General features: G+C 70.1%; 52 protein-coding genes (1 of these 52 only partly in view). 32 read left to right on the forward strand and 20 right to left on the reverse strand.

The window, feature by feature from the left end:
* Positions 1-225: 225 nt before the first annotated feature.
* The 3 genes from AAHG03_RS20920 to AAHG03_RS20930 all read right to left on the reverse strand — a co-directional run bounded on the left by AAHG03_RS20920 (position 226) and on the right by AAHG03_RS20930 (position 1,575).
* Positions 226-504, reverse strand: coding sequence for a hypothetical protein (locus AAHG03_RS20920; protein WP_342152918.1), 279 nt, complete (start codon positions 502-504; stop codon positions 226-228).
* 209 nt (positions 505-713) lie between these two features.
* Positions 714-1,127, reverse strand: coding sequence for a DUF1236 domain-containing protein (locus tag AAHG03_RS20925; protein WP_342152920.1), 414 nt, complete (start codon positions 1,125-1,127; stop codon positions 714-716).
* A 256-nt stretch (positions 1,128-1,383) separates the two neighbouring features.
* The gene (locus AAHG03_RS20930; protein WP_342152921.1) at positions 1,384-1,575 is read right to left on the reverse strand and encodes a hypothetical protein; all 192 of its coding nucleotides are present in this window, start codon (positions 1,573-1,575) and stop codon (positions 1,384-1,386) included.
* A gap of 291 nt (positions 1,576-1,866) precedes the next feature.
* Between AAHG03_RS20930 and AAHG03_RS20935 the strand changes: the two genes are divergently transcribed.
* Positions 1,867-2,295, forward strand: coding sequence for a group I truncated hemoglobin (locus tag AAHG03_RS20935; protein WP_342152923.1), 429 nt, complete (start codon positions 1,867-1,869; stop codon positions 2,293-2,295).
* A gap of 175 nt (positions 2,296-2,470) precedes the next feature.
* On the opposite strand, the gene purH is transcribed toward AAHG03_RS20935, so the two are convergent.
* From purH to sseA, 3 genes are all read right to left on the reverse strand, one after another.
* Positions 2,471-4,069 carry a bifunctional phosphoribosylaminoimidazolecarboxamide formyltransferase/IMP cyclohydrolase gene (gene purH / locus AAHG03_RS20940; RefSeq protein WP_342152924.1) on the reverse strand — a complete coding sequence of 533 codons (1,599 nt, stop codon included), beginning with the start codon at positions 4,067-4,069 and terminating at the stop codon, positions 2,471-2,473.
* Positions 4,070-4,331: 262 nt separating this feature from the next.
* Positions 4,332-6,041, reverse strand: coding sequence for a heparinase II/III family protein (locus AAHG03_RS20945; protein ID WP_342152925.1), 1,710 nt, complete (start codon positions 6,039-6,041; stop codon positions 4,332-4,334).
* A 304-nt stretch (positions 6,042-6,345) separates the two neighbouring features.
* The gene (gene sseA / locus AAHG03_RS20950) at positions 6,346-7,197 is read right to left on the reverse strand and encodes a 3-mercaptopyruvate sulfurtransferase (protein WP_342152926.1); all 852 of its coding nucleotides are present in this window, start codon (positions 7,195-7,197) and stop codon (positions 6,346-6,348) included.
* 219 nt (positions 7,198-7,416) lie between these two features.
* On the opposite strand from sseA, the gene AAHG03_RS20955 reads away from it, so the two are divergent.
* From AAHG03_RS20955 to gyrB, 9 genes are all read left to right on the forward strand, one after another.
* On the forward strand, positions 7,417-7,653 hold the full coding sequence (locus tag AAHG03_RS20955) for a hypothetical protein (protein WP_342152927.1): 237 nt from the start codon (positions 7,417-7,419) through the stop codon (positions 7,651-7,653).
* A 257-nt stretch (positions 7,654-7,910) separates the two neighbouring features.
* Positions 7,911-8,645, forward strand: coding sequence for an IS5 family transposase (locus AAHG03_RS20960; protein ID WP_342152928.1), 735 nt, complete (start codon positions 7,911-7,913; stop codon positions 8,643-8,645).
* Between the two features lie 311 nt (positions 8,646-8,956).
* On the forward strand, positions 8,957-10,474 hold the full coding sequence (locus AAHG03_RS20965; protein WP_342152929.1) for a DEAD/DEAH box helicase: 1,518 nt from the start codon (positions 8,957-8,959) through the stop codon (positions 10,472-10,474).
* Between the two features lie 61 nt (positions 10,475-10,535).
* Complete coding sequence (locus AAHG03_RS20970; protein ID WP_342152930.1) at positions 10,536-10,721, forward strand: YegP family protein; 186 nt, start codon at positions 10,536-10,538, stop codon at positions 10,719-10,721.
* Positions 10,722-10,837: 116 nt separating this feature from the next.
* The gene (locus tag AAHG03_RS20975; protein ID WP_342152931.1) at positions 10,838-11,125 is read left to right on the forward strand and encodes a hypothetical protein; all 288 of its coding nucleotides are present in this window, start codon (positions 10,838-10,840) and stop codon (positions 11,123-11,125) included.
* Positions 11,126-11,319: 194 nt separating this feature from the next.
* A complete protein-coding gene (locus AAHG03_RS20980; RefSeq protein ID WP_342152932.1) occupies positions 11,320-11,463 on the forward strand; it encodes a hypothetical protein in 144 nt (47 codons plus the stop codon).
* A gap of 75 nt (positions 11,464-11,538) precedes the next feature.
* A complete protein-coding gene (yciA, locus tag AAHG03_RS20985) occupies positions 11,539-11,943 on the forward strand; it encodes an acyl-CoA thioester hydrolase YciA (RefSeq protein ID WP_342152934.1) in 405 nt (134 codons plus the stop codon).
* A gap of 70 nt (positions 11,944-12,013) precedes the next feature.
* Positions 12,014-12,658: an MBL fold metallo-hydrolase gene (locus tag AAHG03_RS20990; RefSeq protein WP_342152935.1), complete on the forward strand. Its 645-nt coding sequence runs from the start codon at positions 12,014-12,016 to the stop codon at positions 12,656-12,658.
* 229 nt (positions 12,659-12,887) lie between these two features.
* A complete protein-coding gene (gene gyrB / locus AAHG03_RS20995; protein WP_342152937.1) occupies positions 12,888-15,335 on the forward strand; it encodes a DNA topoisomerase (ATP-hydrolyzing) subunit B in 2,448 nt (815 codons plus the stop codon).
* A 192-nt stretch (positions 15,336-15,527) separates the two neighbouring features.
* On the opposite strand, the gene AAHG03_RS21000 is transcribed toward gyrB, so the two are convergent.
* From AAHG03_RS21000 to AAHG03_RS21010, 3 genes are all read right to left on the reverse strand, one after another.
* Positions 15,528-16,235, reverse strand: a complete 708-nt coding sequence (locus AAHG03_RS21000) for a sigma-70 family RNA polymerase sigma factor (protein ID WP_342152938.1) — start codon at positions 16,233-16,235, stop codon at positions 15,528-15,530.
* Between the two features lie 446 nt (positions 16,236-16,681).
* On the reverse strand, positions 16,682-16,927 hold the full coding sequence (locus AAHG03_RS21005; RefSeq protein ID WP_342152939.1) for a DUF3072 domain-containing protein: 246 nt from the start codon (positions 16,925-16,927) through the stop codon (positions 16,682-16,684).
* 119 nt (positions 16,928-17,046) lie between these two features.
* Complete coding sequence (locus AAHG03_RS21010) at positions 17,047-17,934, reverse strand: branched-chain amino acid aminotransferase (RefSeq protein ID WP_342152940.1); 888 nt, start codon at positions 17,932-17,934, stop codon at positions 17,047-17,049.
* A gap of 209 nt (positions 17,935-18,143) precedes the next feature.
* On the opposite strand from AAHG03_RS21010, the gene AAHG03_RS21015 reads away from it, so the two are divergent.
* The 5 genes from AAHG03_RS21015 to AAHG03_RS21035 all read left to right on the forward strand — a co-directional run bounded on the left by AAHG03_RS21015 (position 18,144) and on the right by AAHG03_RS21035 (position 23,072).
* The gene (locus AAHG03_RS21015; RefSeq protein WP_342152942.1) at positions 18,144-18,683 is read left to right on the forward strand and encodes a MarR family winged helix-turn-helix transcriptional regulator; all 540 of its coding nucleotides are present in this window, start codon (positions 18,144-18,146) and stop codon (positions 18,681-18,683) included.
* Positions 18,683-19,423: a response regulator transcription factor gene (locus tag AAHG03_RS21020; RefSeq protein ID WP_342152943.1), complete on the forward strand. Its 741-nt coding sequence runs from the start codon at positions 18,683-18,685 to the stop codon at positions 19,421-19,423. Before AAHG03_RS21015 ends, AAHG03_RS21020 begins: the two co-directional genes overlap by 1 nt.
* An 8-nt stretch (positions 19,424-19,431) precedes the next feature.
* Positions 19,432-20,826: an ATP-binding protein gene (locus AAHG03_RS21025; protein WP_342152944.1), complete on the forward strand. Its 1,395-nt coding sequence runs from the start codon at positions 19,432-19,434 to the stop codon at positions 20,824-20,826.
* Between the two features lie 270 nt (positions 20,827-21,096).
* Complete coding sequence (locus AAHG03_RS21030; protein WP_342152945.1) at positions 21,097-22,017, forward strand: ferritin-like domain-containing protein; 921 nt, start codon at positions 21,097-21,099, stop codon at positions 22,015-22,017.
* Positions 22,018-22,175: 158 nt separating this feature from the next.
* Entirely contained in the window at positions 22,176-23,072 is an 897-nt protein-coding gene (locus tag AAHG03_RS21035) for an outer membrane protein (protein WP_342152946.1), read from the forward strand.
* A gap of 284 nt (positions 23,073-23,356) precedes the next feature.
* Here AAHG03_RS21035 and AAHG03_RS21040 read toward each other — a convergent pair whose 3' ends face one another.
* Complete coding sequence (locus tag AAHG03_RS21040) at positions 23,357-24,823, reverse strand: hypothetical protein (RefSeq protein ID WP_412759778.1); 1,467 nt, start codon at positions 24,821-24,823, stop codon at positions 23,357-23,359.
* Between the two features lie 181 nt (positions 24,824-25,004).
* On the reverse strand, positions 25,005-25,631 hold the full coding sequence (locus tag AAHG03_RS21045; protein WP_342152948.1) for a Pr6Pr family membrane protein: 627 nt from the start codon (positions 25,629-25,631) through the stop codon (positions 25,005-25,007).
* 99 nt (positions 25,632-25,730) lie between these two features.
* Between AAHG03_RS21045 and AAHG03_RS21050 the strand changes: the two genes are divergently transcribed.
* Complete coding sequence (locus AAHG03_RS21050; protein WP_342152949.1) at positions 25,731-26,522, forward strand: hypothetical protein; 792 nt, start codon at positions 25,731-25,733, stop codon at positions 26,520-26,522.
* 1 nt (position 26,523) lies between these two features.
* Here AAHG03_RS21050 and AAHG03_RS21055 read toward each other — a convergent pair whose 3' ends face one another.
* Complete coding sequence (locus AAHG03_RS21055) at positions 26,524-27,915, reverse strand: deoxyribodipyrimidine photo-lyase (protein WP_342152950.1); 1,392 nt, start codon at positions 27,913-27,915, stop codon at positions 26,524-26,526.
* Between the two features lie 461 nt (positions 27,916-28,376).
* On the reverse strand, positions 28,377-29,474 hold the full coding sequence (locus AAHG03_RS21060; protein ID WP_342152951.1) for a TRAP transporter substrate-binding protein: 1,098 nt from the start codon (positions 29,472-29,474) through the stop codon (positions 28,377-28,379).
* Between the two features lie 115 nt (positions 29,475-29,589).
* On the opposite strand from AAHG03_RS21060, the gene AAHG03_RS21065 reads away from it, so the two are divergent.
* Positions 29,590-30,165 (forward strand): tyrosine phosphatase family protein, encoded by a 576-nt coding sequence (locus AAHG03_RS21065; protein WP_342152952.1) that lies wholly within the window; start codon positions 29,590-29,592, stop codon positions 30,163-30,165.
* 8 nt (positions 30,166-30,173) lie between these two features.
* Here AAHG03_RS21065 and AAHG03_RS21070 read toward each other — a convergent pair whose 3' ends face one another.
* The 4 genes from AAHG03_RS21070 to AAHG03_RS21085 form a co-directional block, all read right to left on the reverse strand.
* Complete coding sequence (locus AAHG03_RS21070) at positions 30,174-31,289, reverse strand: branched-chain amino acid ABC transporter substrate-binding protein (RefSeq protein WP_342152953.1); 1,116 nt, start codon at positions 31,287-31,289, stop codon at positions 30,174-30,176.
* Positions 31,290-31,509: 220 nt separating this feature from the next.
* Positions 31,510-32,694, reverse strand: coding sequence for a polysaccharide biosynthesis/export family protein (locus AAHG03_RS21075; RefSeq protein ID WP_342152954.1), 1,185 nt, complete (start codon positions 32,692-32,694; stop codon positions 31,510-31,512).
* A gap of 166 nt (positions 32,695-32,860) precedes the next feature.
* Positions 32,861-34,336 carry an LTA synthase family protein gene (locus tag AAHG03_RS21080; protein ID WP_342152955.1) on the reverse strand — a complete coding sequence of 492 codons (1,476 nt, stop codon included), beginning with the start codon at positions 34,334-34,336 and terminating at the stop codon, positions 32,861-32,863.
* On the reverse strand, positions 34,333-36,264 hold the full coding sequence (locus AAHG03_RS21085) for a capsular polysaccharide export protein, LipB/KpsS family (RefSeq protein WP_342152956.1): 1,932 nt from the start codon (positions 36,262-36,264) through the stop codon (positions 34,333-34,335). The genes AAHG03_RS21080 and AAHG03_RS21085 overlap by 4 nt, the downstream gene beginning before the upstream one ends.
* Before the next feature lie 336 nt (positions 36,265-36,600).
* Between AAHG03_RS21085 and AAHG03_RS21090 the strand changes: the two genes are divergently transcribed.
* The 3 genes from AAHG03_RS21090 to AAHG03_RS21100 all read left to right on the forward strand — a co-directional run bounded on the left by AAHG03_RS21090 (position 36,601) and on the right by AAHG03_RS21100 (position 39,654).
* Positions 36,601-37,908: a capsule biosynthesis protein gene (locus AAHG03_RS21090; protein WP_342152958.1), complete on the forward strand. Its 1,308-nt coding sequence runs from the start codon at positions 36,601-36,603 to the stop codon at positions 37,906-37,908.
* Between the two features lie 127 nt (positions 37,909-38,035).
* On the forward strand, positions 38,036-38,806 hold the full coding sequence (locus AAHG03_RS21095) for an SDR family NAD(P)-dependent oxidoreductase (protein ID WP_342152959.1): 771 nt from the start codon (positions 38,036-38,038) through the stop codon (positions 38,804-38,806).
* A complete protein-coding gene (locus tag AAHG03_RS21100; RefSeq protein WP_342152960.1) occupies positions 38,803-39,654 on the forward strand; it encodes a methionyl-tRNA formyltransferase in 852 nt (283 codons plus the stop codon). Before AAHG03_RS21095 ends, AAHG03_RS21100 begins: the two co-directional genes overlap by 4 nt.
* On the opposite strand, the gene AAHG03_RS21105 is transcribed toward AAHG03_RS21100, so the two are convergent.
* Entirely contained in the window at positions 39,643-40,923 is a 1,281-nt protein-coding gene (locus tag AAHG03_RS21105) for an O-acetylhomoserine aminocarboxypropyltransferase (RefSeq protein ID WP_342152961.1), read from the reverse strand. The two genes, AAHG03_RS21100 and AAHG03_RS21105, sit on opposite strands and share 12 nt — an antisense overlap.
* Before the next feature lie 565 nt (positions 40,924-41,488).
* On the opposite strand from AAHG03_RS21105, the gene petA reads away from it, so the two are divergent.
* The 8 genes from petA (at position 41,489) to AAHG03_RS21145 (ending at position 49,535) form a co-directional block, all read left to right on the forward strand.
* A complete protein-coding gene (gene petA / locus AAHG03_RS21110) occupies positions 41,489-42,037 on the forward strand; it encodes a ubiquinol-cytochrome c reductase iron-sulfur subunit (RefSeq protein ID WP_342152962.1) in 549 nt (182 codons plus the stop codon).
* A gap of 33 nt (positions 42,038-42,070) precedes the next feature.
* Positions 42,071-43,363: a cytochrome b gene (locus tag AAHG03_RS21115; protein ID WP_342152963.1), complete on the forward strand. Its 1,293-nt coding sequence runs from the start codon at positions 42,071-42,073 to the stop codon at positions 43,361-43,363.
* A 21-nt stretch (positions 43,364-43,384) separates the two neighbouring features.
* Complete coding sequence (locus AAHG03_RS21120) at positions 43,385-44,278, forward strand: cytochrome c1 (protein ID WP_342152964.1); 894 nt, start codon at positions 43,385-43,387, stop codon at positions 44,276-44,278.
* Between the two features lie 347 nt (positions 44,279-44,625).
* Positions 44,626-45,501, forward strand: coding sequence for an S-methyl-5'-thioadenosine phosphorylase (locus AAHG03_RS21125; protein ID WP_342152965.1), 876 nt, complete (start codon positions 44,626-44,628; stop codon positions 45,499-45,501).
* 410 nt (positions 45,502-45,911) lie between these two features.
* Positions 45,912-47,039, forward strand: a complete 1,128-nt coding sequence (locus AAHG03_RS21130; RefSeq protein WP_342152968.1) for a transglycosylase SLT domain-containing protein — start codon at positions 45,912-45,914, stop codon at positions 47,037-47,039.
* A gap of 188 nt (positions 47,040-47,227) precedes the next feature.
* Entirely contained in the window at positions 47,228-47,749 is a 522-nt protein-coding gene (locus AAHG03_RS21135; protein ID WP_342153026.1) for a response regulator, read from the forward strand.
* Positions 47,750-47,819: 70 nt separating this feature from the next.
* Positions 47,820-48,626 (forward strand): transglutaminase-like domain-containing protein, encoded by an 807-nt coding sequence (locus AAHG03_RS21140; RefSeq protein WP_342152970.1) that lies wholly within the window; start codon positions 47,820-47,822, stop codon positions 48,624-48,626.
* Positions 48,627-48,869: 243 nt separating this feature from the next.
* The gene (locus AAHG03_RS21145) at positions 48,870-49,535 is read left to right on the forward strand and encodes a L,D-transpeptidase (protein ID WP_342152971.1); all 666 of its coding nucleotides are present in this window, start codon (positions 48,870-48,872) and stop codon (positions 49,533-49,535) included.
* Positions 49,536-49,954: 419 nt separating this feature from the next.
* Here AAHG03_RS21145 and AAHG03_RS21150 read toward each other — a convergent pair whose 3' ends face one another.
* Positions 49,955-50,275 (reverse strand): hypothetical protein, encoded by a 321-nt coding sequence (locus tag AAHG03_RS21150; RefSeq protein WP_342152972.1) that lies wholly within the window; start codon positions 50,273-50,275, stop codon positions 49,955-49,957.
* 176 nt (positions 50,276-50,451) lie between these two features.
* The gene (locus tag AAHG03_RS21155) at positions 50,452-50,937 is read right to left on the reverse strand and encodes a phasin (protein ID WP_342152973.1); all 486 of its coding nucleotides are present in this window, start codon (positions 50,935-50,937) and stop codon (positions 50,452-50,454) included.
* Between the two features lie 309 nt (positions 50,938-51,246).
* On the opposite strand from AAHG03_RS21155, the gene AAHG03_RS21160 reads away from it, so the two are divergent.
* The 4 genes from AAHG03_RS21160 to AAHG03_RS21175 all read left to right on the forward strand — a co-directional run.
* The gene (locus AAHG03_RS21160) at positions 51,247-53,739 is read left to right on the forward strand and encodes a sensor histidine kinase (protein ID WP_342152974.1); all 2,493 of its coding nucleotides are present in this window, start codon (positions 51,247-51,249) and stop codon (positions 53,737-53,739) included.
* A 249-nt stretch (positions 53,740-53,988) separates the two neighbouring features.
* Positions 53,989-55,941, forward strand: coding sequence for an acetate--CoA ligase (gene acs / locus AAHG03_RS21165; protein ID WP_342152975.1), 1,953 nt, complete (start codon positions 53,989-53,991; stop codon positions 55,939-55,941).
* Between the two features lie 193 nt (positions 55,942-56,134).
* Positions 56,135-56,524 (forward strand): DUF485 domain-containing protein, encoded by a 390-nt coding sequence (locus tag AAHG03_RS21170; protein WP_342152976.1) that lies wholly within the window; start codon positions 56,135-56,137, stop codon positions 56,522-56,524.
* Positions 56,521-56,661, forward strand: the 5' end (the start) of a protein-coding gene (locus tag AAHG03_RS21175) for a cation acetate symporter (protein ID WP_342152977.1). Its footprint extends 1,602 nt past the window's final position; only the first 141 of its 1,743 coding nucleotides appear in the window; the start codon lies at positions 56,521-56,523; its stop codon lies beyond the right edge, outside the window. The genes AAHG03_RS21170 and AAHG03_RS21175 overlap by 4 nt, the downstream gene beginning before the upstream one ends.

The raw sequence follows: 56,661 nt of genomic DNA on the forward strand, positions 1-56,661 counted from the left end.
TGCACTTCCAGCATCGATCACCTCCTGTCTATAAGGAGGCGTCAACGCATGGCCTTCAACGCGGATCGACGCGCCGAAAAGTCATATGCGATAGCCCTGCCCTTGCGGGGAGGGGTAGGGGTGGGGGTGGTGCCGGATGAGGCTCGGCAATCCATCCTGAACCACCCCCACCTCCGGCTCCTCCCCGCAAGGGGGAGGAGAGGCACCTTGTCTGTCGTCGCGCCTTTAATCCCGGCGTTCCGCATCCCGCGGCGTCACGCCGAAGGCGTCGAGGATGCGGTGGAGCGCTTGGCCAACCGCCTCCGTGCCCTCTTCGCGGGTCTTGAGGCGGGTTTCCAGCCGCTTGATCTGCGGCTCGAATTCTTGCGGGATCTCCGGCTCGTCGCCGAGGAAGCGAGGCTCGGGCGCCTTCACCGTATAGACGGTGCGCAATTCGTGTCCGAGATGGTCCCGCACCGATTCCGGCAGAGGCGCCGGATCGGACGCGTCGTCGTGTCCGCTCATCGTCCGTCCTGTTCGGGTTAACTGGATTCTGAACAGTCAACGACGGATGCCGCGAGAGCGTTGCGTGCGTTTTCGTTCCCGTCTGCTCTTCGGACGGCATGAAGCGCGGCGTCCGAGGATTGATCACCACCAACGAAAACGGCCCCGGCGCGGGTGCGCCGGGGCCGGTGAGCGGCGCCGCCCGGGGGCGGCGCGCTTCGAAGTGTCGATTAGTCGATGACTTCGATGATGCGGTGACGGCCGTCGACCAGCACCGGGCGGTCGTTGACGACGGTGTAGCGTGTGCCGCGGGCGACGCTGTACTCGCCGGGGACGTCGTAATAGGTCACGCCCGAGTTCGGCAGCACGGTTCCGACGGCGATGCGCCCATCGTAGTCGTAGGAGCGGACGTTGCGCTCGCGGACGTAGGAGCGGAAGCGGGGACGGTCATCGACGCCGAGGATGCCGCCGATGGTGCCGGTGGCCGCGCCGACCGCGCCGCCGACGATCGCGCCGACCGGGCCGGCCGCATCCGCGCCGTCCTGAGCGCCCTGAGCGGCGCCGCGCAGGGTGCCCTGCGCCTGGGCAGCCATCGGCAGGGCAAGGGCGATCGCCGAGGCGGCCAGAAGGGTCTTGATCTTCATTCGAGCATCTCCGTCATCGTGACGTCCGCCGCCTGTCGTCTGCGGCGAAGCATGGCCGAACAACGCAGCATGCGGCGATTGGGATGCATGAAAAAATGAGAAAGGCCGAGATTATCCGCGTCTGCCCCGATTCGGGACGGTTGTTTCACGCACGGCGCGGAGCGTGGATGAAAGCTGTTTCCGACATCCGGCTCATGGACGCGAAAACGCCATCGCGAGGCTTCGCGATGGCGCGGTATTCGAAGTCCGAAAGGGATCAGGCGTTCGAGCGGTCGGCGAGCTTGCTCGCGACGAACGACATGCCGCCGCCGACCACGAACAGGATCGCGAAGGTGATCACCGCGTGCTTGAACAGCAGGGGCTCGATGCCGGTGTCGGTGAACAGCACGGTGAGCACCGCGGTGATCGGGATGAGCAGGAGGATCGAGAGCGGCACCAGCGGGTTCATGTCACGTCACTCGCGTTGTCGAGGCCGCGCGCGGCCTTCGAATCTCAACAGATTTGCGGAGGCGGTCTTAGCACCGCGCCTCGGGCCAAGGAAACTCCCGCCAAGCCGGATTCCGCCGAGCTGCCGCAAAAGCCGCGGGGACGCGGCATCGACCCGAACCACAACCGCAGGATCAATTGCGCGTGAATGACTTGTGCGCTGTGGCTCTCGCCTCGGAACCATTCTAACCTGCGGTCGCAACGGGACGATGGCACGCCAGAGGCCCCACCCGTCGAGAAACCGGAGGAAACCATGAGCGAGACCAGCGCGCAGCCGAGCCTCTACGAGCGGCTCGGCGGCTACAACGCCATCGCGGCGACCGCCGACGACCTGACCGAGCGGCTCTACGACAACGCCACCCTCAACGCGAACCCGGCGATCAAGGCCTTCCACGACAAGCAGGATCGGGCCGGGTTCAAGTACATCCTGACGAACTGGGTGGTGCAGTACAGCGGCGGCCCCAAGACCTATCACGGCCGCCCGCTCGGCGAGGCGCACGCGCATCTCAACATCACCGAGCGCGAGTTCGACATCGTGATGACCGAGTGCCGGACGACCTTCTACAAGTTCAACGTGCCCGAGCGCGAGCTGGAAGAGCTGATGGGCATGCTGGAGAGCTACCGCGCCGAGGTCATCAAGGGCATGAGCCACCACAAGGGCCACCCGCTCGAAGCGGGCTGAGGTGTTCCGGCGCTCCTCCCACTCTCAGCCCTCATCCCGAGGTGGCGGCGCAAAGCGTCGCCCTCGAAGGAGCCCTCCAGCCCGTCGCGCGATCCCTGGAGCCCTCCTTCGAGGCCGCTGACGCGGCACCTCAGGATGAGGGAATTGGTCGGGAGAGGCAGCGCGTCGAAAACCTTCAGTGCCGGAAGTGGCGCACGCCGGTGAACACCATGGCGAGCCCCGCCGCGTCGGCGGCCTTGATCACGTCGTCGTCGCGCATGGAGCCGCCGGGCTGGATCACCGCGGTGGCGCCGGCCTCCGCCGCGGCGAGCAGGCCGTCGGCGAAGGGGAAGAACGCGTCGGAGGCGACCGCCGAGCCCTTGGCGAGGCTCTCCGGTAGCCCGAGGCGCGACGCGGCCTCCGCCGCCTTGCGGGCGGCGGTGATCGAAGAGTCGACCCGCGACATCTGCCCGGCGCCGATGCCGACGGTGGCGCCGCCCTTGGCGTAGACGATGGCGTTCGACTTCACGTGCTTGGCGACCCGATAGGCGAAGCGCATATCGGCGAGTTCGGCGTCCGTCGGCTGGCGCTTCGTGACGACGCGCAGGTCCATGTCGTCCACGGTCAGGGCGTCGCGGCCCTGTACGAGGAAGCCGCCCGCCACGGTGCGGAGGGTCTCGCCGCGTTCGCGCGGGTCGGGCAGGCCGCCGGCGAGCAGCAGCCGCAGGTTCTTCTTGGCGCCGACGATGGCCATGGCCTCCTCGGACGCATCGGGGGCGATGATGACCTCGGTGAAGATCTCGACGATTTTTTTCGCCGCCTCGGCGTCGAGGGGGCGGTTGAGGGCGACGATGCCGCCGAAGGCCGAGGTCGGATCGCAGGCCAGCGCCCGCTCGTAAGCCGAGAGCAGGTCGTCGCCCTCGGCGACGCCGCAGGGGTTGGCGTGCTTGATGATCGCCACCGCCGCGGAGCGGGCCGGATCGAATTCGGCGACGCATTCGTAGGCGGCGTCGGTGTCGTTGAGGTTGTTGTAGGACAGCTCCTTGCCCTGCACCTGCCGCGCGGTGGCGATGCCGGGGCGGAGCGTTCCGGGCAGGCGGTAGAACGAGGCCGTCTGGTGCGGGTTCTCGCCGTAGCGCAGGCTCTGGCCGAGGCGCCCGCCGAGCGCGCGGAACTCGGGGGCGGCGTCCGACGACTCGACCCCGGCTAGCCAGTTGGCGATGGCGGCGTCGTAGCTCGCGGTGCGCGAAAACGCCTTCTGGGCCAGCCGCCGCCGGGTCGCGGCGGTGAGCGCGCCGTCGTTGGCGCGCAGCTCGTCCAGCAGTGCCGCATAGTCGGCGACATCGACCACGACGCCGACGTCCGCATGGTTCTTGGCCGCCGCGCGGATCATCGCCGGGCCGCCGACATCGATGTTCTCGACGCAGTCGTCGTAGGCCTTACCGCCCTTCAGCGTCTCCTCGAACGGATAGAGATTGACGACGAGCAGGTCGATCGCGCCGATGCCGTGGGCGGCGAGCGCAGCCTGATGCTCGGGGTTGTCACGCACCGCCAGCAGGCCGCCGTGGACGGCCGGATGCAGGGTCTTCACCCGCCCGTCCATCATCTCGGGGAAGCGCGTCAGCTCGGAGACCTCGGTGACGGTGAGCCCAGCCTCGGACAGCGTCCGGTGGGTGCCCCCCGTCGAGACCAGCTCGACGCCGAGGCCAGACAACGCGGTGGCGAATTCGATGAGGCCGGCCTTGTCCGAAACGGAGAGGAGGGCGCGGTTCACCCGGATGTGGTCGCGCGGCATGTCGGTCGTCCGTGTCGCTCAGAGGAATTTTGGGGCGCGGTAGCACGGATGCGGGCCGGGCGGCCAGTTGCGGTGCGGGAAGCGGCGGGTTTTGAACGGGTTTGGTGCGGGGCTGTACGCTTCCTGCACATCCTCCACCGTCATTCCGGGGCCGCGCAGCGGAACCCGGAATCCACCCGTGATGCGCCGTTACACGAGGCATCGCGGCCAGTCGTGGATTCCGGGTTCGCCCGCGGCGCCCCGGAATGACGGCGAGGACGGCTCAGACCCGCTCGATTCGCCAGCGCACCCGCGCCTCGTCCGCCACCATCAGATGCAGCACGATCTGCGCCGTGCGCCGCGCGCCCACCACGCCCGCGAAGTAGACGCTCTCCTCGATGGCCAGCCGCGCGCCGTCCGCCGTGAACAGCCACGTCTCGCCGGTCGGCAGCGCGAGGGTGATCCCGCCCTCCGGCTCGGCCCTGGCGGCCACCGAGGTGTGGAGATGAAAGCGCACGGCGACCTCGCGGGGGCGACCCCCGTGGCGGCCCTCTCGCAGGAAGGCGTCCTCGCCTTCCAGGGCTTCGGGGGCGGAGGTGAGGGTCCAGCGCCGCTCGTGGATCACGCCGAAATCGGCGAGATAGCCGTCGTGCCGGGCCGCCAGCACCGAGGCGCCGGGCTCGGTGCGGCGCTCGACCGTGACGGGGCCGGGGCCGCTCAGCACCACGGGGCCGCGCCGCTTCAACAGCCACGCAGTGGCGAGCCGGGCACCCCAGGGGCCCGCGGTCTCGCCGAGGAAGCGGCAGGAGGAGGTGTCGGCGACCGTCGCGGTCGAGTGGGCGGCGGTGCTGCGGGCCATGCGGCGCAGTTCGTCGCCGCTCGCCGGCATGCCGCAATTGACGACGATGCGCTGCGCCCCGCTCGACAGCTCGAACGAGAGACAGCCCGCCCCGGCATTGCGCGCCTGCGACAGCGGCGGGGGCGCGCCGACATCGCAGACCACGACGATGCGGCCGGTCTCCAGCCGGGCGTAGCCGGAATGGGGCGCGTACATCAGCGGCTCGGTGCCGGCGCCGTCGTAGACCAAGAGCGTCGCGAGATGATCGGCGGCGGTGACGCCCATGCCGTTGAAGTGGCTGAGCGAGGCGTCGCCGTGGCGCAGAAGGCGCAGCGCCGGCAGCATCCGGTCCACGGCGCGCAGCAGCGCCTCCGGCGGATCGACGCTGCGGCTGAGGAAGCTCTGGCGCAGGGGCAGCAGGTCGAGCAGCAGCTCCATGGCGAAGCGCGGATCGCGGGAGCGATGGCCGCCGTCCGGGAGAATCTGCCGGTCGAGTTCGCGCACGAGGATGCGGGTGGCCCGGCGCAGGATCGCCTCAATGCCCTCGCAGCAGAGACCCGCATAGGTCAGCGCCACCGCGGCCAGCAGGCGCGATTGCGGCGGGGCCGAGCGGCGCAGCGAGATTTCGAGTTCGCGCGCCCCGCGCCCGATGCTCTTGAGGAAGGCTTGGTAGAAGGCGTGGTCGGCGCCCTCCAGCACCAGCGGCGACTGGCACAGGAACGAGATCATCCGCCGCGTGGCCACCGGCACCGGGCGGGCGCGGGCGGCGTCGCCCCGGCCGCTCATGAAGTCCGAGACGAAGGCGCGGGCGTTGGCGCGGGCGAGCGCGGTGTCGGCGGCGCGCAGGTGGCGCAGCCAGCCGAAGCCGTAGAGCGCATCGGCCCATTCCGGGGACGGCGGATCGTAATCGAAGGGCGAACGCCCGCTCACCACCAGCGAGCGGCCGGCGAAGACGAACAGCCCGGCATAGATGTCGTCGGCGAGCGAGGCGTCGCTGGTGCGCAGATCGTGCGGGGCGATGACGAGGCCGGTCACGCGGGCGCGAGTGAGGATCTCGGGCCGCTTCGCCAGCCGCCCGAAGCGGTTGCGGGCGCCGCGCCGGATCTCCTGGCCGACCAAGCGATAGAGCTGCCAGCGATGGGGCCGTCTGGCCAAGCCGTCCCCTCCCTAGCGCCGCCGCGGGCTAACCATCGCACGTCTCGGCTCACGGCCGAGCTTAGGACGAGCCTCTTAACCGGTCGTTAAGGCTATGTCGCGCCGGGCGCGCGGCTCTTCCCCTCCCCCTTGCGGGGAGGGGTCAGGGGTGGGGGGGGTGCCGGATGAGGCTCGGCAATCCATCCTGAACCACCCCCACCTCCAACTCCTCCCCACCCAGATCGGGCTTGCTCGATCTGGGCAAGCGGAGTGCGAATTTCGGGCAAGCCCGAGATTCGTGGGGAGGAGAGCGCGTCGAGGAAAACTATCGCGCCGGCCCGGTCTCCACCGGCCGCGCCGGGTCCGAGCCCCATTCCGACCACGAGCCGTCGTAGAGGGCCCGCGGCGGGCGGCCCAGCGTTTCCAGCGCCAGCGAGACGATCGCCGCGGTGACGCCCGAGCCGCAGGTGGTGATGACCGGTCGGTCGAGATCGACCCCGGCCTCGGCCATGGCGGCGCGCAGCGAGGCCTCGTCGCGCAGGCGCCCGTTGGCCTGGAGCGCGGCGTAGTGGAGGTTCTTGGCGCCGGGCATGTGGCCGGGGCGCACGCCGGGGCGCGGCTCGGCCTCCTCGCCGCGGAAGCGCGGGCCGGAGCGGGCATCGACCAGCTGCGCCGAGCCGTTGGCCAGCGCGCGGGCGACGTCGTTCGCGTCGGCGACCGCGCCGCCGTCGAGCCGGGCGGTGAAGTGGCGCCGGTCGCGCGGGCGGCCCTCGCCCTCCTCGGTCGGGTAGCCCGCCGCGACCCAGGCGGGCAGGCCGCCCTCCAGCAGCACCACGTCGCGCATGCCGTAGGTGCGCAGCATCCAGCGCACCCGCGGGGCCGAGAACAGGCCCATCCCGTCATAGACCACGACCTGGGCGCCGTCCCCGACGCCGAGCCCCCGCATCCGCGAGGAAAAAACCTCCGGCCGCGGCAGCATGTGCGGCAGGGGCGAATCGGTGTCGCTCATCGCGTCGAGATCGAAGCGGATCGCGCCCGGAATGTGGGCGGCGCGGTACTCGGCCTCGGCGTCGCGCCCCTGCGCCGGCAGGTACCACGAGGCGTCGAGCACGACGATGTCGGGCGCGCTCAGGCGCTGGTGCAGCCAGTCCGGCGTGACGAAGGGCTTATCCGCCATGATGGTCCTCGCTTCGCGTGAACGCGTGAGCGTCCCCTTGGAGGTGCCTCGGCCGACGCCCGCGATACCGGGGATGCGGCGGCGGGGCGGGCGCTTTAAGAGGCACGCACGATCCCCACATCCGGCATCGGCGCGCGTTCGGCAAGGCCGGGGCGCCGTTTCCCTCCGCGTCACGGCGCCGTGTCAGTGCGGCAACCCTCAAGGACCGACGAGAAGCGCGTGCGAGAGACCTATCACATCGAAGTGCTCGGCCCCGACGAGGCCGACGCGCCGGGCGGCGTGCAGCAGCGCATGACGGTCCGCACCGACACCCCCGAAGCCGCCGCCGAGCGCGCCCGCCGCCTGTTCGCGCGCGCCCGGGTGCCGCAGCGCTCCGGCACGCCGGCCGAGGCGGTGCGGGTCGTCGACGGGGCGGGTACGGAGGTGTTCCGGATGAGCCGTTTCGATGAAGGTTAGCTCGAAATGACAAGCGCTCGGAACGAGCGATTGTGCCGTATGGCCGGGCGCGAAGAGCGCCCCGCGCAGCGGCCTCGGCTTTCAGCCGAGGCATCTAGCGGAGCGAGCAGCCTAAGAGCCTGTTTGAGATCCTCCGCCGGCCATCCCCATCTGTCTCGTGTCACCAACACACGATCCGTCTGGCAGGACGGAGGAGAGAGCAGATGTGGACGGACCGGCATCGGACGCGTCATGAGACACGCCTGAAGGATGTAGTGATGCAGGCGGGCCTGGACGAGGTGGCCCGCTTCCTCGAGCGGATGGACCCGCCGACCCGATCGGACGCCAAGCCGGCGCGAGCGGTGATGGCGGCCATTGCTTGGCATCTGCGCACGGGCGGCGGATGGCGAGCGTTGCCGGGCGGCTTCCTGGCTTGGCGCACGGTCTACGGCTGGTTCCGGCGCTGGGTGGAGAAGGGCCTGTTCGAGACCCTGATGCGCGCGCTGGCGCGCCGTCAGCGCCGCCGCTGGGGGCGGCGTTCGACGCCGAGCCTGGCGATCATCGACACTCAGAGCGTCAAGTGCATCAGTGTGCGAGGCCCTCGCGGCTATGACGGCGCCAAGAAGGTCGTTGGCCGAAAACGCGTCATGATGGTCGATGCCGAGGGGCACATCCTGGCGCTGGCCGTTGTGCCGGCCGACGTGCAGGACTGCGACACGCTGCCGACGCTGGACGAGGGCAAGCCGCTCTGGCCGAGCCTACGCCTAGCCGTTCTCGACGGCGTCTTCCGGGCCAAGCGCTGCGAGGAGTGGTGCAATGTCCACGGCATGCGCTGCGAGGTCGTCAAGAAGGATCCCGAGCAGAAGGGCTTTGTCGTGCTGAAGCGCCGCTGGGTCGTGGAGCGAACCTTCGGCTGGCTGAGCCATTGGGGCGGCCTGCTGCGCGAGCGGGCCGGCCGCCTCGCCTGTGTCGCCTGCCTCATGGCCGCCAACGCCCTCAACAATCCTGCATAACATTTCGATCTCAAACAGGCTCTAAGGTCGCGGACGCGACCGCCGGCGCTTGAGGCCGGAAGTGAGTCCTCATTGACTTCGCACCCGCAGCAACGCATATCGCTCCTGCAGCGTCAGCGGCTCGTGCCGCTTGAGGGGGCTGCGTGACGGTTCGCGCCGCGTGACGGTGCGCCCCGGCCCCTCTCTTCAACGTGCATGCACCCCGGAGCGCCCCATCACGCGGGCAATCCCCCGCACCATCGGACCCGCCCCCACGTCCGTGCGCCTTGCGCCGGGCCTTTTCGGGTTCCGCTGCCTTGAGAAGTACCGACTTGACCCAGTTCACCGATTTCGGTCTCGCCCCGCCCGTGCTCCGGGCGCTCGCGGAGGCCGGCTACACGGCGCCGACGCCGATCCAGGCGCAGGCGATCCCGCCGGCCATGGAAGGCCGCGACCTGTGCGGCATCGCCCAGACCGGCACCGGCAAGACCGCCGCTTTCGCCCTGCCGATCCTGCACCGCCTGTCGCGCAGCACCAACCGCGCCCCGCGCCGCGGCTGCCGCGTGCTGGTGCTGTCGCCGACGCGCGAGCTCGCCAGCCAGATCGCCGAGTCGTTCTCGGATTACGGCCGGCACCTGCCCTACACCAACACCGTCGTGTTCGGCGGCGTGAACATCGGCCGCCAGGAGCGGGCGGTGGCGCCGGGCGTCGACATCCTCGTCGCCACGCCGGGCCGGCTGATCGACCTCGTGGATCGCCGCGCGCTGACCCTGGAAGGCGTCGAGATCCTCGTCCTCGACGAGGCCGACCAGATGCTCGACCTCGGCTTCATCCATGCGTTGAAGCGCATCGTGAAGATGCTCCCGCGCGAGCGCCAGAGCCTGTTCTTCTCGGCCACCATGCCGAAGAACATCGCGGGCCTCGCCGACCAGTACCTGTCGAACCCGGTGCAGGTCGCCGTCACCCCGGTGGCGACGACGGCCGAGCGCGTCGAGCAGCAGGTCATCTTCTGCCACACCGGCGCCAAGCAGGCGCTGCTCGGCCACGTGCTGCGCGACCCCAAGATCGAGCGCGTGCTCGTCTTCACCCGCACCAAGCACGGCGCCGACCGCGTCGTGCGCGGCCTCGACAAGGTCGGGATCGCGGGCGCGGCGATCCACGGCAACAAGAGCCAGCCGCAGCGCGAGCGGGCGCTCGCCGCCTTCCGCGACGGCTCGTGCCGGGTGCTGGTGGCGACCGACATCGCGGCGCGGGGCATCGACGTCGAGGGCGTGACCCACGTGGTCAACTACGACCTGCCGAACGTGCCGGAGAGCTACGTCCACCGCATCGGCCGCACCGCGCGCGCCGGGGCCGAGGGTCTGGCGATCTCGTTCTGCAACGACGAGGAGCGGGCCTATCTCCGCGACATCGAGCGGATCACCCGCCAGAAGGTGCCGGTGGTCGGCTTCCCCGAGGGCTTCGTGCCGCCGTCGCGCCAGGAGGCCGCCGAGACCGCGGCCGACGAGGAGCGTCGCCCGCCGCGCCAGCCGCAGGGACGTCCCGGCCAGCGCCAGGGCCACGGTCGCCCCGGCGGCGGTCGCGGCCAAGAGGCCCGCGGCGGCGGTCGCCCCGGCGGTCAGCCGGGCCGCGACCAGCGCGCCGAGCCCCGCCAGGACGGCCGCGGCGGTCAGCCGAGCCGCGGCAACGGTCAAGGCCGTCCGCAGCAGCCGCGCTCCGAGCGTCCGGCCGAGGCCAACGGCCAGCGCCGCCCCGACGGCCGTCCGGGCAACCGGGCGCAGCGTCCGGCCCGCCCCGGCGGCGAGGGCGGACGGGCCATCGGCTGGCTCGACCGCTCGCCGCGCTCCTGAACCTTCCTAACTTCCTTCGGGCCGGGGCATCGCTCCGGCCCGATGCTTTTGGAGACCCCCGATGCGGTTCGAACTCTACCGGGATGCCGCCGGCGAGTGGCGCTGGCGCCTGCGGGTGCAGAACGGCAACGTCATCGCCGATTCCGGCGAGGGCTACGTGCGGCGCGAGGATTGCGAGCACGCCATCACCCTGGTGAAAAGCAGCGGAGAGGCCTCCACCGTCGACATGACGACGAAGATCGCCTGATCGTTCGGCGGAAACTACGCAGACGACGAAACCGTCCGGCCTTCTCCGGCGTTCCAGCCCGCACGGGCATCGCAAGGGTTGCGCACGCTCGCGCCTGCCGTAGAGGGAACGTCGACTTGATCAGGACATTGTTGCTCGCCGCGCTGATGGCGCTCGGCCTCGCCGTCGCCGCCCCTCAGGGCGCTTCCGCCGCCCCGGTCGGCCCCTCGGCCGCCCTCCTCGCCGAGACCGCGCCCGCCACGGTCGAGAAGGCGCAGTACTACTACCGCCGCCGCGGCTGGGGCCCGCGCCCCTATTACGGCCGCCGCTTCTACCGCCCGCGCCCGTTCTACCGCCGCCCGTACTACGCCCGTCCGTTCTACGGCCCGCGCCGGTTCTACCGCCCGCGCCGCTTCTACTACTAAGTCGTTTCGGCCTCGCGCCGTCCGGAACCCGGAGCCTCGCGGCTCCGGGTTCTTTTTTTGGGCAGGGTGACGGTTTTTCGGCATCATCGTGCCGTTCGCGCGGGCAGGCCTATCGGCGGGCACCCGGTTCGATGTAGGATCGTGCCTGAAGCGAGACGGGCCGCGACAGTCGGGCCGCTCCGGAGGAAGGCCCGATGATCGATCTCGTGACGCGCAAGCCGCGCGCGAAGGCGCAAGCGCGCGCCCTGTCCTGGCAGGACATCCCCCTTGAGGTCGCCATGTGCGCCGCCGCGATTTTTTTGGCCGCCGGCCTCAAGCTCGCGGGCTTCATGCCCTGACCGCTGCCTCTGGCGCGGCCGCCGGGCTCGTGCTTGGCTGAGGCCGCGAGCCACGACTCGCCGGGGGAGGGATCGATGACGCCAGCGAGCGAGACCGCCGAGGAGATGCCCAGCGGCGACCTGACGGTGCGCACCATCGCCATGCCCGCCGACACCAACGCCAACGGGGACATCTTCGGCGGCTGGGTGCTGTCGCAGATGGATCAGGCCGGCGGCATCGCCGGGGTCGAGCGAGCGCAGGGGCGCGTCGTCACCGTCGCGGTCGAGGCCATGACCTTCATCCGGCCGGTGCGGGTCGGCGACGTGCTGTGCGTCTACACCCGCGTCGATCGGGTCGGCCGCACCTCGATGAAGATTCACATGGAAGCCTGGGCGCGCCGCTTCCAGACGCAGTTCCGCGAGAAGGTGACCGAGGCGACCTTCACGTTCGTCGCCATCGACGACGAGGGCCGGCCGCGCCCGATCCCGCCGGAGGGCTGAGCCGGCGTTTGGTGCTGGGCGCGCGGCGGTCTAGAACGGACGCCCGACTTCTGGAAACGCAAGAATCCGCATGCCCGCCACGCCCCGCGCCGCGATCATCCCGGTCACCCCGTTCCAGCAGAACTGCACGCTGGTCTGGGACGACGCGACCAAGGTCGGTGCCGTGGTCGATCCCGGCGGCGATCTCGACCGGATCGAGTCCGCGATCCGCGCGCAGGGCGTGACGGTGGAAAAGATACTGCTGACGCACGGGCATATCGATCATGCCGGCGGGGCCGCGGAGCTCAAGGAGCGGCTCGGCGTGCCGGTCGAAGGCCCGCACGAGGCGGACCGGTTCCTGCTCGATTCCCTGCCGGAGACGGGCGCCAATTACGGCATCGACGGCGCCCGCGCCGTCACCCCCGACCGCTGGCTCAACGAGGGCGACAGCGTCACCGTCGGCGGGCTCACCTTCGACATCCTGTTCGTGCCCGGCCACTCGCCCGGCAGCGTCGTGTTCGTGAGCCGCGACGCCCGCTTCGCGCTCGTCGGCGACGTGGTGTTCCAGGGCTCGATCGGCCGCACCGACCTGCCCGGCGGCAACCACGAGCAACTGATCCGCGGCATCAAGGACAAGGTGCTGCCGCTCGGCGACGACGTCGCCTTCATCCCCGGCCACGGGCCGACGGGCACGCTCGGCCAGGAGCGGCAGGCGAACCCGTTTCTGCAGGGGTGAGCAACTATTCCGGGCGCGCCTGACGGCAATCGCCGAAGAGCGTCGGCGCGCCTAACGGAGGCTTAACGGAAAGAGGGCAGAAAACCGGGTGCAACGCCGCCGATCCGTCGCGAAAAGCGATGCGAAATCAGGGGGGAACGCCTATATGAACTGGGTGCGGAAATAGCAGGCACGCCCGGCCCGGCCGGGTTCAAGAACAGGCTCGCGAGCCGCCTGCCCGAGGAATTTGATGGCTGACTCCCCGAATACCGATCACGCCGACAGCTACGGCGCGGAATCGATCCGCGTGCTCAAGGGCCTGGACGCCGTCCGCAAGCGGCCTGGCATGTATATCGGCGACACCGACGACGGCTCCGGCCTCCACCACATGATCTACGAGGTGGTGGACAACGCCATCGACGAGGCGCTCGCGGGCCACGCGGACCTCGTCACCGTCACGCTCAACGCCGACGGCTCGGTCACGGTCTCGGACAACGGGCGCGGCATCCCCACCGACATCCACAAGGAAGAGGGCGTCTCGGCGGCCGAGGTCATCATGACCCAGCTGCACGCGGGCGGTAAGTTCGACCAAAACTCGTACAAGGTCTCGGGCGGCCTGCACGGCGTCGGCGTCTCGGTCGTCAACGCGCTGTCGGTGAGCCTGAAGCTGCGCATCTGGCGGGCCGGCAAGGAGCACCGGATGGAGTTCCGCCACGGCGACGCGGTGGCCCCTCTCGAGGTGGTCGGCCCCGCGGGCGACCGGCGCGGCACCGAGGTGACGTTCACGCCTTCCCCTGAGACCTTCACAATGGTCGAGTTCGACTATCCGACGCTGGAAAAGCGCCTGCGCGAACTCGCCTTCCTGAATTCGGGCGTGCGCATCGTGCTGACCGACGCGCGGCACGCCGAGCACAAGCGGGAAGAACTCTGCTACGAGGGCGGCGTCGAGGAATTCGTGCGCTACCTCGACCGCTCGCGCAAACCCGTCGAGGGCATGACGAAGCCCGTCACCGTGCTCGGCGAGCGCGACGGCATCCGCGTCGAGGTGGCGTTCTGGTGGAACGACTCGTTCAACGAGACGGTGCTGCCCTTCACCAACAACATCCCGCAGCGCGACGGCGGCACCCACATGGCGGGGTTCCGCGCCGCGCTCACGCGCCAGATCACCGGCTACGCCGAATCGTCGGGCATCGCCAAGCGCGAGAAGGTCTCGCTCACCGGCGACGATTGCCGCGAGGGGCTGACCGCGGTGATCTCCGTGCAGGTGCCGGACCCGAAATTCTCCTCACAGACCAAGGACAAGCTCGTCTCCTCCGAGGTGCGGCCTGCCGTCGAGAACATCCTGAACGAGGGGCTCTCGACCTGGCTCGAAGAGAACCCGGCCCAGGCCAAATCGGTGATGGGCAAGGTGGTGCTGGCCGCCGCCGCCCGCGAGGCCGCCCGCAAGGCGCGCGAGACCATCACCCGAAAAGGCGCGCTCGACATCGCCTCGCTGCCCGGCAAGCTCGCCGATTGCCAGGAGCGCGACCCGTCGAAGTGCGAATTGCTGCTGGTCGAGGGCGATTCCGCCGGCGGCTCGGCCAAGCAGGGCCGCGACCGCACCTTCCAGGCGGTGCTGCCGTTGCGCGGAAAGATCCTCAACGTCGAGCGGGTGCGCGCCGACCGGATGCTGTCGTCGGCCGAGATCGGCACGCTGATCACCGCGCTCGGCGCCGGAATCGGCCGCTCATCGACCGACCGCGAGGGCTTCAACCCGGACAAGCTGCGCTACCACCGCATCATCATCATGACCGATGCGGACGTGGACGGCTCGCACATCCGCACCCTGCTCTTGACGTTCTTCTTCCGCCAGATGCCGGAGCTGATCGAGCGCGGGCACCTCTACATCGCCCAGCCGCCGCTCTACAAAGCCGAGCGCAGCCGTAAGGTCCTCTACCTCAAGGACGAGCGGGCGCTCGAAGACTACCTGATGGATCAGGGCGTCGAGGGCGCGGTGCTGCGGCTCGCCTCCGGCACCGAGTTCGGCGGCGCCCAGCTCAAGACCCTGGTCGAGGAGGCCCGCGCCTTCCGCGGCATCCTGCACGGGCTCCACACCCGCTACGACCGCGCCGTCATCGAGCAGGCGGTGCTGGCTGGCGCCTTCGACCGCGAGGCGGCGGAGAATCCGGGCGAGGCCGAGGTCTTGGCCGACCGGACCGCCAAGCGCCTCGACGCCATCGCCGATGAGATCGAGAAGGGCTGGACCGGAGAGGCGTCGGAGGGCGGCTACCTCTTCAGCCGGACGCTGCGCAGCGTGAAGCAGGTGGCGACCCTCGACGCCACGCTGATCGCCTCGCAGGAGGCGCGCCGCTTCGCCGAGCGGGCGGAGGCGCTTCGCGAGATCTACTCCGAGCCGGTGACGCTCGCCCGCAAGGGAGACGAGACGGTGCTGCACGGCCCCGTCGGCCTGTTCGAGGCGGTGATGGCCTTCGGCCGCAAGGGGCTCCAGCTCCAGCGCTACAAGGGCCTCGGCGAGATGACCGCGCAGCAGCTCTGGGAGACGACGCTCGACCGCGAGGTGCGCTCGCTGCTGCAGGTGAAGGTCAAGGACACGACCGACGCCGACGACCTGTTCGTCAAGCTGATGGGCGACGTGGTCGAGCCGCGGCGCGAGTTCATCCAGGAAAACGCGCTGAGCGTGGCCAACCTCGACGTGTGATCGGGAACGTGGCGGCGCGCGACACCTGCGCACTCATCGCGAGGCGGAGCCGAAGCGATCCAGGGCTCCGCATTTTTCGGAATTGGCGCGACGCCGATGACGGAACGGCCGAAGCCGTCACGCCTCGTTCTGCGCACTCGCGCTCTGGATTGCTTCGGCTCCGCCTCGCAATGACGGCGTGGGGCGGAAGCCTCAGGCCGGCGCCGCCGCGAGCCCGTTCGGCAGCCCCTCGAACGACTCCGAAAGAAACGCCCGCGCCCGGCTGACCCGGCTCTTCACCGTACCGACCTGACAGCCCAGCCGCTCGGCGGCTTCTTCGTAGGTGAAGCCTTCGGCGCCGACGAGCAGCAGCGCTTGGCGCTGCGGCAGGGGCAGCGTGCCGATGAGGTTCATCACCATGCGCAGGCCCGCGGCGTGCTCTTGGTCGGCCTGGGTCGTGAGCGTGCCGGCATGGACGCCGTCGGCGTCCTCGACCTCGCGGCGGCCCTTGCGGATCTCGGTGTAGAACTGGTTGCGCAGGATCGTGAACAGCCACGCGGTGAAGTTGGTGCCGGGGGTGAACCGCTCGCGGTTGGCCCAGGCTTTCACCATCGTCTCCTGCACGAGGTCGTCGGCGCGGCTCGGGTTGGCGGTGAGCGAGATCGCGAAGGTGCGCAGCATCGGCAGCGCCTTCACGAGGTCGTCGCGAAACACCGTCTCCACCCGCCCGCCGAGGGTAGCGAGCGCCGTCTCGAACCGGGCCAGAAGCTCGCCGAGCCGGTCGGGGAGCGGCGCCTGCGCGGCCACGTCGAAATAGTCGCGCAGCGCCAGCGCCAGATGGCCCGGAACGGCCTTCGTGGCGTCCTGTCGATCCGTCTCGGACAGATCTTCGCGGTCGGCGTGCGTCGGTTCGTCGGTCATCCTGGCAGTGGCCTCGACTATATGGCTCAGCTTCTTGGAAGAATTCTAGGTTCGATACCAATCGAAAAATGAACTGGTGCTAAACGAAATTGTAACGCCGGAGACACATGGCGGCACGGCTTAGGAAAGGCAGCCGCGGATTCTGCCGCCGCTGCTGCGAGAACTGCCGGATGGGTTCTGGGGTGGGGCGCGTCAGCGGGGCTGGGGGCCGTGCGCTGTCCGGGACGGCCGAGGGCTGAGCGCCTCTCCAACGGACTCTTTCGTCCAAACAAACCCCCTCATCCTGAGGTGGCGACGCGAAGCGGCGCCCTCGAAGGAGGGCTCCAGGGATCGCTGAGCGAGCTGGAGCCCTCCTTCGAGGCCGCTGCGCGGCACCTCAGGATGAGGGGGGTGGGTGGGAGGCGCCGGTTCAACGGCGCCTTGAATAGGAAACGCGTCTGCGGGCTTTACGCCTTGCCGGTCTCCTGCCGCAGAGCGTCGATGCGCTTCGAGGCTTCGGCCTTGTCGAGGTCCGGGTCGAAGGCTTCGGGCGATTTCGCCTGCTCGGACAGGGTCTTGAGATAGGAGGCCTGGGCGCCGGTCATCGGTTCGCCGCCGGTGGTCCACTCGTTCGGGTCCTTGATCCGGTTCGACTCGTCGGTCGGATCGACCTTCGGGTTCTCGGCCGGCTTGTCCTTGGTCTTGGCAGTCATGCGGCACCTTGCGCGTTCATGGATTGTTCTTGACAGTCCTTCATGAAACGCGAGGGCGAAGCGAGGGTTCCGGCGGGAGGGCGCCGTGATCGCGCCCTCCACAGAGACCCAAAAAAAAATCAGGCGGCCGCGGCGCGGGGCTGAACCTCGGCGGTGTAGTCGTCCATCAGCGTCTTGGTCAGCTCGGCCGGGGTGAAGCGGTAGGGGCCGATCTCGGAGACCGGGGTCACCTCCGCCGCCGAGCCGGTGATGAAGCACTCGGAGAAGCCGGCCATCTCCTCGGGACGGATGCGGCGCTCGATCACGCGGACGCCGCGGCGCTTGGCCAGTTCGATCACCGTCTGACGGGTGATGCCGTTGAGGAAGCGGTCGGCCTGGGGCGTGTGGATCACCCCGTCAGCCACGAAGAACACGTTGGCGCCGGTGCATTCGGCGACGTTGTCCTCCCAGTCGAGCATCAGCGCGTCGGCGTAGCCCTTGTTCTCGGCCCGGTGCTTCGAGATCGTGCAGATCATGTAGAGACCCGCCGCCTTCGAGGTCGAGGGGGCGGTGCGCGGGTCGGGCCGGCGGTAGTCGGCGAGATCGAGGCGGATGCCCTTCATCTTGGTCGCCGGATCGAAGTAGCTCGGCCATTCCCAGGCCGCGATGGCGAGATGGATGGTGTTCTTCTGCGCCGCCACGCCCATCATCTCCGAGCCGCGCCACGCGACGGGGCGGAGATAGGCGTCCTGCAGGCCGGAGGTGGCGAGCACGTGGGCTTTGGCCGCCTCGATCTCATCGACCGAGTAGGGAATCTCGAAGTCGAGGAGCTGCGCGGAGCGGCGCAGACGCTCGGAATGCTCGCGGCTCTTGAAGATCGCCCCGCCATAGGCCCGCTCGCCCTCGAACACCGCCGATCCGTAGTGAAGGCCGTGGCTCAGCACGTGGATCTTCGCATCGCGCCACGGCACCATGGCGCCGTCGAACCAGATCGTGCCCTCGCGCTCGTCGAACGGGATGACGGACATCGCTCAAAACTTCCTCTGCGCGGCCGCGCGGGGTCGCATGGATCAAGGCTGAAGGCCGGCGCGCGACCGCTCGCAACGAGCGGGGAGGAGGCAGCCGGGCGGGTTGACGGGTAGCAACGGGGCTGAGATATGTCAACAACACTGACGTATCCGGCCGGACGCCCGGCCCTGCGGTTTCGACGGAAGGCTCCGACGACGTGACCCGCGTGATGACGAGAGCGGCCGAACCGGTCCGGTCCGAACCCGAGGCCGGACCCGTCCGCGACAGCGACGACCTGATCGAGCTGCTGTTCTTCGCCTATCGCGACTTCGTCGGCGATCCCGACCGGATTCTGGCGCAGTACGGCTTCGGCCGGGCCCATCACAGGGTTTTGCACTTCGTCGATCGCTATCCCGGCCTCACCATCGCCGAACTCCTCGATATCCTGCGCATCACCAAGCAGAGCCTGAACCGCGTGCTCAAGGACTTGATCGACCAGGGCTATGTCGAGCAGCGCACCGGCACCAGCGACCGGCGCCAGCGCCTGCTGTTCTGCACCCCGACCGGGCGCAGCCTCACCGCCGACCTCACCCGCGTGCAGGTGCGCCGCGTCGCCCGCGCCATCGAGGAGCCGGCCGACGAGGCGGGCCGGAATGATCGCGATGCCCGCATCGCCTCGGCGCAGGGCTTCCTGCTGGCGATGATCGAGCCCGGCGATCGCGCCGCCGTGCGCCGGCTGATGGCCCGCCGCGCCGGGGCGCGCGCCTGATGTCGGCGACGCCCGCACCGGGAGCGGCCCCGAAGCCGCGGGCCGAGCTGCCCGACCACGCCCCCCACATCCTCATCGTCGACGACGACCGGCGCCTGCGCGAACTGCTCGCGCGCTTCCTCTCGGAGCAGGGGTTCCGCGTCACCGCCGCCGCGAGCGCGGCGGAGGCGCGCACGCGCTCCCAGGCCTTCGTGTTCGATGCGCTGGTCCTCGACGTGATGATGCCCGGCGAGAGCGGCTTCGACTACGCCCGGTCGGTGCGCGAGACCTCGCTTGTGCCGATCCTGATGCTGACGGCCCGCTCCAACCCCAACGACCGGGTCACGGGCCTGGAGATCGGCGCCGACGACTACCTGCCCAAACCCTTCGAGCCGCGCGAGCTGATCCTGCGGCTCAACAACATCATCCGCCGCCATGCGGCCGCGCCGGAGCCGCGCGCGGCGGCGGAAGGCGCGGTGAGCTTCGGCCCCTTCACTTTCCGGGCGGAGCGGGGCGAGCTGAAGCGCGACGGCGAGACCGTGAAGATCGCCGAGCGCGAGCGCGAGATCCTGGCGATCCTGTCCCAGGCGCGCGGCGGCAACGTCGATCGCGAGACGCTGGCCGGCAACGGGGGCTTCGCCGCCGAGCGGACGCTGGACGTGCAGATCAATCGCCTGCGCCGCAAGATCGAGCCGGACCCGGCCAATCCGAGCTTCCTCCAGACGGTGCGCGGCGTCGGCTACCGCCTCGTCATCGATTGAGACAATCCATGGCGGGCTCCGCCGACACCACAACGGCCCCCGCCCGGCGGGCCGGCGCCTTCGGCCCGGTGCGCCGGGCGTGGCGGCGGCTGGCCCGCCGCATCGGCGACGTGCTGCCGAAAGGTCTCTACGCCCGCTCGCTCATCATCATCATCGCCCCCGTCGTCCTGCTCCAGTCGGTGATCGCCTACACCTTCATGGAGCGGCACTGGCAGCTCGTGACGCGCCGCCTCTCGTCCGCCGTCACCGCCGACATCGCCGCCCTCATCGACATCTACGAGACCTACCCGCAGGACCGGAACGCCGAGACCATCACCCGGATCGCGGGCGAGCGGCTCAACCTCGACCTCGACATCCTGAAAGGGGCCAAGCTCCCGACGCCGGGGCCGCGCCCGTTCTTCTCGATCCTCGACGAGGCGCTGTCCGACGAGATCAAACGCCAGATCCGGCGGCCCTACTGGATCGACACGGTCGGGCGCTCGAACCTGATCGAGATCCGCGTCGCGATCCCCGATGGGGTGATGCGGATCATGGCACGGCGCAGCCAGGCCTACGCCTCGAACTCTCACATCTTCCTGCTCTGGATGACCGGCTCGTCGCTGGTGCTGCTCGGCGTGGCGATCCTGTTCCTGCGCAACCAGATCAAGCCGATCCTGCGGCTCTCGGCGGTGGCGGAGGGCTTCGGCAAGGGCCGCGAGATCGAGTTCAAGCCCCGCGGCGCCCGCGAGGTGCGGCAGGCCGGCCACGCCTTCATCGAGATGAAGCGGCGCATCGAGCGGGCGATGGAGCAGCGCACGACGATGCTCAACGGCGTCAGCCACGACCTGCGCACCATCATCACCCGCTTCAAGCTCTCGCTCGAACTCGTGGAGCAGACCCCGGAAGTGGAGGACCTGCGCCGGGACGTGGACGAGATGAGCCGGATGCTGGAGGGCTACCTCGCCTTCGCCCGCGGCGACCTCGCCGAGACCGCGGCGCCGACCGACATGCGGGTGATGCTGGAGGATCTGCGCAGCGACGTGGAGCGGCTCGGCGCCCATGTCGAGGCGGTGGACCTCGACGGCAGCCCGGTCGTGACGTTGCGCGCCGACGCCATGCGCCGCTGCCTGTTCAACCTCGCGGCCAACGCCGCCCGCTACGGCGAGACGGTGGCGATCTCGGGCAAACGCGAGCACCGCTCCTTTCTGGTGGCCATCGACGACGACGGGCCGGGCATCCCGGTCGAGAGCCGCGAGGAGGTGTTCAAGCCGTTCGTGCGCCTCGACGACGCCCGCCAGGATGCCGGCGGTTCGGGGCTGGGGCTAGCCATCGCCCGCGACATCGCCCGGGCGCATGGCGGCGAGGTGACCCTGCACGATGCCCCCCTCGGGGGCCTGCGAGCGCAGGTCCGCATCCCGGCCTGACCGTCGCGACGGCGTTCGCGCAGCCCGACTCGGAATCACCCGCAGCGTTCACGAAAACGTGTATTCAGATCATGAAACCTTTCGCCGACAGAGAAATCAGCCTCCCCTTTTCAGCGTAGATTCGGCGATTTCCATCCCTGCCTGTGCTTGTTTTGCCACAAGCACCGAGATTGGTTGCGCACACCTCTATTTGCGCGCCATTTGTCTTGCGAGGAAAGCGCGGCTGTTCAAGATGCAACCGCAAGCCAAACAATGGGCGGGAGCGTCACCGTGGTCCTCAAGTTCCTTCGTGCGGGCGGCAAGGCCGATTCCGCCTCTGCTGCGCCGGCCGGCGTCGATCTCGCCGCCGGGCGTCGTGCCTTCATCCAGAGCGTCGGCCTCGGCATGGCCGGCTCGGCGCTGGTCGGCTCGGCCGGCTTCACCCCGGCGGCGGCGCAGACCGTCACCGACACCGACATCCTGAACTTCGCCCTCAACCTCGAATATCTCGAGGCCGAGTTCTACCTGCGCGCCGCCACCGGCCGCGGCCTGACCGATTCGGAAGTCACCGGCACCGGCACGCTCGGCGCCGTCACCGGCGGCCGTCAGGTGAACTTCGCCACGACGGCGATCCGTAACTACGCCGTCGAGATCGCCAGCGAGGAGCGCATCCACGTCCAGTTCCTGCGCAGCGCGCTGGGCTCGGCCCGCGTCGCCCGTCCGGCGATCAACCTGACCACCTCGTTCACCGCCGCCGCCCAGGCCGCGGGCCTGATCACGTCCGGCCAGACCTTCGACGCCTTCGCCGACGAGACCAACTTCCTGCTCGCCGCCTACATCTTCGAGGATGTCGGCGTGTCGGCCTATCTCGGCGCGGCCCCGCTCGTGACCAACAAGACGATCCTGGCGGCCGCCGGCGGCATCCTCTCGGCGGAGGCCTACCACGCCGGCACGATCCGCACGGTGCTCTACAGCCGCGGCCTCTACACCCCGGCGCTGCGCATCTCGGACGCCCGCGACTCGCTCGACGGCTCGACCGACCTCGACCAGGGCATCGGCACCGCCTCGATCGCCAACATCTCGCTGACGAACCCGGCCAACGGCCAGGCCTACGCCCGCACAACGACCCAGGTGCTCAACATCGTCTACCTCAACACGTCGAAGCGGCCCGGCGGCTTCTTCCCGTCCGGCCTCAACGGCACGATCCGCTAAGGCGCTGTCCGACGGGAAAAACCGCCCCGTCGGAGCCGAGCGCAACGATCTGGAGCCGCCGGCCCGATGCGATCGGGCCGACGGCTCACGTCATCGATCCGGGGCGGCCCCGCCGCCTCGCCCGGAACGTGCCCTCGAACAAAGGTTGGGTCTCGCTCATGCTCAAGAAGTTTCTGCTCGCGGGGGGCGCGTCCCTGCTGGCGCTCGGTACGGCGCAGGCCGCCGACCTGCCGCGCCGCGCCGCGCCGCCGCCCGTCTTCACCCCCGTTCCCGTCTTCACCTGGACCGGCTTCTACGCCGGCTTCAACGCCGGCTACGTCTGGAGCGACCGCCGCCGCGAAGCGGTGACGGGCCTGATCACCGATCCGATCCCGGTCGGCGATTACCTCGCGGCGCTCGGTGACGGCACCCGCCGCGGCAACTCCGGCGGTTTCACCGGCGGCGGCCAGATCGGCTACAATTATCAGTTCACACCGGGCTCGGGCATCGTCGTCGGCGTCGAGGCGGACGCCGCCTATACCGACCTGCGCCGCCGCAGCGCGACGACGGCGACCATCGTCGGCTTCCCGGACTTCCCCGGCGTCAACGACATCGAACTGGCGCGCTCGACCCGCAGCGAGCTGTCCTTCCTCGGCACGGTGCGCGGCCGGATCGGCTACGCCTTCGACAAGTTCCTGATCTACGGCACCGGCGGCTTCGCCTACGGGCAGGCGACCTATGCCTCGGCGCTCGACATCGGCAACACCATCGGCGGTTTCACCACCTTCCCGACGGCCAGCATCACCGGCGGCTACGACAAGTTCCTGACCGGCTACGCCTATGGCGGCGGCATCGAGGCGGCGCTCCCGACCGACAACTTCCTCAACTTCTTCCGCTCCAGCGCGGTGACGTTCAAGATCGAGTACCTGCACTTCGATCTCGGCAGCCGCAACGTGATCGGCTCCTACGACCTCGTCCCGGCCACCGGCACGCCGATCGCCGCGACTCAGACGCGGGTGCGCACCGAGGGCGACCTCATCCGCGCCGGCATCAATTACAAGTTCGGCTCGTACTGAGCCGAAACGCACGACGGCATAAGGGCGCCCGGCTTCACCGCCGGGCGCCTTTTTTTGCGGGGTTCGTTCGATGAGGCTCGGCCGGGGTGAAGCCGTCCCCTCCCAGAGGGAAAAAGGCGAACCAGAGCCTTTTTGACCGGCTTTTCCCACCACTCCCCTCATCCTGAGGTGCTGCGAAGCAGCCTCGAAGGACGGCTCCAGTACGCGCAGCGATCCCTGGAGCCCTCCTTCGAGGCCGACGCTTCGCTTCGGCACCTCAGGATGAGGGGATGGGTGGGGTGAGCCTACGGCGCCTTGGCCCGCACGCTCCACGTCGCCCAGAACACCGGGCGGCCGTAGAGCGAGGAGGCGTCGCCGCCGTCGGCGCGGGGCGCGCGGCGGTCGAGCCAAGTGAGGAAGCCGCCCTTGTCCGGGTAGATGTCGGGGGTCTCGAGGTTGCCGTAGCGGTCGGTCATCCAGCCGAAGCCGTCGCGGGTGACGCGGCCGAGCGCGTCGCCGCCGGAGCGCAGGCCCAGATACGCCGTGGAATGGCCCGCCGCGACCGGATCGGCGAACAGCGTCAGCGCGCTGATGCTGCCGGGCGAGAGGTCGGCGGTGTAGTGCAGGCAGATATCGGCGATCGGCCCGCCCGAGACCGTCACCGGCCGCGAGCAGGAATAGGCGACCGCCCAGCGGTCCATGCCGCGGGCCTTGGCGACCCGCACCAGGGTGTCGGCGGGCAGCCCTTCGAGCAGGGTGACCGGCGCGGTCCACGTGCGCTCGGCCAGCGGATCGCGGCTGGTGCGCAGGTAGAGCCCCATGCGTCGCTTCTCGACCGGAGCGCCGCAATCGGCGGGGAGCACGTCGGTGTAGAAGTAGTGGTAGGTGCGATCGACCATGCTGATCGAGCCCGACAGGCCGCGGGCCTCGAAGCCCGGCGCGGCGCAATTGCCGGTGATCGCCTTGCCGGTCTCGTCGAGGACGGGCGCGGGCTTGGGGCTCGCCTCGCTGCGGCGGGCGGCGCGGCGGCGTCCCCGCCCCTCCTCCGCCTGCGGTGGACCGCCGAACGGCATCCAGGCGGTGCCGGGCTCGGCCTCGGTGCGCAGGTCGAGCCCCTGGAAATCGTAGGTGCGGGCCTGGACGAGGACGCGGCGGTGGCCGCCCTCGACCGGCTCGGTCGCCGTGGTGAGGATCGCGTAATAGGGATCGCCCGCCCAGTCGCGCCCGGCCACCATCATGGCGCTGCCCGAGGCGTCGCCCTCGTTCACAGCGGGCCGCGGCTTGAACGTCATCTTGTTCTGATCGCGGGCCTCGCGCGCCTCGCGTCGGGCCTCCCGGCGAGCGCGCCGGCTCTCGCGGCTGTTGCGGCGCGGTTTTTGGCGCGCCTGAGCGGGCAAACTGCTCTCGGCGGCGCCGACGAAGCGGGGATCGGCCTGCGGCAGGACGGTGGCGAGCGCCTCGACCTGACGGCCGATCCGCACCGAGCCGCCGGCCGCCGGATCGTCGGCCTGGAGGTCGGCGGGGCAGGAATCGTCACCGCGGCGGCTCTCCTTGCGGGGCGGCTCGCCGCGATAGATCACCTGCAACGGCCCCGGCGGGCCGGAATCCTTCAGGCGCAGGATCTGCACGTCGTGGACGAAGCGGCAGGCCGGCGGCAGCGCATAGACGCCCTCGGCCTCGTCGTCGGAGCGGCAGATCTCCAGCGCGCCGCCGCCGGTGGTGTAGCAGGAGGCGGCCCCCTTCGGCGCCGCCCCGGCGGGCGCGGACAGCATCGCCACGGCGAGCACGGCAGCGCCTCGCCAGACGGAAGCCGACGGGCCGCGCGTGCGGAGGGGAGAGAGGGGGGACAAGCTGGACCGGAGCACGGCGCTGAAACTAGGGCATGGCGCCCGCGAAGGAAGGCGGACGGACGGCTCGGCAAGTCACAACACCGGCAAAGCGTTGCATGGCGGACTACTGAGACGGGCCGCGCCGGGCGCCGAGCGCCCGGTCGAGGGCGACGATGCCGCCGCCGACGAGGAGGAAGGCCGCCGCGATGCCCGCCGCGTAAGCCAGCACCGGCCCCCAGCCGAGCCGGCCGACATCGAGGAACGGATAGGGATAGCGCGCCTCCAGGGAGCCGCGCAGGAGCGCGTAGCCGAGATAGGCCAGCGGGTAGCAGGCCCAGAGCAACGGATCGCGCCAGCCGAGCCGCCCCTTCGGCAGGAAAGCGAGCCAGAACAGCGGCACCAGCATCGGCACCGCTTGGTGCAGCAGGATGTCGGCGACGAGATCGCCGCCCTGCCGCTGCTTGAGGCCGTGCAGCAGCATCCGCTGAACGATCCCGACGAGGAGGGTCGCCAGCGCGGTGCCGGCGACAAGCCACGAACTCGCGAATTGTCGGCGCCCCAGCGCGATCCCGGCGAAGACGACCGTGACCAGCAGGCCGGTGAGGTTGGTGAAGTAGCGGGCCATGAACCAGGCCGCGCCCGGAGCCGAGCCGGTGCGCCCGTAGACGGCCCAGAAGCCCGCCGCCACGCCGAGGGCGGCGCAGAGCGCGATGAGCGCGGCGGCGAGGCGGGCTTTGGGGGAGAGGATCATGACGGCCGATTTACCGAAAAAGAGAATGCCGCGGCTCGGCGACCCGGCGATGACGGCGCGATCCTTGACAGGAGGGCCCGGTGACGGCCGTGTCCCGGCGTGCTCATCGATGTCCTGCGCTACCTCGCGACGCCCGCCCCCGCCGCCCAGCGGCGGCTCGGCTACCTGCGCGACAGCATATGGCTGGAATCGCGGGCGAACCGCTGCCGGGCGGCCTGGGCGCCGCATCTCGCTGCGAGCCGCGCGGTCATCAAGGAATCGATCCGCCTGTGCGAGCGGCGCGACACCGCGGTCGTGCTGGGCTCCGGCCTCCTCGACGACGTGCCGCTGGCCGAACTCACGAAGGAATTTCGCCGGGTGGTGCTGGTCGATGCCGTGCATCCCCTCGCCACGCGCCGCGTCGTGCGCGACTGTCCGAACGTCGAGTTGCTGACCGAGGACCTGAGCGGCGCCATGGCGCTGCTGACGGGGGCGGCCCCTGAGCTCGATCCGCGCCTGCCGCCGGTCTGCGCCGAGGCGGAGACCGGGCTGGTGATCTCGGCCAACCTCCTGTCGCAACTGCCGATCCGCCCGGTCGCCCGGCTGGAGGGCGCGCGCCGACCGATCGGCACGTGGACGCGGGACGACGGCGACGCCTTCGGCCGGCGGATCGTGGAAGCGCACCTCGCGGCTTTGGCCGCGCTGAGCGCGAAGGTCTGCCTCCTCACCGACCTCGACGAGGAGGAGGCCGACCGCGACGGGCGCGTCCACGCCCGCCACGACCTGCTCTACGGCGTGCGGCTGGCCAAGCCCGACCGGTCGTGGATCTGGGAACTCGCCCCCTTCGGCGAGGCCGCCCGCGGCCGCCGCCTGCTGCACCGCGTCGCCGGTTTTTGGGATTGGCGGGCGTAGTTCAGCCCTTCTCGGCCTCGCACAGCCGGATCACCGCTCGCTCATAGGCCTTGGCGTCGAACTTCTTCAACGAGTTCTCGCTCTGGTAGCGCACGCTGCCAAAAATCTTGCGGGTCTGCCACGGGCGGTCGTGCAGGCCGTAGACCCAGGCGACGTTGGTGAAGGAGTTGGCGTCGCGCCCGTCGAGGAAGTAGCGGTTGTTGAGCCGCAGCGTGACGGCGAAGCCCTCGGCGGGCGAGGACGACCATTCCAAGATCTTCTTGCCCCAGTACATGCGCAGCTGGTTGTGCATGTAGCCGGTCTCGCGCATCTCGCGCATCGCCACGTTCCAGTAATGATCGTGGGTCTTGCCCTCGGCCAACTCCTCTTCCGAATAGAGTTTCGGGCGCGGGTCGTCGGCGTGCTCAGCGAGCGTCTTCTTCGCCCAATCCGGCAGGGCGGTGTCGTAGGCGTCGTAGCCTTCGGTGTGGAACACGTGGTTCATCGCGAGTTCGCGCCGGACGATCAGCTCTTCGAGATAGGCCGAGCGGTCGTCGGCATCGCCGGCCTTGGCCGCGCGGACCGCGAGCCCGATCTCGACCGGCGAGATCATCCCGAAATGCAGGTAGGGGCTCATGTGCGAGGCCGCGCCGGCCTCCGGCTTGTTGCGGCCCGCGCCGTAGCCCTCGAACCCATCCTTCAGGAACGCCTTGAGGCGGCGCGAGGCCTCGCCGTGGCCGCCGCGGAAGCGCTTCACCGGGCCGACGACCGTATCGAGGGTGAGCTTTTTCAGGAGCTTGTCGGGGTCCGACACGTCGAGCCCGCCCTTGAGCTTCAGCCCCTCGGCGGATTTGGCGACCTTGCGCGGCTTCAGTTCTTCCAGAAACTCGTCGAAGCGCTTGTTGAGCTTCGGTCGCAGCGTGCGGGCCGCGTATTCGTGCTTGGTGGACGCGGTCTCGACCGGCACCACCACGTCGCCCTCGATCTGCACGACGCGGCACGCCGTCCCCTTCTCGATCTCGGCGTACCAGCGCCGCTGGATCGTGAGATAGCCGCGGTCCAGCACCAGCAGGGCGGCGCGCTTGCCCAGGTCGAGGGCGACCTCGGACGGCGTGCCCCGGCGCATCAGGAAGGCGATGCCGCGCTTCTCCAGGGCGTCGGCGACCTCGCTGAGGCCCTGGAGCATGAAGGCGTAGTGCCGGGCGTTGGCCTCGGGAAAGCCGTTGGCGCCGTCGAGTAGCCCGAAGCAGACCAGCACCGGCAGGCCGAGGGCGCCCGCCTCCTCCACCGCAAGTTCCAGCGCCGGGTTGAAGGCGGCGCGCTGCGATTGCTGCATCAGGTAGAGCACGTAATCCGCGCCCTCGCGGGGCGGCTCGTCCCGCAGGATGCGGATGCGCGCGGATTGAATCGCCATGGGTCGTGCAGGTCCCGGACCGGGCGGGGTGATTCGGTGCGGGCCTGCCCGGACGGCCGCTGCCGCGACGAATGCGCCAGCCGGACGAAGGTTGCCCGCGCGGACCGACGCGGCTTTGGACGGGGACGGCTTCGGGCGCCGCGCGGCGGCGAAATCGCGAGCCGGCTCAACCGGATGGCGAGATTCGAGACCGGCCGTCTACTCCATTCGGGCGCGCGAAACCTTGGGAAACCGGGTCGAATTGGTATGCGACATTTCGGATACAGGCCGGATCGATGTGCGGCCGAACACCCCTGGAAACGACTATTGCGGGCCGGGCCGCTTGAAAAAATCCGGGGAGCGCGCAGTTTGTGCATTGCGGGAACGCGGACGGCGTCCTCGGTCCCGCTGCCCTCCTTGGGCGTTTCCTCCCTAGACTTCGGGCCGCCTCGCAAGGGCGGCTTTTTTTTGCCCGAAATCCTTCATCCGCGCGCGCGGGCGCGGATCATGAAGTTGTCGTAGGTGTATTCCGCCACCTGGAACCAGAGATATTCCTCGTTGCGGAAGGTGCGCAGCGCCTCGTAGATGCGCTTGAAGTCCGGGTTCTTGGCCGAGAGGTCGGCGTAGACCTCGTTGGCGGCCTTCCAGGCGGCCTCCATCACGTCCTGCGGGAACGGGCGAAGCTGCGCGCCGCCGGAGACGAGCCGGCGCAGGGCCTGCGGGTTGCGTGCGTCGTAGCGGGCCTGGACCTCTTGGTTCACCTGCGCGGCGGCGCCTTTGAGGATCGCCTGATAGGTCTTGGGCAGGCCCTTCCAGGCCTCGGCGTTGATCCAGAAGTGCAGCATCGCGCCGCCCTCCCAGAAGCCGGGGTAATGGTAGATCGGCGCGACCTTCTGCAGGCCGAGCCGCTCGTCGTCGTGCGGGCCGATCCACTCGGCGGCGTCGAGCGCCCGGCTCTCCAGGCCGGGCAGGATCTCGGGGCCGGGCGTCGCCTGCACCGCGGCGCCGAGCTTGGCCATCACCGTGGCGCCGAGCCCGGTCACCCGCAGCTTGAGCCCCTGGAGATCGGCGACGGTCTTGATCTCCTTGCGGAACCAGCCGCCCATCTGCGCGCCGGTATTGCCGCCGGGCAGCGCCGTCAGCCCCTGCTTGGCGAAGATCTCGGAAAACAGCTCGGCGGCGCCGCCCTGGAGCCACCACGCGTTCTGGCCCCGCGCATTGAGCCCGAACGGCATGGCGGCCGCGAGCGCGAAGGCGGAGTTCTTGCCCATGCCGAGCGTCGCCGGGGCGTGGCCCATCTCGACCTTGGCGCCCGACACCGCGTCGAGCAGCCCGTCGGCGGGCACGGTCTCGCCCGGGGCCGAGACCTGAATCTGGAAGCGCCCGTCGGTCGCGTCAGAGACGGATTTCGAAAAATTCTCGGCGGCGCCGAACAGGATGTCGAGGTTGCGCGCGAAACCCGAGGCGAGGCGCCAGCGCAGCTCCGGGGCGGCCTGTTGCGCCTGAGCCGGGGCGGCGAGCGCGGCGGCGCCGAGGCCGGCGGCGAGGAGCGCGCGCCGGGGCAGGATCGGCTGGGGCATCGTGTCGTCCGGCCTCGCATCCCGGCGGCTCGGGTCCGCCGCCACGCTGCCTTACACGCGGGGGGACGGGTGGGAAAGCGTCGCTTGGCGGCCCGTCCCGTGCTAGAGCCGCCCCGTGCATACCGAAAACCTCCATCTCCACACCGTCTGCGGCCTCGACGAACTCGTCGAGCATGAGGCGCGCGGCGTCAGCCATGTGCTGTCGATCCTCGACCCCGACCGGGCCGACCCGACCGCCTTTTCGACTTACGGCACCCACCAGCGGATCACGCTGCGCTTCCACGACGCCATCGCGCCGGCGCCGGGCGTCGTCCTGCCGGAGCGTCGGGACATGGAGACGATCCTGGCCTTCGGCCGGGATGCGGCGGCGTCAGACGGGGAGGTCCATATCCTCGTCCACTGCCATGTCGGCATCTCGCGCTCGACCGCGGCACTCGCCAGCCTGTTCGCGCAGGCCGAGCCGGAGACGCCCGCCGAGACCCTGATCGCCCGCCTGCACGAGCAGCGCGAGAAGGCATGGCCGAACGCCCGGATGATCGCCTTCACCGACGAGATTCTGGGGAGGGGCGGGAGCCTGAGCGAGGCGGTGCGAAAGCTCCACGCCCTGCAACTGCGCAAGCGCCCGCATCTCGACGCGATCATGCGCGACCTCGGCCGCGGGGCGGAGGTGGACGCGGCGCTGCGGGGTTAGGCCGCCGCTCAGTTGCCTTTCGCCGGCGTGAAATTGCCGTCGCGCCAGACGTAGAGCACGTAGCCTTGCGCGGTGATGTCGCCCTTGGCGTCGAAGCCGACGGTGCCGAGCACCGTGTCGAAGCGTTCGCTGTGGAGCGTCTTGGCGATCACCGCCGGGTCGGTGCTGTGGGCGAAGTTGCCCGCCGCCACCAGCACCTGGAGCGCGGCGTAGCCGTAGATCATCGAGCCGTCGGCCTCGATCGATTGCGCCTTGAAGCCCGCCACCACGCTCTGCGCCTCGGGCTTGCGGCTCGGGTCGAGGTAGAAGGTCATCAGCACGCCGTTGCTGGCCCCGCCCGCGACCTTGGCGAAGTCCGGCGTGGCGATGGCCGAGGTGCCGAACCATTGCGGGCGAAAGCCCCGCTCGGCCGAGATCCGCACCAGCCGGCCCATCTCGGAGGCGTCGCCGCCGTAATAGACCACGTCGATGCCCGCCCCCTTCAGCCGGTCGGCAAGCGCCGCGTCGTCGGCGTCGCTCGCCTGGAAGGCGGTGAACACGGTCTCGTTCACGCCGATGCGGTTGAGGTTGTCCTTGGTGGAGGCCGCCAACTGGCGCGAGGCGGGCGACAGGTCGTTGAGGATCGCGATCTTCCGGTCGCGGTAGCGCTCGGCCAGGATCGCGGCGGAGAGCTTGCCCTGGTCGTCGTCGCGGCCGCACACCCGGAAGATCGTCGGGAACGAGCGGTCGGTCAGCTTGGCGGCGACCGAGGCCGCGGTGATCATCACGATTCCGTTCGCGGCGTAGACCTCGGAGGCCGCGAGCGAGGCGTTCGAGCAGACATGGCCGACGACGAGGCGCACGTCGGACTTCACGTAGTGGTTGGCGACGGCGACCGCCTGATTCGAGTCGCAGGAATCGTCCTGCACGTCGAGCACGATGGTCTGCCCGTCGAGGCCGCCCTTGGCGTTGGCGTCGCGCGCCGCCGCCTGGACGCCGCGCAGCACCTGCTCGCCGACCGCGACGTAGGGGCCGGTGCGCGGTACCGCGACGCCGACGGTGATGTCCGCGGCGGCGGGTGCGGCGCCGGACAGGGCGAGCCCGGCCAGCAGGGTGCCGAGGACGAGGAGGCGTCGGACCGTCATGTCGCCTGTTTCCCAGCCGCCCGCGCCTTTGCCAAGGTCTATGGGCCCGAAACCTTGCCGCCGTTCAGGACGACGGTCCTGTTTCTCGTTGCGCCCCGCACCGGTCCGACCGGGCGCGAGGCCTCCCCGCCCCATGGAACGATGCGCGCGCGCCGCTGGCAAGTCGGCCTTTCGGACGAACGGGGACAAATCGGGCCGGACGATGGTCCTAATCCGGGATTTACCGCGACAGTCGGTAGATGTTGGCGGCGGAGCCGACCGGCGAGGCGACGGTCGAGACCACGCTGAGCACCTTCGCGACTTCCGAGAACGGCGCGTTGGAGACGTAGAGCAGGTCGCGGTTGCGCATGCGGAACGACTGGGTGAGGAACAGGCTCTGCGGGTCGCGCATGTTGACGCGGTAGACCACCGGCACCTGCGGTGCGCCGAGCAGCGGCGAGTTCGGCCGAAGCCGCCGCACCACGCCCGCCGGCTCGTAGCGGAAGATGTAGACGCCTTCCGGGTTGGCCTGGGTGTCGCTGAGGCCGGAGGCGCGGGCGAGCGCCTGCGCCATGGACAGCCCTTCGGCGCCGAACGGGATCTCGGTGCTGGTGCCGACCGCCCCCACCGACAGGAAGGTCTGCGGGTCGCGCACCAGCGTCAGCGTATCGTTGGCGCGGACGAAGATGTTCTCGCGCGGGTTCGAGACGATCGTGCTCATCGGCACGGTGACGGTGCGGCCATTGCGCGAGAGCCGCACGAAGGTCTCGGCCACGTTCGTGCGAATGCCGCCGGCCAGCGCGATCACGTCGAGCAGGCGATCACCGCGGCCGGTCAGCGGCACGCGCATGCCGGCCGCGCCCTCGCCGGTGACGGTGACCGACTGCGAGACCGGCCGCGTGACGGTGAGCAGCACCTGCGGCTGGATCGCCTTGCCGGCGAGTTCGCTCTCGATCAGCGTCTGGACGTCCTGCGGACGGCGGCCCGCGACCTTGATCCGGCCGGCATACGGCACCGAGATCGCGCCGTCGGGCCCGACGATCTGCTCGGGGATCATGGCCGACTTGGAGCCCGCGGAGAAGCGGTCGGCCACCAGCGGCCCGGAGAAAAGGCCGCCGGAACCGGCCTCCCACACCTGCACGGCGACCGCGTCGCCGACGCCGATCAGCGGCTCGGCCGCCGGGCGGTTGTCGCCGAAGGTGACGAGCAGGCTGTCGAGGGGCCGCGTGCGCAGGGCCTCGACGATGGCGGAATCGACGTCGATGATCTCATAGCGGGCGAAGACGCCCTCGGCGGTGGCGACGTCGGCTCCGCCGTCGATCGCCCGCGCGGTCGGGCCCATGGTCGGCAGGACCGAGCAGCCCGACATTGCGAGCGCGGCGGCGAGCACGGAAAGCGCGGCAGCGCGCGAGGCCGTACGGCTCATGACCATCTCCCACCGGCACGGGGCGGACCGGCGGGCCGGTTCCTGTCGGCGGAGCATGGCCGGGGAGTTGCTGCGATCCATTTAACGCTGCCTTCCAGCCGACGGCGAACGCGGTCGCCGACGGGCGGCGAGCGCCGGGCACGCTTACGCCGGCCACGGGATACGGTCACGCTTGACGCTTTAATCCCGGCCGATTTGCGGCCAATGCGTCCCGCAGGAGACAGCCGAGGTCTGCCGCCGTGAGGTCGATCCGGCGGGGTTCGGGGGCCGCGGGCGCCGGGAAGCGGAAGATCGCGTAGTCGGTCGCGACCGGGCCCTCGGGCTGCGGGCGGCACTCGGGCAGCGAGGGGGCGTGGTCGCCGAAGACGCAGAGCGTCGCCCGCCGGCCTTTCAGCCCGTCGATCAGCCGCTCGACGGCGCGGCCGGTACCGGCGGCGTGGTGGGCGTATTGCGCGAGGCCGGCCGCGATGCCGGGCAGGCGCCCCGCATTCCAGGGGCCGTGGCTCTCCATGGTGACGGCGAAGACGAAGCGGCGCCCCTCGCCGGCCACTTCCGCCAGGATGCGCTCGGCCACCGCCTCGTCGGCGACGTAGGGGCCGATCCGGGGCGCGTCCGAGAATGCCTCCTCCATGACGAGCCGGTCGAAGCCGAGGCGGGTGAACACCCGCGCCCGGTCGAAGAAGTCGCGGTGGAACGGATGCACGAAGACCGTGGCGAACCCCTTGGCACGCGCGAGCCGGGCGAGGCTCGTCGGCTCGTCGCCCTTGCCCGCGAGGTAGGGGTCGTAGCGGCCGAAGCCGAGGTTTTCGGGCTCGCGGCCGGTCAGCACCGCGTGCTCAGTGCGCATGGTGTAGGCGCCGTGGGCCGGCACGGCGAGGCGCCCGTATTGCTCGGCTTGCGCCCGGATGCGGTCCATCACCGGCAGCGGCGGGCCGCCGATCCGCGTCGGATCGAGGAAGGATTCGAGCTGGACCAGCACGATCACCTCGTCATCCGGCTCGCCGGGCGGCAGAGCAGGCGTGGGCGGAGCGACTCCGAAGGAAACCTCGTCGCGGCGGCGCAGGGCGTAGCCCATCATGGTCGCGACGATGCCGTAGCGGGCCACATCCGCCGCTAGGTCGGGGCTCGGGAAGAGGCGCTGCACGAGGGCCCGACCGGGGGGCGTGCGCAGGAGCCCGACGAGGGCGGCGAGCCCCAGCGGCAGGGCTGCGACGGTCGCCAGCGCCGGGCCCGCGCCGCCGGGAAGCACGGTCGGCTCCAGGGCGTACCACGCCGCAACGACGGCGAGCCCGAGGAGCAGCGGCACGCTCGCGCGCGGATCGGCGAGCGAGCGGGTGTAGTACAGCTCGGGATGGCGCGGCACCTGCGCCAGCAGGGCGAGATCGCTGAAGACCGGCGGCTCGCCGATGATCCGCCGCTTGAGCCGATCGACAGCAGCCAGGATCGCCACCGTCAGCAGGCAGGAGGCGGCGGCGAGCCAGGGCCGCCACGAGAACCCGAACCAGAACGCCGTGAGCAAGGTGTAACCGACGCCGCGCACGAAAAGGTCGGCGGGGCGCAGGCTCGGGCGGCGTGCGCCGGTCGCCGCCTCGACGGCGAAGGACAGGGCGAGCGCGAGGGCGAGCGGCGCCAGCACGCTCACCGTCCGGGGCCGACGCCGCGGCGGGTGCGCAGGCGGCGCAGGATCGGGTTGAGCAGGGCGTAGCGCGCCCGCATCACCGCATGCGGCAGCGCCTTGAGCGCCAGCGCGTTGGCCGGGGCGTCGGCGCGGGCCTCGCTGAGGCGGTCGAGCAGGTGCTCGGGCGTGCAGGGCTTCATCGCCACCGGATCGAGATAGAGCGGGTAGAGCAGGAGCGCGCCCGCCACCAGCTCGTCGAGGGCGAGGCGGCGGCCCCGGTCGGCCCCCGGCGCCAGATCCTCGGTGAGGCCCCAGCCGGCATAGAACGGGCGCCCGTGGGTCGCGACGGTGAGGCCGCGGATCAGCGCCTCGAAGCCCGCCAGCGAGGTCATGGTCTCGACGTGGTGCACCCGGTCGAGGAGATCGACGATCGACAGGCCGGCGACGATCCGGTCGGCGAGCCGCAGCGCCTCGGCCTCGGGGATCGCGCCCTGGCGGAAGCCCGCCTCCACGTCGGGATGCGGCTTGTAGAGCAGGAACGCGTCCGGGTTGCGGGCGCGGGCCGCCTTCAGGAGCGCGAGGTTGCCGCGCACTTCCGGCGAACCGGTGAGCACCGAGGCGTCGTCCTCGACCTGCCCCGGCACCAGCACGATGCGCCGGCCTTGCGGCAAGTCCGCGCCGGCGGCGGCGAGGCCGACATTGTACTTGCTGAGCCGCCGCGCCACGATCGCGGTGCGCAGGGCTCCGGCCCGCTCGGTCAGCTCGGGCGGGAACGCCGTCTCCTTGAGGAGATGGGCGAGCCGGCTCTCGACCCGCGGGTCGTAATAGATGCCGCGATCATCGACCACGATCGAGGCGCCGGGCTTGAGGCTGGCCCCCAGGCCGACGGAGCGCAGGAACCCGTCCTCGACGCGGGCGAAGGGCAGGCCGGCCCCCTCGCAGAGGCCGGGCAGCGCCTCGGGGCAGCGGGTCGCCCAGGCCCAGACCGCGCCGTCGTGGGCCTTGGCAAGCGCCACCGCCGCGTCGGCCTCCATGGTGTGGAGCGGGCGCCCCTCGGGGCCATCGGCGAAGGCGTCGAGCGCCTCGCGCTTCCAGCCCGAGACGCCGACGAGGACGACGCGCCGCCCGTTGCCGCGGAAGCGCGCCCGCAGCCACGCCACCCGCTCGACCGCCTCGATCAGCGGGATCGGCCGGCGCGTCCAGGGATCGAAGGCGTGGACGCCCGCACCGTAGCGGAGCGCCAGCGAACCCGTCGCCTCCATCGGGACCGGACCGAGCGCCGGATCGGTCACGAGCGCGGGCAGGCCGGCGAGATGCGCCTCGCAGGCCGCGGCGGTGGAGGCGACGTGGATGCGGGTCGCGAGCGGGAACAGCGCGAACGGATCGACGGGGGCGGTGATGACGGTGAGGCGCGGGTCGCGCGGCAGGCCGGCGGCCGGGCAGCCCTCCGGTCCTGCGGCGACGAAACGCTCGTCGGGATACGCCCGCAGCAGCCGCGCCAGGAAGGCGGGCGCGCGACCCGTCGCGGCGAGATCGGGGTCGATCAGGGCGAGCGCGGGCCGGGACGCGAAGGCGCCCTGTGTATCCGAGAAACCTTCGGGGAAGCGGTTGAAGCCGCTCAGCCGCGCGGCGCTCAGGGACAGAGCGAGCCCAGGGGCGGGTGCCCCACCGCCGAGGGGGCGCCCGGCATGGCTCAGGCGTAGGGTGGTGAGGCCGGTGGCCGGGGAATCGTAGGGGCTGAGCAGCGGCCCCGGTGCGACCCGCAGGGCCACGGCCCGGCCGGCCGGAAAGGCCGCGCCCGGCGTCCACAGCGCCGGCGTGCCGGGCCGGTCGAGACGCAAGGCGACGCCCGTGCAGGCCTCGATCTCGGCGCGCAGGCGGCGCAGCGGGCGGCCCAGCGGCAGGAAGGAACGGGGCAGCGCGGGGGCCGCGGAAGGGGGCGCATCGGCCATGATGGCCCCGCCTTAGCCCAAGGGGTGCCCCGGCGCGAGGCTGTCTCCCATCCTTCGCCTCAAGCGCCGACAGCGGCCCCTCGAACACAGCGCCCGGCCATCCGGCAGGAATTGCGGGAATCCTGGGGATGACGGCCCGATTCGACACAAGCGAGCCGCAATCGCGCGAGAAAGAAAAACCGTTCCGGCTACGGATGTGGCTGGACGGCAACGGAGATCGTGAATTGTGTTGACGTTCCGGGCACGCGGTTGCGGAGGCCGGGGACGCCATGCGAGGCGTCTGTATCAGATGCCGTCACCCCGCCGCCTTCGGGATCAGGGACACCGCGCCTCGGAATGACGCAGCCTCGCGCAGACGCTTCCGGCAGCCAAGCCGCCACGTTCCTGTTCCTGCAGGGAATCGCGTCGCCGTTCTTCTCCGATCTCGGCCAGACCCTGCGCGACCGCGGCCACAATGTCCGCCGGATCAACTTTTCGGCTGGCGACTGGCTGTTCTGGCGCCTGCCCTCCGACAATTACCGCGGCAACCGCGACGGCTGGGACGATTACGTCGAGGCCTATATCCGCACGCATTCGATCACCGACATCGTGCTGTTCGGCGATTGCCGGCCCTACCATCAGGCGGCGATCCAGGTGGCCAAGCCGATGGGCGTGCGCATCCATGTGTTCGAGGAGGGGTATGTCCGCCCCTACTGGATCACCTGCGAGCAGGGCGGCGTGAACGGCAATTCCCCGCTGCCGAAGACCGCGGAAGAGATCCGGGCGCTCGCCCGCAAGCTGCCGCAGGCCGGGCGCGCCATGCCGCTGACCGGCGACATGACCCGCCGCAGCGTCTGGGACATCGGCTTCAACATCGCCAATGTCGGCTTCCCCTACCTCTATCCGGGCTTCCGCAGCCACCGGCCGAACCACATCGTCGCCGAGTACGGCGGCTGGATCCGGAAGTTCGTCCGCCGCAACCGCACCCGGCGGCAGGCCATACAGGTCGGCGAGAACTACAAGGCGGTCGACGCCCAGTACTTCCTGCTGCCGCTCCAGCTCGACAGCGACTACCAGATCCGCGTCCACTCGCCGTTCCTCGGCGTCGAGGGCTTCATGGACCGGGTGATCGCCTCGTTCGCCCGGCATTCGAGCGCGCCGACGCGGCTGCTCGTGAAGCTGCACCCGCTCGACAGCGGCATCATGAACTGGCGCAAGCGCGCCCGGCAGGCCGCCAAGCGCCACGGCTGCAACGACCGGCTCGACTTCATCGACGGCGGCGACCTGCCCAAGCTGATCGACGGCAGCCGCGGGGTCGTGCTGGTGAACTCGACCGTGGGCATGCTGGCGCTGGAGCGCGGCAGGCCGACGCTCGCCTTCGGGCAGGCGGTCTACAACATGCCGGGCCTGACGCATCAGGGCGACATCGACACCTTCTGGGCCGATCCCAAGGCGCCCGACCGGGAGTTGATGGAGGATTTCCGCCGGGTCGTCATGCACCGCACCCAGATCAACGGCGGCTACTTCTCGCCGTCCGCCATCGAGCGGGCGGTGGCCGGCGCGGTGCCGCGGCTGGAGGCGACCCTGCCGCCCGCCGCACTCGCCGCCGCCCGCGACCGGCGCGAGGGTTCTGAGCGGGCCGGACGGCTCTCGCCGGCCTACTGAGAGCCTCTCACGAAACTCCCGCTGGGCTGCCGTGCCCAGAAGGAGAGCTCCCGGTGATCGGGCGTTTTGTGAGGCGCTCTGAGACGGCGGGCTTTACAGGCCGCGCCCCGCACCCCATCCCCCGTTCATGCCCGTCATCCTCATCACCGGCGCCTCAAGCGGCATCGGCGCCGCCCTGGCGCGGCTCTGCGCACAGCAACTAGGCGCGAATCTGGTCCTGACCGGCCGCGACCGCGCGCGGCTCGATGCGGTGGCGGCCGAATGCCGGAGACTCGGGGCGCAGGTCCGCACCGGCCTGTTCGACGTGCGCGAACGCGACACCGTCGGGGCGTGGCTGCGGGCCATCGACACCGAGAGCCCGCTCGACCTCGTCATCGTCAACGCCGCGGTGAACGGCGGCCACCCATCCGGCGCGCTGGAGACCGAGGCGACGGCGTTCGAGACCGCCGACATCAATTACGGCGGCGCGCTCAACGTGCTGCTCCCCACCGTCAGCCTGATGAGCGCCCGCGGACGCGGCCAGATCGCGCTGGTCTCCTCGCTGGCCGCTTACGCGCCGCTGCCGGACGCGCCGGCCTATAGCGGGGCGAAGGCCGCGCTGCTCGCCCACGGGCTGGCGCTGCGGACGAAGCTGAGGCCGCTCGGCGTGCGCGTCAGCGTGGTGACGCCGGGCTATGTCAGGACGCCGATGGGCGGGGTCATCAAGGGCTGGCGCCCGCTGGAGATGAGCGCGGACGAGGCCGCCGCCCGCATCCTGCACGGGTTGGAGCGCGACCGCGACGTGGTCGCCTTCCCCTGGCCGCTGGCGGCGCTGGCCCGCGGGGCGCTGCTGGTGCCCGAACGGGTGCGGTCGCTGGGCCTGCACGGCCTGCGCTTCCGCAACCGGCCGCGCCGATGAGGGCCGCACCGCGGCTCGCGATCTTCGCGCTGGAGGCCCTGCCGAACGCCCGCGCGCTGCGCCGGTTCGTCGCCGACAACTGCGAAAAAATCGCGTTCGTCGGGTTGTCGCGCGCCGAGCGCCCCTCGGCCGGTGGACTCGTGGCGCAGGTGCGCCGCCACCTCGCCCGCTCGGGGCTGCGCATCCTGCCCTATCTCGCGGTCAATTTCGGCCTGCCGGACCTGATCAACGGCCTATCCACGACGCTGCGCCGGAACGGCCCGCCGGAGGCGACGCCGCTGGCGCCGCTCTGCCGCAGCCTCGGCATCCCGGTGATGAGCGTGGACGACGTGAACGGGCCGGAGGTGGCCGACGCCTTCGCCACGCATGCGCCCGACCTGATCGTCTCGTTCCACTTCGACCAGATCTTTTCCGCGGCGACCCTCGAACGCGCCCCGCTCGGCGGCCTCAACGTCCATCCGAGCCTGCTGCCGCGCCATCGCGGGCCGACGCCGACCCTGCACGCGCTCGCCGACGGCGACCGCGCCTTCGGGGTCACCGTCCATCGGCTTGCTGCCGCGATCGATGCCGGGGCGATCCTGGCGCAGGCGGCGGTGCCGCTCCCACCGGGCACCAGCGCGACCCGAGCCGCGATGCTGCTGCACGCGCGCGGGCGGGAGCTGCTCGAGGACGTCTTGGCCGACATCACCGAGCAAGGCGCGGTGCCAAGTGGCAAAAAAACGGTGCCGGTCCTGCCCTATCGCGGCTTCCCGGACCGGGACCTACTCGCCCGGATGCACCGGGCGGGCCTGCCTCTCGTGGACCGCGGCGACTGGCGGGCCGCGCTTCGCCTCGCCTCAGGCCCGTAGGGCGGCGTCGAGGTCGTCGATCAGGTCCTGCGGATCCTCGATGCCGATCGAGAGTCGCACCACCTCCGGGCCGGCGCCGGCGGCCGACTTCTGCGCGTCGGTGAGCTGGCGGTGGGTGGTCGAGGCCGGGTGGATCACCAGCGAGCGGGTGTCGCCGATATTCGCCAGATGGCTGAACAGCTGGAGGTTCGAGACGAGCTTCACGCCGGCCTCGTAGCCGCCCTTCAGCCCGAAGGTGAACACCGCGCCCGCGCCCTTGGGCGTGTAGCGCTGCGCCAGGGCGTGATACTTGTCGGTCTCCAGCCCCGGATAGCTCACCCAATCGACGAGGTCGTGGCCGGAGAGGAAGGTCGCGACCTTGAGCGCGTTGTCGGAGTGGCGCTGCATCCGCAGCGGCAGCGTCTCGATGCCGTTGAGGATCAGGAAGGCGTTGAACGGCGACAGCGACGGCCCAAGGTCGCGCAACGACAGCACCCGCACCGCGATGGCGAAGCCGAAATTCCCGAAGGTCTCGGCCAGCACCATGCCGGCATATTCCGGCCGGGGCTGCGACAGCATCGGGTAGCGCGCATCGCCCTGCCACTGGAACGTGCCGCCGTCGACGATCAGGCCGCCGATCGAATTGCCGTGGCCGCCCAAGAACTTGGTGGCCGAGTGGACGACGATGTCGGCGCCGTGTTCGAACGGCTTGATCAGGTACGGCGTCGCCATCGTGTTGTCGACGATGAGCGGGATGTTGTGGCGCTTGGCGATCACCGAGAGGGCGGCAATATCCGTGATCACGCCGCCGGGGTTGGCGATGGATTCACAAAAAATCGCCTTGGTGCGCGGGGTGATGGCGCGCTCGAACGAGTCCGGATCGTCGGTGTCGGCCCAGACCACCTGCCAGCCGAAGTTCTTGTAGGAATGGTTGAACTGGTTGATCGAGCCGCCGTAGAGCTTGTTGGCCGCCACGAACTCGTCGCCCGGCTGCATCAGGGCGTGCAGCGTCAGGAACTCCGCCGCATGGCCCGAGGCGACGGCGAGCGCCGCCGTGCCGCCTTCGAGGGCCGCGATGCGCTCTTCCAGCACCGCGTTGGTCGGGTTGGTGATGCGGGTGTAGATGTTGCCGAAGGCCTGCAGCCCGAACAGCGAGGCGGCGTGATCGACATCGTCGAACACGAAGCTCGTGGTCTGGTAGATTGGCGTCGCCCGCGCGCCGGTCGCCGGGTCGGGGGTGGCGCCCGCGTGGATCGCGAGGGTGTTGAAGCCGGGCTGGCGGTCGGTCATCGCGAAAACTCCTCTGGGAGCCGCCGTTTACGCCCCCGGTCTCAGGGGGTGCAAGGGTGGATGCGAGGGAGGCAGGGCTGCGCAGCCGGGTTCAAGCCGAGCGACGGGCCGACCCACACCCACCACCGTCATTCCGAGGCCGCGTAGCGGAACCCGGAATCCACCCGTGATGCGGGATGCCCGGCTTGAGCTGCCTCCGTCGCGGCCAGTCGTGGATTCCGGGTTCTCGCTTTTGGCGAGCCCCGGAATGACGGCGCGGAGGTTTCAGACGGATGCTGCGTCCTACCGTTACCATCGCGCCCCTGACGATCCCGGGGGATCGTTGCCGCGCCGCACAGGCGGCAAGCGCGGCAGTCTGGACACGTTCGTATCTGGCATGTCAGAGAGCGCGTCGAGGAAATCACGGCAATCCGGTGACCGCGGGTCGCATTGATTGCCGCCGGGCAATGGTGTCTGCCATTGCGACAGGTTCAATTTCGAAAGCCTCCAGACGCGGGCGCGGCGGTCTCGCACCGCAGCCCGGCCTGACAGGCTTCGGCGCAGCGACTGACGGGAGAGTTGCACCTTGGCGGACGAAGGACCTCAGGGCACCAAGCGCGACTTCCTGTTTCTCGCGACCGGTGCAGGATTGGCCGTGGGCGCCGGCGCGGTAGCGTGGCCCTTCGTGGCCTCCATGGCGCCCGACGCCGCCACCGTCGCGGCGGGCGCGCCGCTCGACGTCGATCTGACCCCGATTCAGGACGGCCAGATCGTCAACGTGTTCTGGCGCGGCAAGCTCATCTTCGTGCGCAAGCTCACGGAGAAGGAGATCACGGACATGAAGGCCGTGCCGCTCAACCAGATGATCGACCCGGCGCCCTTTGCCGACCGGGTGAAGACCGGCCACGACCAGTGGCTCGTGGCCTACGGCAACTGCACCCATCTCGGCTGCGTGCCGATCGGCCATTCGGGCAACTTCGAGGGTTGGGCCTGCCCCTGCCACGGCTCGCAGTTCGACGCCGTCGGCCGCGTGCGCCGCGGCCCCGCGCCGACGAACCTGCCCCTGCCGCCCTACGTCTTCGCGAGCGACACCAAGCTCACGATCGGCGAAGAGGGCGGCAAGGCCGTCGCGTAAATCCAGGATACGAGAAGCCGGAGCGGGCATCCGATGAGCAGCGCACACGCGACCTCGACCTACGTCCCGAAGAGCCGCGCCGCGAAGTGGTTCGAGTCCCGCCTGCCGATCGTCGGCCTGGTGCACTCGTCCTTCGTGGCCTTCCCGGTTCCGCGGAACCTCAACTACTTCTACACCTTCGGCGCGATCCTGATCGCGTTCCTGGGCATCCAGATCATCACCGGCGTCTGGCTGGCGATGCATTACGACCCGAACGCCAGCAACGCGTTCGAGAGCGTCGAGCACATCATGCGCGACGTGAATTACGGCTGGCTCCTGCGCTACGCGCACGCCAACGGCGCGTCGATGTTCTTCGTGGCGGTCTACGTCCACATCTTCCGCAACCTCTATTACGGGTCGTACAAGGCCCCGCGTGAGGTGCTCTACCTGCTCGGCGTCATCATCTACCTCCTGATGATGGCCACCGCCTTCCTCGGCTACACCCTGCCGTGGGGCCAGATGAGCTTCTGGGGCGCCACCGTCATCACCAACATCCTGGCGGCGATCCCGGTCGTCGGCGACACGATCCAGAGCCTGCTCTGGGGCGGCTACTCGGTCGGCAACCCAACGATCAACCGCTTCTTCTCGCTGCACTTCCTGCTGCCGTGGATGATCGCGGGCGTCGTTGTCCTGCACGTCTGGGCGCTGCACGTGACGGGCCAGAACAACCCGGCCGGCATCCCGATCAAGTCGAGCAAGGACGCGGTGCCCTTCACCCCCTACGCGACCATCAAGGACGTGTTCGCCGTCGTGGTGTTCATGATCCTGTTCGCGTGGTTCATCTTCTACCAGCCGAACTACCTCGGCCACGCCGACAACTACGTCCCGGCCAACCCGTCGGTGACCCCGGCCCACATCGTGCCCGAATGGTACTTCCTGCCGTTCTACGCGATCCTGCGGGCCGTGCCGGACAAGCTCGGCGGCGTGATCCTGATGTTCGGCGCGGTGCTGATCCTCGCCTTCGCGCCCTGGCTCGACACCTCGCGGGTCCGCTCCTGCAACTACCGTCCGGTCTACCGGGTGTTCTTCTGGGTGTTCACCGTCAACGCCGTCCTGCTCGGCTGGCTCGGCGCGAAGCCCCCGGAGGGCGGCTACGTGATCGCCTCGCAGATCTGCACCGCCTACTACTTCGCCCACTTCCTGATCGTGATGCCGCTCGTCGGCCTGTTCGAAACGCCGGACCGCGTGCCGGGCTCGATCCTCGAGACCGTGACCGGACCGGGCAAGCAGGTGAGCGGATCGGGCATGCCCGCGGGCGCCGCCGCCGAACCCGCCAAGCGCGGCTGAGCACCCTTGAGGAGACACGGTATGCGCATCGCCCTCCTCGCCGCCGCGGGCCTTCTCGCGGCGGCCCTCGGCTCCACCGGCCTCCGCGCCGAGGACGGCCACGCCCCGCAGCCGCCGCGCGAGAAGTGGAGCTACGCCGGCATGTTCGGCCGGTTCGATCAGGCGCAGCTCCAGCGCGGCTTCCAGGTCTACAAGGAAGTCTGCGCCAACTGCCATTCGATGAAGCTCGTCGCCTTCCGCAACCTCTCGGAAGAGGGCGGCCCCGGCTTCAGCGCGGCGCAGGTCAAGGCGCTCGCCGAGACCTATAGCGTCAAGGAACTGGACGATTCGGGCGCCGAGAAGGAGCGTCCGGCCCGCCCCGCCGACCGCTTCCCGCCGCCCTTCCCGAACGACAAGGCGGCCGCCGCCGCCAACGGCGGCAAGGCCCCGCCGGACTTCTCGGTGCTCGCCAAGGCCCGCACCTACGAGCGCGGCTTCCCGTGGTTCGTGTTCGATGCGCTGCCCTTCACCAGCTACTCGGAGCAGGGCGTCGATTACATCCACGCGCTCCTGACCGGCTACGAGGACGCCCCGAAGGGCTTCGAGATGCCGGGCAGCGGCTACTACAACAAGTACTATCCCGGCCACGTCATCGCGATGCCGAATCCGCTGAGCGAGGGCCAGATCACCTATCCGAAGGACGACAAGGGCCAGCCCGTCGTGCCGGAGACGGTGGAGCAGTACTCGCACGACGTCGCGGCCTTCATGGCCTGGGCGGCCGAGCCGCACATGATGGCCCGTAAGGCGCTGGGCCTGCGTGTGATCCTGTTCCTGATCGTGCTGGCCGGCCTGCTCTATTACGTGAAGAAGCAGGTCTGGAAGAAGGTCGGCGGCGAGGTCCACGGCCTCCAGCCGGAACTGCACAAGACCTACTGACGGGCCTCACCACCCGCCTTCGGAACCTCACGAACGGGCCCCTCGCGGGCCCGTTTGCTTGAGGATGCCCCCGCGGCTAAGAGGGCTTCACGAAGTCGTCAGCCGCCGCCGGGAGGGCGGTCGGGCCGGCGCTTCGCGCGCGGTACGGGACGCCCGCACGCCGGAGCGTGCCGGCGACCGCCCGGCCCGCCTGCGCCGTCCGCGACGGCATCGGGCAAAAACCGGGGCGGATACCGCACCGGACAGGCGTCACGACAAGACGGCATCGTGGGCGGAAGACGCGCGCAGACGCAACCGCCCGGCTGCGCGGAGCAGCAACGCAACACGGCACAAGGGATAAGATCCGCATGACGGCAGCGATTCTCGGCGTGATCGGCGGCTCGGGCGTCTACGACCTGCCCGGCCTGGAGGATGTCCGCGAGGAGGCGATCACCTCGCCCTGGGGCGAACCGTCCGACGCGCTGCGCATCGGCCGCATCGGCGAGACCATGGTGGTGTTCCTGGCCCGCCACGGGCGCGGCCACCGGCTCTCGCCGTCCGGCATCAACTACCGCGCCAACATCGACGCGATGAAGCGCGCGGGCGTGACCGACATCGTCTCGCTCTCGGCCTGCGGCTCGTTCCGCAACGAGCTGCATCCCGGCCTGTTCGTGCTGGTCGATCAGTTCATCGACCGCACGGTCGCGCGCGAGACCTCGTTCTTCGGCAACGGCTGCGTCGCGCACGTGCCCTTCGCCCATCCGGTCGGCCCCGGGCTGCAGCGGCGCATCGCGGCGGCGGCGGAAGCCGAGGGCATCACGGTGCACAAGGGCGGCACCTATGTCTGCATGGAGGGGCCGCAATTCTCGTCGCTGGCGGAATCGAAGTCCTACAAAGCGGCCAATTACGACGTCATCGGCATGACCAACCTGCCCGAGGCCAAGCTCGCCCGCGAGGCCGAGATCACCTACGCGACCATCGCCATGGTGACCGACTTCGATTGCTGGCACCCGAACCACGACAGCGTCGACGTCGCCTCGGTGGTCGCGGTGGCCCGCGCCAACGCCGCCCGCGCGGCCCAGCTCGTCGCCCGCGTCGCCCGCGACTTCCCCGCCGAGCGCGAGGACTGCCCGGCGGGCTCCCACCGGGCGCTCGACGGCGCGATCATGACGGCGCCCTCGCACCGCGACCCGGCGCTGCTGGCCAAGCTCGATGCCGTGGCGGGGCGCGTGCTCGGCGGCTGACCATCTCGGACGGGCCGCTCCTTCGACCGGCCCCTCCCCTCAAATCCCCTCATCCTGAGGTGCGCAGCGAAGCGGAGCCTTGAAGGAGGCCTCCAGTGTATCGCGCGGCTGGCCGGAGCCCTCCTTCGAGGCTGCTGCGCAGCACCTCAGGATGAGGGTGAGGATCGGATTATCCGTGTCGCAACGGATACGGCCAAGCTCCGATTTCGCACCGCCCCGCCACCCCGCCGATCCAAAACGCTGTGGACGATGACGGGGAAAATCGGCCAAACGGCTGAGCTTGCCCGCAAATCGCCCCGCCCTGCCATGGGGATGCCACAACCTCGGCCGTGTTTGCGCCACAAGCGGAGGCGTAACTGTTGCTCACACGCCGCTGACGGCACCGACCTTGGGATTGGGTGACGAGACAGATGCAGGGCCGCACGATCGGATCGCCGCGTACCACCCGTGACGCTCGCAAGACCGGGCGCACCACCTCCGACGTCATCTCCGTCGCCGCCCGTCCGGGCCGCGAGCACGGCAGCCGCCCGGCGCTCCTGCGCTCGGTCCTCTCGATGACGCTGCTGGCAGGCGGCCTCAGCGCGATCTTGCTCAACGCCGGCACCGATCTCGGCCGGGCCGAGGCCTCGACCAAGGCCGCCGAGCTGACGATGCCCAAGCCCCGGCTTCAATCCGTCTCGGTCGAGGCGCCGGTCCCCTCGGTGGTCGCGGCCTCGTCGAGCTTCCGCGCGGTGGACGGCCTCGACACCGACCTGACGGCGCGCACGGTGGACCGGGTCTCCTACGACTTCCTGCTGTCGCAGACCTCGACCGGCGACCCGAACGACATCCTCGAATTCGGGCCGATGAAGATCCGCCGCCATATCGTCCAGACCATCGTCAAGGCGGCGCAGGCCGTCGAGACCGATCCGGTGCTGCTGATGGCGGTGGCCGACAAGGAATCGAGCTTCATCACCGCGGTCCAGGCCAAGACCTCCTCGGCGACGGGCCTGTACCAGTTCATCGAGCGCACGTGGCTCGGCGTGATCCGCGATTTCGGCCCGAAATACGGCTACGCCCAGGACGCCGCCTTGGTGGTGCCGGACGGCAACGACCGCCCGAGCGTGCAGGACCAGTCTGAGCGTGCCCGCATCCTCGACATGCGCCGCGATCCCTACCTCTCCGCCCTGATGGCCGGCGAGATGCTCAAGCGGGATGCTGCCCGCATCGCCCTCAAGATCGGCCGCGAGCTGACGCTCGGCGAGGTCTATCTCGCCCACTTCCTCGGGGCGGACGACGCCGAGAACTTCCTGTCGCAGGTGGTCGACAAGCCGACCGCCGCCGCCGCGAACCTGCTGCCCGGCCCGGCGCGCGCCAACCGCTCGATCTTCTTCGCCGGCACCACCGGCCGCGGTCGCCACCGCAAGCCCGCGAGCCTCTCGGTGGCCCAGGTCCATCAGAAGTTCGAGGCGATGATGAGCACCCGCGGCGACCGCTACCGCGACGTCCGCAGCGTCGCCGGCCTGCTCCTCACCGCCGACGCCGACACGGTGCAATGACCCCGCGGCGGCCCGCCGCGCGACTCTCGAAATTCACCCTTCGACGCAACTGACAAGCGTCCGCTCGCTTTGTTGTGGGGCGCGGCCCGTTTCGGCCGCCCCGTAAGAGAGGAGGGTTTTTTGCCTTGAAGGGCCTGTTTCGAGATCAGTCGTATACGAGCCGGATCGACGATCCGCTCCTGCCGGGCATGAAGCTCGACCAGATCGGTCAGGCGCTGGCCTCCTGCTACGACAACCTCGTGGCCGAGGGCCTACCCGACGAGTTGGCCGCCCTGGTGCGCCGCGTCGACCGCGCCGAGCGCGAGGCCCGCGCGAAACAGCCCGCGCCCGGCTTCCGCATCGCCCTCGTGGTCGAGGACGAGGACGAGACCCGCGAACTCGCCGAGAGCGTGCTGGAGGAGACCGACCTGCACGTGGTCGGCTGCGCCAGCGCCGAGCAGGCGCTCACCTACCTGCAGGAGCACGGCGGCGAGGTGGCGTTGGTCTTCGCCGACATTCGGCTCGCCGGCGACATGGACGGGGTGCAGCTCGCCCGCGCCATCGCCACGCTCTGGCCCTGCACCCGGCTCGTCGTCACCTCCGGCGTCGATCCCGAGCCCGGCGAGGCCCTGCCCGAGGGCGCCGTGTTCATTCCCAAGCCCTGGCGCGCCTTCGACGTGCTGGTGGAGGCCGAGCGCGCCAGCCGCGACCGGGCGCCGCCGATTGCCTGAATAAAAGGCGCGCCTCTTGCAGGCTCTCCCCCGGCCGCCCGGGCCGGGCGGCAGGAGGTGAACCGACTCCATGCAGATCCGGACGGGCTTCGACATCACCTTCGAGTCGGTTCAGCCGACGCCGATGATCCTGATGCTCAATCTCCACCCGTCGCGGGTGCACGACCTCGTGACGCCGGAGACCATCACCTTCGATCCGCCGGTGCCCGTGCATCGCTACACGGACCGGTTCGACAACATCTGCACCCGCATCGTCGCGCCGGCCGGGCGCCTGACCATCGCGGCCGACTTCATCGTCGCCGATTCCGGCCTGCCCGATCCGGTGGTGCCGACCGCTACTCAGGCGGAGGTGCAGCACCTGCCCGACGACGTCCTCGTGTTCCTGATGGGCAGCCGCTACTGCGACACCGACAAACTCTCGGCCACCGCCTGGGAGCTGTTCGGCCAGACGCCGCTCGGCTGGCCGCGGGTGCAGGCGATCGTCGATTACGTCCATAACCGCATCCGCTTCGACTACATGCAGGCCGACGCCACCCGCACGGCCTTCGACGGTTACACCCAGCAGGTCGGCGTCTGCCGCGACTTCGCGCATCTGGCCGTCGCGCTGTGCCGCTGCATGAACATCCCGGCGCGCTACTGCACCGGCTATCTCGGCGATATCGGCGTGCCGCCGGTGCCGGACCCGATGGACTTTTCCGCGTGGTTCGAAGTCTGGCTCGACGGGCGCTGGTACACGTTCGACGCCCGCCACAACCGCCCGCGCATCGGCCGCATCGTGATGGCGCGGGGCCGCGACGCCACCGACTGCGCGCTCACCACCAATTTCGGTTTTCAGCAGCTTGTGAACTTCGGGGTTCACACCGACGAAGTCGGCTGAGCCGCGCTGCGGCGTTTCTAGCGATTCGTTCTGGATCACAGATCCAGAACGAATCGCTAGGTTGTTGTGCCGCATCGGCTTTTTTTCGAAAACCGGTTCCCACTTTTCGGGCCGATGCTCTGACTGTCAAGCTCGGGTGTCCCGCCGCACACCCGTCCTGTGCAAAATCTGCGATTCGGCTGGAACCCAAAAGCCACAGTCACGCTTTAAATGGCAAAGGTTCCTGCACAGGTAGACCACCCCATGAAGACCTTGGCATCTGTCTTCGCCGGCGCTGTCGGCATGTGTGTTCTTGCGGCCGGCGCGGCTCATGCCTCGCCCTACGATCCCTTCGGCTCCGATGCCGACGAGACCTATGCCGAGCCGTCGCGCGGCGGCTGGCCGGTCTACGATCCCTACGGCAGCCAGCGCGGCTCGGCGGCTCAGGGCAGCTACGGTTACGGCTCGGCCGAGGCGCAGGCGCAGGTCGCCCGCATCCCGCGCGAGGTCGTGTCCTTCGAGGGCCGCTACGCGCCGGGCACCATCGTGGTCTCCACCGCCGAGCGCCGCCTCTACCTCGTGCTCGGCAACGGCCAGGCCCTGCGCTACGGCGTCGGCGTCGGCCGCCCGGGCTTCACGTGGAGCGGCGTCAACAAGATCACCGCCAAGCGCGAGTGGCCGAGCTGGACCCCGCCCGCCGCGATGATCGCCCGCCGCCCCGACCTGCCGCGCTACATGGCCGGCGGCGTCGAGAACCCGCTCGGCGCGCGCGCGATGTATATCGGCACCTCGGAATACCGCATTCACGGCTCCAACGAGCCGGACACGATCGGTCAGGCGGTGTCGTCGGGCTGCATCCGCATGACCAACGAGGACGTGACCGACCTGTATTCGCGGGTGAAGGTCGGTGCCACGGTAATCGTGAACTGATCCGCCGGCCATCGCTCGGAACCGAGCGATGGTGCCGTCGGCCGGGCGCAAAGAGCGCCCCGCTCGAGCGGCCTCGGCATAGCCGAGGCGTCTAGAGCGAAGTGAATGTTTTCGAACGCAACGCCGCCGCCGCATCCCTCCCCCCTCTGCGGGGGAGGGTGGCCCCTGAAGGGGGTCGGGAGAGGGGAGCCCGGCTTCCGGAGATGACGGGACAACGGCGGCGAGGCAGTACCGTCGCGCTGCCCCTCTCCCGTCCGCTCCGCGGACACCCTCCCCCGCAGAGGGGGGAGGGACTTGCGTCGCGTTTTACGATCGCTGCTCTAGCAAAGCGAGAAGCCTGAGGTCGCGGATGCGACCGCCGGCGCTTGAGGCCAAAAGGAAAGAAGGCCGCGCTGGTGAGAGCCAGCGCGGCCTTTTCGTTACGGCGAGACGCGGCCCACCGCCGTCTGCGGGCCGTTTAGGAACGAAATCGGCATGTCGCAGAAGCAGCGCGCGCCGAGCGGGCGCGGGCCGGGCAGCGGGCAGGAATAGGGCTGGTCGCCCGAGATGCCGCTCTGCACCGCGTCGCAGTTCAGGCCCATCGGCCGGGGCGGCGGGCGGCCGTAATCGGGTTCGCGGTAGATGCGGCGCGGCGGGGGACGGTCGTAGCCGTCATCGTAGTACTGCGCGTGGGCGGGGGCGAGGCTGCCGGCCGCGACGAGAGCCAGGGCCGCGAGGCCGAGGCGACGGACGGAACGCATGGGTCGGACACTCCGAAAGATCGCGCCGAGGGCGCGTCGCTGAGGCCGACGTGTCTGGCGCTCCCCGGCGGCGAAAAAGCGGCGCGGGCAGGCCCAACGAAAAACGGCCCGCGCCGGGGGCGCGGGCCGTCGATGGCAGCCGGGGGCTCGGGGCCCCCGACCGTCATCCCAAAAGATTACTGGTGGTTGTTGGCGGCCTTCTGGACGTCCGAGGCGTTCTCGCGGGCGGTCTCGACGCCCTGCTCGTAGGCCGCGCGGGCCTCGCTGGCGCCCTGCTGCATCGCACTCTTGGCGTTCTCGGCGCTCTGCTGGAACGCGCTCTGGGCGAGGCCGCCGAACTCCTTGGCCTGGGCCTGGATCGCGGCGAACTGCGAACGGACGTACTCGGCCTGATGCTGCATCGCCTCCTGCACGTCGCGCGAGCGGACGAGCTTCTGGGCGAGGTCGAAGGCCGCGTTCACGTTCTGCTCGGCGAACTCGAAGCCGCGGGTCGAGAGGTTGGTGGCGTTGGTGCGCGCCAGGTCGGTCGAGCCCTGCACCGTGTCGGCGGTGCGGCGGGCGGCGCCGAGGAACGAGTCGAACGCCTTGCGGGCCTGCTCGACGCTCTTCTCGGCGAAGTCGCGCATCTCGTTCGGGATCTCGTAGTTCGGGGTGTTGGCCATGGGATGCTCCTCTCTATTCGGGTGATTCGGCGCTCTCGCGCGTTGTGCAGTGCAACATAGCGCGGGGGTGGCACTTTTTCCAGCCCCACCGCGTCCGATTAGGGTTACCAGTTGATAAACGTGTGTCGGCGGGCTTCCGTGTCTATGTCCGGTGCGTGTTAAGTTGCACAAGCCATCGTGAGCCCGTCCGTGGGAGGGTCGTCCCCACGCGGTCTCGCTGCGCTGCCGCGACGCCAACGCGATGTCCGGTTCGTCCGGGCCTCTTGATGTGAGGCATTCTTGATCAGGGTTCGGATGTCGGACCGTGCCGTGACCGTTTCCGATCCGCAGGGCCAAGCCGTGCTCGGCCGGGCGCTCGCGCGCTGGCGCGAGGATGCCGCGACCGCGCATCTCGCCCGCGAGGGCGCCGCTCTACTGGTGCTCGACGAAACGGCTGACCGCCTCCTGCACGCCGCCGGGGCGGCGGCCGCCTACGGCGTGGGCGTGGCCGGGCCGGACGGCACGGTGATGCCGGCGCTTCGCCTGTCCGAGCAGGTCCGCCGCGCCGGCCCAGTGGGCGAGCGCCCGCGCATGGTGCGCCTGCGCCTCGATCCCCGCGGCGTCGCCCCGCCGGTCGTTGTCCTGCTCGCGCGCGCCGGGCTCGACGAGGCGCGCGAGGCGCTGCTGCTGGCCCCGCTCGGCCCCCTCCCCGCCCTGCGCCCGTCCGAATTTTTTTCGGAGCCTAGCGAGGATGCGCCGGAGGCGGAGGCTCGGGACACGGCTCAAGCCGATGACGCGGCGCCTGAGCAGGAGCCGACCGAAACCGAACACACCATCGTGCCGGAGCCCCCGCCCCGCTTCGTCTGGCGCAGCGACGCCGACGGCGTGCTCATCCACGTCTCGGCCACCCATCCCGATCTCGCCGCGGTGATCGCGGGCCGGGCCTGGGCCGACCTCGCCGCCGACGGGATCGTCGAGGGAGCCGCGCTGGACGCGCTGCTGCGCGAGAAGCCGGAGACTTTCCGCGCGCTGCCGCTTCTCGTGCGGGGCCGCGCCTTCGAGCACGCCATCGACCTCTCCGGCGCGCCGATGGGCCGTCCCGGCCACGAGGGAACGGGCCTGAGCGGCTTCGCGCTGCTCAAAGAACGCCATCCGCGGCCCGAAGAGGACGAGATCGCGCCCGCGGACGCCGACCCGCCGGAAGTGGACGCGCTCTCGGTCAACGAGCACGCGGCCTTCCGCGAGGTCGCCCGCCTGCTGGGCCTGCGCTTCGCCCCCGACGATTTGGGTGAGGAGAGTGCGGACAGTGAGCGGGTCGAGGGCGTCTCGGGCCCCTCGGTCACGCCCTTCCCCACCCCGCCGGCCCGCACGGCGGAGGCCGAGGCCCGCACCCGTGCGGCGCTCGCCGAGCTGCTGGAGCGCCTGCCGGTCGGCGTGCTGGTCTACCGCGCCGACGCGGTGCTGTTTGCCAGCCAAACCTTCCTCGCGCTCACCGGCCATCCCGATCAGGCGAGCCTGGGCGCCATGGGCATCGCCCACCTGTTCCGCGGCCTTGCGCCGGATGCCCGCGGCGGGTCGGGGCCGGTGCCGTTCGCGCGGGCCGATGGCGGCACCGTCGCGCTCGCCCTCGATCATACCCGGCTCGACTGGGACGGCGCGCCCGCCGACCTCTGCCTCGTGCGCGCCGCCGAACCGCAGGCCGCGCCGCCCGCCCCGCCCAACGACGCGCGGTTGCGGGCGGAAAAGGTGCTCGACAGCCTGGAGGAAGGCGTCGTCACCCTCGACGCGGACGGCCGCGTCGTCGGCCTCAACCCGAGCGCGGCCGAACTCGTCCACGCCCATCCTAAGGAAGTCGTCGGCGGGCGCTTCGCCGACCTGTTCGCCCCCGAGAGCCTGCCCGCGTTGGAGGCCGCCGTCACCGACTCGCAGCGCTCCGGCGCGAGCGAACTCTTGGGCGTCACCGCCCGCTCGGGCGCCGCGGCGCTTCGCTTACGCATCGCGCGCCTGTTCGGCGAGGACGCGCCCGGCTACTGCGCGAGCTTGCGGGAAATCCGCGAGGACGCCCCGCCCCCCGCCCTGCCGCCGGCCACGATCCCGGCCCTTTCGCCGCCGGCCGTCGAGGACGGCGAGGCGGCGGGCGCCTGGAAGGCCCGGGCGCTCGCCCGCGTCGGGCGCGAGATCAGGCCCTCGCTCACCGCGATCCTCTCGCTCACCGACATGATGCTGTCGGACCGGTTCGACCGGGCGGATGCCGAGCGGCTGGAGGCATACCTACGCGAAGTGCGCCTGTCGGGCGGGCGCATCGCCGCCATCCTCGACGACCTGCGCGACCTCGCGGCATTGCAGGAGGGCGGCACCCTCACCTTCACCAAGGTCGGCCTCAACGACCTCGTCGCCAACTGCATCGGCACGATGCAGGCCCAGGCCGCCCGCGACCGCATCGTCGTGCGCACCAGCCTCGGGCCCGACCTGCCGCCCTTCCTCGCCGACGAGCGCTCGGTGCGGCAGGCGGCGCTCTCCGTGATCGGCAACGCCATCCGGGTCACGGAAGCGGGCGGGCAGGTCATCGTCTCGACGACGCTCGCCGACCGCGGCGAGGTGGCCCTGCGCGTGCGCGACACCGGCCCCGGCCTGTCGCCGGAGGCGGTGGCGAGCGCCCTCGAACCGTTCCGCGAGGGCGCCGAGCCGTCCGCGGAATGGGAGGGCGGCGGCTTCGGCCTGACGCTGACCAAGGCGCTGGTCGAGGCCAACCGCGGTCGCTTCCGCATCGGCAGCCGCAAGGACGAGGGCACCCTGGTCGAGATGATTTTTCCCGCGGCCTGATTCTCGCCCCTGGCCGGAGCCGGCCCGCGATCCATTTGAGAAACAAGCGCTTCGTGGCCCCGAGGGACGCTCGGACGCACCGATCGGTCGTGCATAAGAGAATTATGTGCAATTCAATTGCGCAAAATCTCGGTACTCGACCTTTTGGTGCTTGCTGCCCCTCTTCACATGCGCTTAAGAGTTTTTCCGGAAGCCCCGGCTGCGTGCACCGGCACGATACGATCGGGCACCGTTCAGGGAAGAAACAGCATGAGCGAGAAGGTCATCGACGTTCAGGACGCGTGGCGTGAGCGTGCTCTGATCGACGACGCGAAGTATCAGGAGATGTACGCGGCGTCGGTCTCGGATCCCGAGGCGTTCTGGGCCGAGCACGGCAAGCGGATCGACTGGTCGACGCCCTTCACCAAGGTCAAGGACACCAGCTTCGAACCCGGCAACATCTCGATCAAGTGGTTCGAGGACGGCAAGACCAACGTCGCCGTCAACTGCATCGACCGCCACCTGGAGACCCGCGGCGACCAGACCGCGATCATCTGGGAAGGCGACGACCCGAACGAGTCCAAGCACATCACCTACCGCGAGCTGCACGCGGAAGTCGGCCGGATGGCCAACGTCCTGCGCAACCGTGGCGTCGGCAAGGGTGATCGCGTCACGCTCTACCTGCCGATGATCCCCGAGGCCGCCTACGCCATGCTGGCCTGCGCCCGGCTCGGCGCGATCCACGCCATCGTCTTCGGCGGCTTCTCGCCGGATTCGCTGGCGAGCCGCATCAACGGCTGCGGCTCGAAGGTCGTCATCACGGCCGACGAGGGCCTGCGCGGCGGCCGCAAGGTGCCGCTCAAGGCCAACGTGGACGAGGCGATCAAGCGCGTCGAGAAGGATCTCGTCGAGCACGTCATCGTCGTGCGCCGCACCGGCGGCGACGTGGCGATGGAGCCCGGCCGCGACGTCTACTACCACGAGGCCGCCGAACAGGTGACCGACGAGTGTCCGGCCGAACAGGTCGAGGCCGAACACCCGCTGTTCATCCTCTACACCTCGGGCTCGACGGGCCAGCCGAAGGGCGTGGTGCACACCACCGGCGGCTACCTCGTCTACGCCTCCATGACCCACCAATACGTGTTCGATTACCACGACGGCGACGTCTACTGGTGCACGGCCGATGTGGGTTGGGTCACCGGCCACAGCTACATCGTCTACGGACCGCTGGCGAACGGCGCGACCACGCTGATGTTCGAGGGCATCCCGACCTACCCGTCGAATTCCCGCTTCTGGGAAGTCGTGGACAAGCACAACGTCAACATCTTCTACACCGCGCCGACCGCGATCCGCTCGCTCATGGGCGGCGGCGAGGGCCCGGTGAAGAAGACCTCGCGCCAGTCGCTCCGCGTGCTGGGCTCGGTCGGCGAGCCGATCAACCCGGAGGCCTGGGACTGGTACTACAACGTGGTCGGCGAGAAGCGCTGCTCCATCGTCGACACGTGGTGGCAGACCGAGACCGGCGGCATCCTGATCACGCCGCTGCCCGGCGCTACCAAGCTCAAGCCCGGCTCGGCCACCCGTCCGTTCTTCGGCGTGCAGCCGGTGATGGTCGATGCCGAGGGCAAGGAGTTGGAGGGCAAGTGCGAGGGTAACCTCTGCATCAAGGACTCTTGGCCCGGCCAGATGCGCACGGTCTACGGCGACCACGAGCGCTTCGAGCAGACCTACTTCTCGACCTACAAGAACCTCTACTTCACCGGCGACGGCGCGCGGCGCGACGACGACGGCTATTACTGGATCACCGGCCGCGTCGACGACGTCATCAACGTGTCGGGCCACCGCATGGGCACGGCCGAGGTCGAATCCTCGCTCGTCGCCCATCCGAAGGTGTCGGAGGCCGCGGTCGTCGGCTATCCGCACAATCTCAAGGGCCAGGGCATCTACGCCTACGTCACCCTCAACGAGGGCCTGGAGGGCGACGATTCCCTGCGTAAGGAACTCGTCACCTGGGTCCGCAAGGATATCGGCCCGATTGCCTCGCCGGACCTGATCCAGTTCGCGCCGGGCCTGCCCAAGACCCGCTCGGGCAAGATCATGCGCCGCATCCTGCGCAAGATCGCCGAGGACGATTTCGGCTCGCTCGGCGATACCTCGACGCTCGCCGAGCCCGCGGTGGTCGACGACCTGATCGAGAACCGCCAGAACCGCGCCAAGGCGTGACACCCGCCCTCTCCTCCCCCTTGCGGGGAGGAGTTGGAGGTGGGGGTGGTTCAGAATGAGGCGCCCCGGTGCCTTCTGCGCGCCCCCCACCCCTACCCCTCCCCGCAAGGGGGAGGGGAAACTGCCCGCACAACCAAAAAAGCAACCCGCCACCGGCCCCGCGACGGACCGGAATCGGCTGGGAGGAGATTCCATGAGCGCCACGCAATCGGCGGGTCCGCCCGCGACTTCGCACGTCCAACCCCTGCCCGGGGTCGTCGGCACCCTCGACAACCCCGTCGCCGATCCCCGGCTCGACCGGGTGTCCCAGAACCCGATTTTCCAAACCCTGGTGCGTGAGCGCAACCGCTACGCCTTGGTTCTGACGATCGCGATGCTCGTCGTCTTCCTCGGCTTCATCGGCCTGATCGCCTTCGACCGGTCCCTGCTGGCGACCAAGGTCGCGAGCACGACCTCGCTTGGGCTCGTTCTCGGCATCGGCGTCATCCTGGCGGCCTTCGTCTTCACCGGAATCTACGTCGCGCGCGCCAACACGCGGTTCGACGCCCTGGCCGCCGAACTCACGCGGAGCCTCGCTCGATGAGCCGCCTCTCCGCTTTCGGCGGTCGCGCCGCCCTCGGCCTGCTCGCGCTCGCTCCCAGCATGGCCCTGGCCGCCGGCCCGGATCTGGGCTCCGTTCAGCAGCAGCCCACGAACTGGCCGGCCATCGGCATGTTCCTG

The organism is Methylorubrum subtropicum, assembly GCF_038442325.1.
In the GTDB taxonomy this organism is placed as follows: domain Bacteria; phylum Pseudomonadota; class Alphaproteobacteria; order Rhizobiales; family Beijerinckiaceae; genus Methylobacterium; species Methylobacterium subtropicum.

Bases quoted from the DNA above. Each gene is read 5' to 3' on its own strand.
- AAHG03_RS21020 (WP_342152943.1), top strand. From the start codon at position 18,683: ATGTCGGCGACGCCCGCACCGGGAGCGGCCCCGAAGCCGCGGGCCGAG.
- AAHG03_RS21095 (WP_342152959.1), top strand. From the start codon at position 38,036: ATGCCCGTCATCCTCATCACCGGCGCCTCAAGCGGCATCGGCGCCGCC.
- AAHG03_RS21005 (WP_342152939.1), bottom strand. From the start codon at position 16,927: ATGACTGCCAAGACCAAGGACAAGCCGGCCGAGAACCCGAAGGTCGAT.
- AAHG03_RS20970 (WP_342152930.1), top strand. From the start codon at position 10,536: ATGCGGTTCGAACTCTACCGGGATGCCGCCGGCGAGTGGCGCTGGCGC.
- AAHG03_RS20935 (WP_342152923.1), top strand. From the start codon at position 1,867: ATGAGCGAGACCAGCGCGCAGCCGAGCCTCTACGAGCGGCTCGGCGGC.
- AAHG03_RS21150 (WP_342152972.1), bottom strand. From the start codon at position 50,275: ATGCGTTCCGTCCGTCGCCTCGGCCTCGCGGCCCTGGCTCTCGTCGCG.
- AAHG03_RS21120 (WP_342152964.1), top strand. From the start codon at position 43,385: ATGCGCATCGCCCTCCTCGCCGCCGCGGGCCTTCTCGCGGCGGCCCTC.
- AAHG03_RS21085 (WP_342152956.1), bottom strand. From the start codon at position 36,264: ATGGCCGATGCGCCCCCTTCCGCGGCCCCCGCGCTGCCCCGTTCCTTC.
- purH (WP_342152924.1), bottom strand. From the start codon at position 4,069: ATGCCGCGCGACCACATCCGGGTGAACCGCGCCCTCCTCTCCGTTTCG.
- gyrB (WP_342152937.1), top strand. From the start codon at position 12,888: ATGGCTGACTCCCCGAATACCGATCACGCCGACAGCTACGGCGCGGAA.
- AAHG03_RS21075 (WP_342152954.1), bottom strand. From the start codon at position 32,694: ATGAGCCGTACGGCCTCGCGCGCTGCCGCGCTTTCCGTGCTCGCCGCC.
- AAHG03_RS21155 (WP_342152973.1), bottom strand. From the start codon at position 50,937: ATGGCCAACACCCCGAACTACGAGATCCCGAACGAGATGCGCGACTTC.
- AAHG03_RS21035 (WP_342152946.1), top strand. From the start codon at position 22,176: ATGCTCAAGAAGTTTCTGCTCGCGGGGGGCGCGTCCCTGCTGGCGCTC.
- AAHG03_RS20990 (WP_342152935.1), top strand. From the start codon at position 12,014: ATGCCCGCCACGCCCCGCGCCGCGATCATCCCGGTCACCCCGTTCCAG.
- AAHG03_RS21105 (WP_342152961.1), bottom strand. From the start codon at position 40,923: ATGACCGACCGCCAGCCCGGCTTCAACACCCTCGCGATCCACGCGGGC.
- AAHG03_RS21100 (WP_342152960.1), top strand. From the start codon at position 38,803: ATGAGGGCCGCACCGCGGCTCGCGATCTTCGCGCTGGAGGCCCTGCCG.
- AAHG03_RS21135 (WP_342153026.1), top strand. From the start codon at position 47,228: ATGAAGCTCGACCAGATCGGTCAGGCGCTGGCCTCCTGCTACGACAAC.
- AAHG03_RS21010 (WP_342152940.1), bottom strand. From the start codon at position 17,934: ATGTCCGTCATCCCGTTCGACGAGCGCGAGGGCACGATCTGGTTCGAC.
- AAHG03_RS21170 (WP_342152976.1), top strand. From the start codon at position 56,135: ATGAGCGCCACGCAATCGGCGGGTCCGCCCGCGACTTCGCACGTCCAA.
- AAHG03_RS21115 (WP_342152963.1), top strand. From the start codon at position 42,071: ATGAGCAGCGCACACGCGACCTCGACCTACGTCCCGAAGAGCCGCGCC.
- AAHG03_RS20920 (WP_342152918.1), bottom strand. From the start codon at position 504: ATGAGCGGACACGACGACGCGTCCGATCCGGCGCCTCTGCCGGAATCG.
- AAHG03_RS21125 (WP_342152965.1), top strand. From the start codon at position 44,626: ATGACGGCAGCGATTCTCGGCGTGATCGGCGGCTCGGGCGTCTACGAC.
- AAHG03_RS21040 (WP_412759778.1), bottom strand. From the start codon at position 24,823: ATGCTGTCCGCGCCCGCCGGGGCGGCGCCGAAGGGGGCCGCCTCCTGC.
- yciA (WP_342152934.1), top strand. From the start codon at position 11,539: ATGACGCCAGCGAGCGAGACCGCCGAGGAGATGCCCAGCGGCGACCTG.
- AAHG03_RS21090 (WP_342152958.1), top strand. From the start codon at position 36,601: ATGACGCAGCCTCGCGCAGACGCTTCCGGCAGCCAAGCCGCCACGTTC.
- AAHG03_RS21130 (WP_342152968.1), top strand. From the start codon at position 45,912: ATGCAGGGCCGCACGATCGGATCGCCGCGTACCACCCGTGACGCTCGC.
- AAHG03_RS21140 (WP_342152970.1), top strand. From the start codon at position 47,820: ATGCAGATCCGGACGGGCTTCGACATCACCTTCGAGTCGGTTCAGCCG.
- AAHG03_RS21070 (WP_342152953.1), bottom strand. From the start codon at position 31,289: ATGACGGTCCGACGCCTCCTCGTCCTCGGCACCCTGCTGGCCGGGCTC.
- AAHG03_RS20925 (WP_342152920.1), bottom strand. From the start codon at position 1,127: ATGAAGATCAAGACCCTTCTGGCCGCCTCGGCGATCGCCCTTGCCCTG.
- AAHG03_RS21045 (WP_342152948.1), bottom strand. From the start codon at position 25,631: ATGATCCTCTCCCCCAAAGCCCGCCTCGCCGCCGCGCTCATCGCGCTC.
- sseA (WP_342152926.1), bottom strand. From the start codon at position 7,197: ATGGCGGATAAGCCCTTCGTCACGCCGGACTGGCTGCACCAGCGCCTG.
- AAHG03_RS21015 (WP_342152942.1), top strand. From the start codon at position 18,144: ATGACGAGAGCGGCCGAACCGGTCCGGTCCGAACCCGAGGCCGGACCC.
- AAHG03_RS21145 (WP_342152971.1), top strand. From the start codon at position 48,870: ATGAAGACCTTGGCATCTGTCTTCGCCGGCGCTGTCGGCATGTGTGTT.
- AAHG03_RS21060 (WP_342152951.1), bottom strand. From the start codon at position 29,474: ATGCCCCAGCCGATCCTGCCCCGGCGCGCGCTCCTCGCCGCCGGCCTC.
- AAHG03_RS21025 (WP_342152944.1), top strand. From the start codon at position 19,432: ATGGCGGGCTCCGCCGACACCACAACGGCCCCCGCCCGGCGGGCCGGC.
- AAHG03_RS20960 (WP_342152928.1), top strand. From the start codon at position 7,911: ATGCAGGCGGGCCTGGACGAGGTGGCCCGCTTCCTCGAGCGGATGGAC.
- AAHG03_RS21000 (WP_342152938.1), bottom strand. From the start codon at position 16,235: ATGACCGACGAACCGACGCACGCCGACCGCGAAGATCTGTCCGAGACG.
- AAHG03_RS21055 (WP_342152950.1), bottom strand. From the start codon at position 27,915: ATGGCGATTCAATCCGCGCGCATCCGCATCCTGCGGGACGAGCCGCCC.
- AAHG03_RS20930 (WP_342152921.1), bottom strand. From the start codon at position 1,575: ATGAACCCGCTGGTGCCGCTCTCGATCCTCCTGCTCATCCCGATCACC.
- AAHG03_RS20980 (WP_342152932.1), top strand. From the start codon at position 11,320: ATGATCGATCTCGTGACGCGCAAGCCGCGCGCGAAGGCGCAAGCGCGC.
- acs (WP_342152975.1), top strand. From the start codon at position 53,989: ATGAGCGAGAAGGTCATCGACGTTCAGGACGCGTGGCGTGAGCGTGCT.